The following is a 57,671-nucleotide window of genomic DNA, read 5'->3' on the forward strand; positions in this document are numbered from 1 at the left end:
ACACTTGAAGGTCTTCCGCGTCACCCGGGCGTACATGCTGCAGGTGTAGTTATTGGACCTGACAAACTCACAAATCATATACCCCTTGCAATAAATCCTAAAGATAAAACAGTCATCACACAGTATGATGGAAAATGTCTTGAGAAACTTGGTCTGCTCAAGATCGACTGTCTCGGATTGAAAAACCTTACAATCATTGAAAGAGCGCTTCAACTCATCAAAGAGCATCATGGCATAGACCTTGAAATCGATGAGATCAATCTGCATGATACCGAAACATATAAACTTTTTCATACAGCCGAAACTGATGGTGTGTTCCAGTTTGAAAGCTCCGGCATGAGAGGTATTCTTAAGCGGATCAAACCAAACTCTATCGAAGACCTTGCAATATGTAATGCCCTCTATCGCCCCGGAACACTCGACAGTGGCATGCATGAGGTGTATATTCGCCGGAAAAATAATAAAGAAAAAGTCGATTATCTCGATCCGATGCTTGAAGATATCCTTCGTGCAACCTTTGGTGTGATCGTTTTCCAGGAGCAAGTCATTCAGATCGTGAACATCCTGGCAGGTTTCTCTTTAAGTGAAGCTGACATCCTTCGTAAGGCAATGGGGAAAAAGGACAAGCCCCTCATGGATAAATACCGACCTCTCTTCATCGAAGGAGCAGTGAAAAACGGTATTTCAAGAGAGAAAGCGATACAGATATTTGACCGGATCGAGACCTTTGGTCGATATGGTTTCAACAAATCCCATAGTGTGGCGTACAGTATTATTGCTTACCAAACAGCATACCTTAAGGTACATTACACTGCTGAATTCATGGCTGCTTTGATGACCGTTGAAAATGATACCGCAAAGATAGCTCGTATTATCGAAGTATGCCACAAGATGAATATCGAAGTTCTCCATCCAAATGTGAATATCAGCGATTACAGTTTCACGGTAAAAGACGGGAAGATCATTTTTGGTTTGAAAGCGATCAAAAATCTCGGCGAGAATGCTATTCGGGCGATCATCGAATCAAGAAAGAAAAATTCTTCGTTCAGTAATATCTTTGAATTGTGCGAAAAAGTTGATGCAAATCAGCTCAATAAAACTGCGCTTGAAAGTCTTATAGGTGCGGGAGCACTTGATGAGCTCGAAGGAAACCGTGCTCGGCTTTATGCTTCTGTAGAGATCGCCCTGGAATATGGTTCTCAAAAATTCAGAGAACGCCAGAAAGGGCAATCCTCGCTCTTTGCTTCTATGAAGGTGCAGTCTCAGGACATCTATCCCCCCTTACCGACTGTGAAAGAATGGGATTTCGGCAGGCGTCTCGATCTGGAAAAAGAACTTCTTGGATTTTATATCTCCGGACATCCTCTTACCGCATATGAAAAGGACATACAGACTCTGACAAACTTGAACACAAAACAATATAAAAAATGTGTCAAAGCAAACAAACAAGATGAATTAAGAGGTCAAGATATCAGGATCATTGGCATCGTTGAAGAAGTCAAACTCATCAAAGATAAGAAAAAAAGGACTATGGGTTTTATCTCTTGTGAAGACTTGCATGGTAAGTTCGAAGTGGTTCTCTTCTCAAATGAATATGCAAAATTCGGAGATTTGCTTAGCGAAAAGGATATCATTTATATTATTGGAAAACTATCTAACAAATCCAGAGACAACCAGGATCGTCTCTCGATTGTTGCAGATCAGATCATCCTCGAGGAAGACTGGAAGAAAGATATCTCAGGTGTGATCTCTTTTGAAATTGACGAAACCAATTACACTGAGAAGGATCTCAATCGCTTTGTTGAAGAACAGATACTTCAGCACCCGGGAAATTTCAGAGTGGTCTTTAATGTCCGCACAAAACTGTTTGGCACACTTAAGATTGAATCTCAGCGTTACAAAATGTTCCCGGATAAAAACCTTTACAAATATTTACAAAATAATGGGCATTTTATAGAAAACATGAAGGTGGTCTTTAATGAACAGTAAAAATATTTTACTTTTACTTTTTGTTCTATGCTTACCGGGACTTCTTGTTGCAGAATTGAATGTTTTTTTCGACTGCAATAGATTTCCTGCTGCAGGGGAAAATACGAATTTTGAAATAACATACAAGGTTTTCGATTCGGACCTTGATTTTGCTGCAAGAGATAATGTTCTCGCTGCTCAGCTTCTTGTTGATTTCAATATATATAACGCTTCTGGACAGGAACTGTATCATAAAGATTATATTCGACAAATAAATGTAGATCTGGATAAATCCTCGATCTATCATGGGGAGTTTTTTATTGATAAGATCAAAGTAACCGTCACACCGGGACTCTATACATTCTCTGTTGAAATTGAAGATCGGGTCAGCTCAGAGAATATTCAGTGGGAGAAAACCCTGAACACCCTCGATTTCTCACATATGAATCTCAGTGATATTGAGATAAGCTCATTTCATCAGTCAGATACCACTTCCAGCTTCATGGATTTTAAACGTGGTGATATTCTGTTTCTTGTAAATCCCAACCACCTCTTCGATCCATCAAAAAACGAAGGCTTTTCCTATTATTTTGATATTTACAAAAATCCGGAGGATGTTACATCACTTTTGGAAGGTCACTGGGTCGTCAGCGTTCTCGATAAAGATCACATAGAGAACTTTCATAAAGAAAAGGAGTTCACTTCTATCTCATCCATTAAGTCTTTCTGGGATTGGATACCCATTTCACAATGGGAACAGGGAACATACACATTTTCTGTTCTACTCTACACCGAAGAGAATAAAGAAAAACCAATTGCTTCCCGTGAAGAATTGATATTTATTCATGAAGATGTTGAGAGCATCTCAAAAACTGAAATCGACAAAGAGTATCGTTATGCGAAGTATTTTCTTACTAATTATGAAGAACAGCTTTTTAACAGTCTCGATGATGAGGGGCGTGTTGAATTCCTCAGACGTTTCTGGGAACAGAATGATCCCAATCCTAAAACTGAGCAGAATGAATATAAAGAAGAGATCATCCAGCGGGTTAATTACACAAACAGAAATTTCTCACATTACGGCGAAGGATGGAACACGGACAGGGGTAGAATTTATATTCGTTTGGGAAAACCGGAAGAAGTGATAGATAAAAGCTACGAATACGACGCAAAACCCTATATTATCTGGAAATATTATCTCGGTGGAAAACGCATCTACGTTTTTGTTGATTTTACAAAACTGGGCAATTATAAACTTGTGTACTCGGAGAATGACGAGATGGAGTTCAGCGATCCAAACTGGGAAGATTATTTAGGACCATATTTTGATGAGAATGAGCTGCAGTGATCAGTAATCTTCTCCAAGAAATGCATTCTCGATGTGGCGTAATATATAATCCTTTGCATTTTTATCATAATCAAGTGTAATGATATCGAACCGGATTGGCATATCAATTTCTTTTTTTGCAAGGTAATGGTAAGCAGTTTTTATGATTTTCTGCCTTTTGCTTTCCGTTACTGCATCTAATGGTTCTCCAAAGGTATGTGATCTTCGGGCTTTAACTTCTACCAGGACAAGTTCATCATTTTTGCTGCAGATAATATCTATCTCTCCATAGGGTGAATGGTAATTGCGCTCGATGATTGCATATCCTTTACTCGTAAGATGTTTCGCTGCCTGGTCTTCTCCAAAAGTTGCAAGGTTGATTTTCATGTGTTAAAAGTGCAATGATAAAATTTTATGTAAATAAATTATGAAAACCTATATCGAAGTTGCCCTGCCCATCAATGTTCAGGATACATACACCTATTCCTGTCCAGCTAAGCTTAAGCCTATGATAGGGAAGCGCGTAATTGTTGATTTTAATTACCGGATCCAGACTGGTGTAATCGTTGCTCTTTTGAAACAGCCCACAATCGATACAGGTAAGATCAAAGAAGTTCTTGAAGTGATCGACAAAAAACCTCTTGTTAATCACGAACTTCTAACCTTCGCTCAATGGATCGGAAGCTACTATCATTGCCCGATCGGTCTTGTTCTCAAAGCGATGCTTCCCGCAGGGATAAATGTTAATACGATCCAGATGATCCTCCTCAAAAAGAACAAAACCAAAGATCAGAATTACCAGACAGTACTTGCACATATCGAACATTGCGGGGGACAATGTTCAATCGATGAGTTGAAAAAACTAAAGATTTCTCCACTTTTCAAAACACTCCTCGAAATGGAGGATTCGGGATTGATCGAGATCGAGCGTCAATACAAGAGGATTATACAAAAGAAGATCGTCAATTGCATCAAACTCACAAACAAGTCCAATGAAGAAACGCTAACAGAAAAACAGCAAGCTCTACTTGATTTTTTCCATGAGCAATCCGATCCGATCTATATGGCAGATATTTCAAAACTTTTTTCATATAGTATCATCAATAAGCTTAAAGAGAAGCAATTGATTGAGATTTATAAAAAAGAAATACATCCTGATATTTTTTCAAACATTGTATCGCACGCTCCTCCAATATATGAACTTACAGATGAACAGGCAGAGGTCCTTCATGCTCTAGAAAACCAGATAGAGAAGGAAACCTTCAGCACTTTTCTCCTTCATGGCGTGACATCCAGCGGAAAAACAGAAGTGTATATTCGAGCTATGAAACGAGTTCTTTCCCTTGGGAAAACAGCGATCATTCTCATTCCTGAAATATCATTAACTCCCCAGACTGTTGAACGTTTTTACTCGCACTTTGGAGATATCATAGCTGTACTTCATAGCAAGCTGAGTGACAGGGAACGGCTACATTATTGGAATCTCCTTAAAAATGGAGAGAAAAAGATTGCAATCGGACCGAGAAGTGCACTCTTCGCTCCATTGGAAGAAATCGGGCTTATTATCGTTGACGAGGAGCATGAAAATACTTATAAACAGCATGAGCGTCCACCGCTATACAATGCACGGGACATGGCTGTGCTCAGGGGAAAACTCAATGATGCGGTTGTGCTTCTTGGAACTGCGACACCCTATCTCGAGTCATTCTATAATTCAGAGAAAGAGAAATACACGCTTCTCACGATGAAGAACCGGGTAAAGGATCAGATACTTCCGAAAATCACGATAGTCGATATGCGTCAGAAAGAGGATCATACGGAAATCCTCTCAAAAATCCTCAAGGACAAGGTCGAAGATCGAATCAAGAAAAAGGAACAGATCCTTCTTTTTCAAAACCGTAGAGGATATGCTTCGTATGTGCAATGCGTTAAATGCGGACATGTTATTCAGTGCCGTGACTGCAACATCAGCATGACCTATCATTCCAGAAACAAAAAGATAAAATGCCATTACTGCGGTTATGAAAGAGCTTTGCCCCGCACATGCCCAGAATGCGGAGGCTATATTTTTAATTTTGGTTCACCCGGAACAGAAAAGATTGAGCAAAATCTTCAGTTCCTTTTTCCAACTGCACGAATTGCCCGGCTTGATACAGACACAACATCAAAAAAGGATACATTTCAAAATGTGTTTAATCAGGTTAGAAATGGTTACATCGATATTTTGCTGGGGACACAGATGATAATCAAAGGACTGGATTTCCCGAATATTACACTTGTGGGAATAATCTCGGCAGATGTGAATCTCAACCTTCCTGATTTTAGGGCATCTGAGCGAAATTTTCAGCATATTATCCAGGTGGCAGGACGTGCAGGCAGGAGCGAAAAAGAAGGGGAGGTCATCATTCAGACCTTCAATCCAAAGCATTACAGCATCCAACTTGCACAGCGGCAAAATTTTCAGGATTTTTATGAACATGAATTACTCCTCAGAAAGGAACTCCACTATCCTCCTTATACAAAACTTGCCCGAATCCTATTTTCACTCAACAACGAAAAGCAACTCCAGTCGATCATGAATAAGGTCAAGGAGAAGATCGCAACATTTCCTCAAAAAAAATCATTAATTATCCTTAATCCAACACCTGCACCAATCAGTAAAATACGAAAACAATACCGTTATCACATTTTACTCAAAGCTGGAAATCAACTAAGAATCACACAATTTCTTGATTGGTTTAACAAAAATATTCGTATCCCTAAGTATGTCAAAATACAAATAGACATCGACCCCATTTCACTTTTATAGAGGAAGTTAAATGCATTTCATAGCTGCAAATATTGACAAGAATTTACATCAATTACAGGTTTACAAACGTTATCCCGATCAATCGGGAACGGAAAACAGCCCCAGGAGGATTGTTGATTTTAGATAAATATTTTGAGAGTAGAAGAGATCTTATCAATAAAGCTCTGTCGAAATATCTCGATTCGGACAATACAAAACCGGAGATAATTCATCGAGCAATGAGATATTCTGTTCTGGCAGGTGGCAAGCGTCTTCGTCCGATACTTATGCTGGCTACGTTTGAAATGCTTGTGAACAAACGGGACAAACGGACGATCCAGCCGGTACTCCCAGTTGCTTGCGCAATAGAACTCCTCCACACTGCATCCCTCATTCATGATGATCTTCCATTCATTGATAATGCTGACGAGCGACGAGGTAAACCAAGCTGTCATAAAAAATTCGGTAATGCCATTGCAATCCTTGCCGGTGATGCTTTGATGACAAAAGGTTTTGAAACAGCGTTAAAGCTTCGAAATAGCAAAAAAGCGATCCAGTGTCTTGAAGAACTGATCGAAGCAACATCAACCCGCGGGATGATCGGTGGGCAGGTCGTTGATATTACCGCTTCACAAAAAAGAGTGAAACTTCATATTCTCAGAGATATACATCTTAAAAAAACAGGTGCACTTCTCCGAGCTGCTGAACGATGTGCCTGTATACTGGCCGGTGCTAATGAACAGACGATCAATGCAATGAGTGATTTTGCGCTTAATATCGGTCTGGCATATCAGGTCATAGATGACATTCTCGATGAAGTCGGCGCTGACGATCTGCTTGAAAAAGAATCCGGCGAAGACCTGAGAAATGAAAAGGTCACATATCCAACACTTCTCGGCATTGAAGAGTCAAAGCGACAAGCTCAAAAGCTCATCCATGACGCACAAAACATCATTAAATATATTCCAAACAACAGCGTTCTCCTGGAAATTGTAGAACGTATTAATGATCGTATTCCGTAGTGACACAACGTTTCCTGGCATATATACGAATTCTCAGACCACTGAATTTCCTCTTTGTTTTTATCGCTGTTCTTTTCGGGGTATATTATAAAATACAAGCATTCCCGCTTCTCTATCCAGTCCTGGCAGCTTTAGCTGCAGCACTTATCTCCGGGGGCGGTTACGTTATTAATGACTACTACGATTACTCGATAGATGTCATCAACCGTAATGAACGAGTACTTCCTTCCGGCTTGATATCAAAAATTGTGGCAAAATTTTATGCACTTTTACTTTTCACAGTGGGAATTCTAATTTCAATTTTTATTCGTAATCCATGGATGATAGCACTAGCAATATTAAACACCCTTCTTCTTTATTTCTATGCGCTTAAAGGAAAACAACTTCATTTCTTTGGAAATTTACTTGTCGCCTTTATTACAGCATCAACCTTCATCTTTGGTAGTTTCATTACAGGTAATTTTAGTAATGCAATATTTGTAGCACTCTGTGCATTCTTCTATACATTCATCCGTGAAATCGTTAAAGATATTGAAGACAAAGAAGGCGACAGTTCGACCGGATCGAAAACGCTGCCTCTTATCTGGGGAAACAAAAAAACTCTAATAGTTGCATTTTTAAGCTGGATTGGGTTGCTGGTGGTTATTATCTGGGCTTATCCTCGTTACTATACACTTACTTTTTTAATAATTATATTGATTAGTATTGTTCTCTTACTTTTACTTGACATTGTGATTCTTTATATTACTCAAAATAAGAAGTTGATTAAATTTTCAGAAAGATATATGAAAATCCATATGCTGATTTTTCTAGTAATTTTATGGGTGGCACAATGAAAGATAAAATCTTAAGTTTTTTAAATTCACGAGTTAATGCTGCAAAACCTGGCTTTTTATGTCTTATCGATCCTGACAAACAACAACCTGACGAATCCGCGCAATTAGCTCTCAAATGCCAGGATAATGGTGTCGATGTAATTCTTGTTGGTGGCAGTTTGATGGTAAAGGATAATTTCAATGAAACCGTTAAAGTGATAAAAAACCAGGTATCGATACCTGTTCTTGTGTTCCCTGGTATTTTTAATTTTGTCTCCCCCTATGCGGATGCGATCCTTTTCCTGAGTATGATGAGTAGCAGAAATTCCCAGTTGCTTATCGGAGAACAGGTTCGAACAGCCCCACTCATTAAAAAGTATGATGTCGAGGCGATCCCGACAGGTTATTTTCTTATTGAATCAGGCTCCCTCACATCTGTGCAATTCATGAGCAGCAGCTTGCCAATACCACGAACTAAATTTGATATTGCAGTATCACATGCTCTTGCCGCACAATATCTTGGCATGAAGTTGATCTTCTTCGATGGAGGAAGTGGTGCAAAAAAATCTGTACCTGTCGAGATGATAAAACGAGTAAAAGAGAACATATCAATCCCGCTGATCATCGGTGGAGGGATCAGCACTCCTGAAGAAGCCCGAGAAAAAGTGGAAGCTGGTGCAAATTTTATCGTAATCGGAACTGCAATTGAAAACAACAACAAGACGAATCTTATTAAAGAATTTTCTGAAGCAATCCATTCATAGCTGACATGATTGATATTCATACACACGTACTCCCGGGAATCGATGACGGAGCTCAAAACCTTGACGATACTCTAGAAATTTTAGAAGCACTCCAGGCACAAGGAGTTACAGAACTTGTCGCCACACCTCACATTATTACCGGAGTATATAATAATTCACGAACAATAATCGATCAAAAAATATCAGTTGTCAAACAACTCATCAAAGATAAGGAATTCAAAATCAATATACATTCAGGGGCTGAACTCTATCTCGAACCGGATATTGTACAGAAAGTCAAAGATCAAAAACTAACTCTCGCGGCAAGTAATTATGTATTGATCGAAACAGCTTTACAGCAATTCCCGGACAACTTTGAGGACATACTTTTTAATTTCCAGCAAGAGGGTTTTCGCCCTATTATAGCACACGCTGAGCGATTCAATCCGTTCATGGAAAATTTTGATTATTTGCTCCAGATTGTAAATAGAGATATTTATGTTCAAATGAATAGCGGTAGTATCCTCGGTGTGTATGGAAATGCGGTAAGAGATCTGGCACTCGCCATGTTACATAAAGGTTGTGTTCATGTTGTTGCATCAGATGTTCATGGTCTTAATAAACGTCCCATCCTAATGAAAGATGCATTTGAATTTGTCGCCATGGAATTCTCGAATACATTAGCAGAAAACCTATTTTATAAGAATCCAAGGCGAATTCTTGATAATGAAGAGCTGATACACAATTTTGATGGTTATTTTGATGAGAGAAAAAAACCCGGATCATTTAAAAGTAAACTTAAGTCTATCTTTCGAATATGATTACTTGAATTAAAGTTGGTTGGAAGTGAACATTCTCATTACCGGTATCACGGGCTTCATAGGCGGAGAGCTTTGTAAGACACTATTAATCGAAAAATCGAACAAAATTACAACTCTAATGCGTTTGAATACAGCAATTGAAAGATTTGTTTTCTTTAAAAAGAATAATGTAAATTGCATCGAAGGAGATATTGCTGATAGAGATTTTATTCATTCTGTTTTCAAAAAGAAATTCGATGTTGTCTATCATATCGCCGCAATACGTGGTGGCAGAGATTTTTCCAAAAAAGAATATTATCGCTCAAATGTAGATGCTGCAGTTAATATTGCTGAAGAATGTCTTGAACATAATGTAAAGATGATCTTCTGCAGTTCGGTAGGAGTATTTGGGGCAATTCCAAAAGAGCTACCTCCCACCGAAAATACAGTTCGCCAACAAGACAACTATTATCATTACACCAAGATTGAAGCAGAGAAAAAACTCAAAGAATTAGTTCCACAAGGATTGAATCTCGTGATAATCCGACCATCAATAACATATGGCATCGGCGACTATGGTTTTCCATTTACATTGATAAAACTCATCGATAAAGGCATGATGCTCCTCCCATCAAAGGATATCATGATCAACATGGCTGATGTATCAACCCTTATCCAGGCATTCATTTTAGCGGGAACTGCAAAAATCAAATCCGGCAGTGCATATAATATCGCAGACAGACATCCAGTTTCTCTCAAAGGATTAACTCATTTTATTAATCATGAACTTAAGAATTCGGACTATCCCAAGTGGAAAAAGTTACCCAATTTTCTTTCAAAATTAGGACTTATCATCTTCTCAAAACTGATGAAAAATGAGCTCTGGACTGCACGGATCGAACTCATCTCAAAAAGCTGGTTCTATGATGTTACTCCAGCAATGAAAGATTTAAAAATCATACCACATGACACCGTCCCGGCATTCTCCTATGTGATTGATTGGTATAAACAGATAAAGGAGGAAAACTGATGGCTATTCCGATCCTCAAAACATGGAAAGAGTATTTTATAGATAAACCCGACGAGGGACTTGGTTCAAGTTATGAGCGAATTGTATTGAATAATAAATTAGATGAGGTAATTCACAATTACCAATGTCATAGAATACTCGAAGTTCCCACCTTTGGCTTCACTGGAACGTCCGGGATAAATTCAATGTATCTGGCAAAAAAGGGAAAAGAAGTCTATCTCATTGATAACAACAAAGAACGGATCGAACTGGTAAGAAGTGTCTGGAATAGAGTTGGAATACATGCTGATTTTTTATTCCAGGAAAATTTTGAAAAGCTGGGATTTCTGGACAAAACCTTCGATCTTACGTGGAATTTTTCTGCTCTATGGTTTGTAAATGATCTTGAACAGTTTCTTGGAGGACTAACCCGTGTAACCAAAAAAGTGATTTTTATCTGTGTGCCAAACAGGTCCGGTTTTGGATATCTGCAGCAAAAATACTCATCGCTTCATGAGCTTAAAAAACACCTGAAAGAGAAGAATATAATTCCAAAAAATATAATTTCTATCATGAAAAAACTCAATTGGAAGCTTGTTGAAAGAAATTATATTGATGCCCCGCCATGGCCTGATATAGGCATGAATAAAGAAAAATTTCTTGCATCATTACACTTGGGTTTCCTGCTAAAAAAGAAAGACAAATCAGAAGGTGATAAACTCTGTATTCTGGATTACTATGCAGGAAGAGATCCTGAATTTTCAGAACAAATGATGAAATATTACTGGTTTGAAAAGATTGCCCCTAAATTCATAAAATTTTTCTGGGCTCATCATAAATTCATGCTTTTTGTAGATGCGTCTAAAGAGACTATAAACAAATAAGTTCGAAAAATGTCAGATAGAAAAAAGATCATAATCGGAATTCTCATTGGAATCGTTCTCATCATTGTTTGGATGCAGTTCATCAATATGGACGAGGTTCTTGGGTATCTTAAAAAACTTAATGTTCTCTATGTTCTGATCGCTTCTATCCTGTATCTGCTTTCCTATTTTATCCGCTCAGTACGCTGGAAACAAATCCTTAAGCCCGTTTGCAAACTTACAATCAAAGAAGTATATTTTAATTGGATGGCTGGCTTCTTTCTCAATTATTTGATACCCATCCGCGCAGGTGAATTCGCTAAGAGTTATTTTATTAAACGAACAAAAGGTATCCCGATATCAAAGAGTCTTCCATCAATTTTTATCGATAAAGTTTTTGATTCCATATCTATCTTCCTCGTCATCGGGCTTATTCCATTTCTGCATGTAAATATCTCGAAACCTTTGCTTATTTTGATCTTCCTGCTTATTGCTGTATTCATCATCGGTGCTGGTATCCTTGTAATATCGGCGATAAACAAACCACTTGTGGTAAAAATTCTAACAAAATTCTTCTTTTTTATTCCCAAGAAATTTAAAACTAAATTCTTTGAGATTATTGAAATTTTCGTCGAAGGCGTCGGGCTTTTCAGACATCATACAAATATCCTTCCGTCAGTAATTGTTTTAACCATCGTTGCAGTACTGATAGACAGTGTTTACTTTTTCTTTATTTTCCGCGCATTCGATCAACTTATTTCATTTCCGATCATCCTTTTTGGTTATACACTGATCTATCTTTCCTATATTCTTCCTACACCACCTGCACAGATAGGAAGTAATGAATTAATAATGGTTTTAATTTTTTCTGTGGGTCTTGGTTTGAATAAAGAAATGGTAAGCGCCGTCATGACATTTGCACATTTATTGACAGGAATTTTAATTGTTGTTGTTGGATTAATAAGTTTTAGTTATATCGGTGTGAACATTGCAGACACCTTCCGCGATGTGAACATCTCAGAAATGGAAGATGATTTTAAAGATACGTAATTTTTCTTCATAAACAAACTGGAGATTCTATGAAAAATTTAGTTTTTTATGTCTTCCTGGGTATTTTGCTGACGAATGTGTCCCTTTTCGCTCAGGACATCTCCTTCACCGCGAAAGACAACCCTAACGATGATGGTGGAGCGATTATCCTGGAATGGGATGTTCCCCTTACCTATAATGAAATGGTAATTACCCGTAGTACGGATAATGAGAATTTTATCGAGATCGCCGTGGTAACTCCTCTACTCAAAACCTACATCGATGATGAAAATATCGAGGACGGGCAGGAGTATTTCTATAGACTATCCCTTGTTGATGCTGATGGAGAGAAGCAAAGTTTTGAAACGAATGCTCTATCATCTGCAGAGTGGTTCAACACGGACAAAATTTCTCTATTAATCATGGCAGTCCTTCTTGGAACAGCGATCACCTATTACATTTTTTCTGCACGAAAAGGAAAGCGGCTTTATATCAGAAAGATCAGCGGACTGGATACGATTGAAGAAGCGGTCGGTCGAGCCACGGAAATGGGCAAGCCACTTTTGTTTGTTCCAGGTATTATGGACCTCGATGATATGCAGACAATTGCAGGATTGAACATTCTCGGTCATCTCGCCCAGAAAGTTGCACAATACGATTCTACGATCCACGTGCCTGTATGCCGCTCGATGGTTCTTTCTACTGCAAAAGAGATCGTGAAAGAATCCTACCTTCGTGCCGGCAGACCCGATGCATTCAGACCGGACTCAGTATTCTATCTTACTGATGACCAGTTTGGATATGTTGCAGGTGTGGACGGTATCATCCTTCGCGAAAAACCTGCTGCAACTTTCTATCTTGGTGCATTTTACGCTGAATCACTTATTCTTGCAGAGACCGGTTTTGAGAGCGGTGCTATCCAGATCGCTGGTACTGCTATGCCCACCCAGATACCCTTCTTCGTAGCTGCCTGCGATTATACCTTAATAGGTGAAGAGCTTTTCGCTGCATCAGCATACCTTTCAAACGAACCAAATCAGCTTGGTAGTCTTAAAGGTCAGGATGTTGGTAAGGCGATCATTATCATAACCCTTCTTGTCGGCGTCATACTCGAAATGTGCGGTGTACATTTCCTCAAAGACTTTCTGGCAACCCACTAACATATAAAGAGGACACATGAGACGACAAATTCCAATGATCATCACCTTTTTTGTTGGTGCTCTTATTATCGTATCAGAATTTATTCCCCATAGACCCTTTGGTAATCTTTCAACCAGTCTGGAAGGATGGTTTTTGATTATATCCGGATTTGCGATCATACTCGGGCAGCTGAGTTTGTTCAAAGTAAATATCATAAAGATCCACCGCAAAGCACCGAACTGGCCCTACTTCATTATTGCCCTTGTGAGTTTTTCTATTATGGTCATTTGCGGTATCCTCTGGGGAACGCAACAGCAGCCGGGACTTCTTCAGACCAGCGATAAAATGCTGAATTTCTTCGGTATGAAGCCCTTTGACTACATCTTCAAATACATGTTCGAAAATCTCTCTGCTACGATGTTCTCGCTGCTTGCATTCTTCATGGCATCTGCATCCTACAGGGCATTTCGTGCACGAAGCCCGGAATCTACTTTGCTTTTGATAGCAGCAGTCCTTGTCATGCTTGGCAGAACAACGATAGGCAGCACCCTGACGGGCTGGATACCAGAATCTCTTGGATTTTTGCACTTGCCGAATATTGCATCATTTATCATGAAATATCCGAACACTGCCGGTCAGCGAGCCATTATGATTTGCGCAGGTCTTGGGGTGATCGGCAGCTCTCTGCGGATCATACTCGGGATCGAGCGTTCATATTTAGGGGGTAAATAATGAAAATTTTTGAGAAATTTCTCCATATCGACAGACGAATTATTTTCCTGCTTATCCTCCTCGGCGTAGCCATTCCTCTTATCTGGACTCTCGGCTTCAATCTCGAAGTAACAGAAAACGTCCAAAGCGTTTACGATCTTCTCCAAAATCTCGAACCAGGTACACGAATCCTTATCTCCTTCGATTATGACCCCTCGACAAAACCGGAGATCCAACCCATGGCAATCTCACTGATGCAGCAGGCATTCACACTTCGGCTCAGGATCATTGCAACCGCACTCTGGCCTATGGGAGTTCAGATGTGCAACGAGGCGTATGAAACAGTTAGCGCTGAATATCCTGATGTAAAATATGGTATCGATTTTATTAATCTCGGCTACAAGTCCGGCGGCATGGTCACGATCAATCACATGGCAAAAGATTTTCGGAGCACCTTCCCTGCTGATGCAGGGGGAAATCCGATCGACGAATTCCCCATCATGAAGGGAATAAAAAATTTCGATAAGATCGGCTGCATGATCTCCCTTTCGGCTGGTGATCCGGGGTTGAAGCAATGGGTTATGATCGTTCATGATACCTTTGGAAAACCGGTAGCCGGCGGCACTACTGCAGTACAGGCACCCACAATGCTGCCGTATGTGAATGAACAGCAGCAACTCGTTGGATTACTTGGCGGATTAAAAGGTGCAGCAGAATATGAACTTCTTATAAACAAGCCCGGCTTTGCAACCAAAGGAATGGATGCGCAGTCCGTTGCACATCTCATCATCATCCTGTTCATCCTGATCGGCAATATCGGCTATTTTGCCACCAGGAAACAAAAACCAAAACTGGAAGCTAAGTAGGAGGACATCATGGCAATACTTATGGACAGAATCGGTATTTGGATCGGCGCTTTTCTTACCTTTGCTATCTTCAGCTTTTTATATAAGGACAATCCGTTTTATAAGATAGCGGAGCAGATCTTCATCGGGATCTCTGCCGGTTATTGGTTTATATATACAATCTATAACATTCTCATGCCCAATCTTTTTATACCGGTTACGACAGATTTCACGCATAATTTCATACTCCTCATTCCTGCATTTCTTGGTATTCTCATGCTCTGCCGTTTGATACCCACTATCGATTGGGTGAGTAGATATGCACTTGCTGTGGTTGTCGGAACAACTGCGGGTCTTTTCTTTAAGCGCTATCTCCAATCCGATGTGCTGAACCAGTTGACTGCAACCATGCTTAATCCCTTTGCTTCGAGCAACGCTGCGCAAATTATTGGTGAACTCATTTTGATAATCGGCACGATAACAGGTATCGTGTATTTCTTCTTCAGCAAAAAGCATGAAGGTGCGTTCGGGACAACTGCACGGGTCGGTATTTACTTTCTTATGATAAGTTTCGGTGCTGCGTTCGGTTATACGGTGATGGCGCGTATCTCGCTTCTTATCGGACGTCTCAACTTCCTGCTTGGAGATTGGCTGGGAATTATTAAGCCGTAATTCGTAGAGCGAGGAGTGATATAGGTAGGTCGTTCTGTTTTCGTCAATTTCATGTGTCTTTCGTGTTTTTCTCCTACCACGGCTTATAGAAAAGAAGCCGGGTAATTTATCTTTAGCATCCAATCTTGACATCCCAACACACCACTTCTCAATCTATCTCAAAGTATAAGTTGAAGGATTGAACATGGATAAAATTGTCTCGGAAAGCGACGTAAAAACTATAGAAAACCTCTCTGAAACCAGAGCAAAGATAGTGAACGAAATCCACAAAGTCATTGTGGGACAGGATAAGGTGATCGAATATTTCCTTATCTCTCTTTTTGCAAATGGACATTGCCTGCTGGTTGGTGTGCCCGGATTGGCAAAAACACTTTTGATCAGCACTATTTCTCAAGTACTCGATCTGAAATTCAGCCGAATTCAGTTCACCCCTGACCTTATGCCGTCAGATATAACCGGCACAGACATACTCACTGAAGATAAGACAACCGGCAAGCGCGCTTTTCAGTTTATAAAAGGTCCGATCTTTGCAAATATCATCCTTGCTGACGAGATAAATAGAACTCCTCCCAAAACACAGTCTGCGCTTCTCGAAGCAATGCAGGAGAGAAAAGTTACTGCCGGCAACAATACGTTCCCGCTCGAACCACCTTTCTTCGTATTAGCAACCCAAAATCCTATCGAGCAGGAAGGAACCTATCCCCTACCTGAAGCGCAACTCGACAGATTCATCTTTCATATCGATATAGATTATCCTTCCTATGAAGAGGAAAAGCAGATCGCCGAGATCACCACAAGCAGAGAATTTCAAAGTATTCAAAAAATAGTAAGCGGTGAAGAGATCATAAAACTGCAAAAGTTCATTTTTAAGGTTCCTGTTCCCGATCATATTCTCGATAGTGCTGTAAAACTCGCACGTCTTTCCCGTCCTAAATTCGAAGATGCCCCAGATTTCGTGAAAAATTGGGTGAACTGGGGTGCTGGACCACGGGCATCGCAATATCTCGTTCTTGCAGCAAAGACACGCGCTGCATTACATGGAAGGACCGTACCTTCAATGGAAGATATCGAATTTGTAGCCACGCCAATTCTTCAACACAGAATTCTTCTGAACTTCGCAGCAGAAGCAGAGGGTATTACATCAAAGGAAGTCATACAGAAGCTGCTTGGATGTTTAAAATAGAGTATCCATTTATTTTGGAATCTCTCTTTTTAGACATATTGACCATAGTAAAATGATAGAAAATTCGGTGAACAAATTCAACCGAAGGAGAAAGCAATGAATTTAAACAGGAAAAAATTTATCACTGTAATTCTGGGATTTATGATTTTGTGTGGAAACATTTCAGTACCTGCTTTTGCATGCACGGGAATTAGATTGACCGCAAACGATAAGGGAGTTGTATATGGTCGTACGATGGAGTGGGGAAAATTTGATTTGCAGTCACAAATCATGATCGTTCCAAAGGGTTATTTGTTCAAAGGTCTCACTCCAGACGGTAATAATGGTAAAAAGTGGAGTGCAAAGTATGGTTTCGTGGGACTTGATATGATGGGACAAAATTTTATTGCAGACGGCATGAATGAAAAAGGTTTAGTTGCAGGATTATTCTATCATAATGGGTTTGCAAGCTATCCAACTTACAATAAAGACATGGCAGATATTACTATCACAGCGGTGGACGTGACGAATTATATTCTTTCTCTATTTGCAACAATTGATGAAGTTCGTCAGGGAATGGAAAAAGTTCGAGTTGTTGCTGTTATTCAAGAGGAACTTGGTATTCCTATGTACGCTCATTGGATGGTTACGGATCCTGAAGGTAATTCCATAACTATCGAGTTCTGTGATGGTAACATGAAAATCTTTGATAATCCTCTCGGGGTAATTACAAATGATCCTACGTATGATTGGCATATGATGAATTTGCGAAATTATATCAACCTATCTCCAGTTTCATTCCCTAATAAAAAAATTAATGATCTTGATTTTGCTCCGATGGGTGCAGGAAGCGGCATGATCGGCTTGCCTGGTGATAATACACCTCCTTCACGATTTGTACGTGCTGTTGCCTGGACGCAAACTGCCAGACCTACCGAAACATCAGAAGAAACAGTGTACGAAATATTTAGAATACTTGATAATTTTAATTTACCACTTGGTGCTGCAGAAGGTTCTGATAAGTCGAGTAACCTGCAAGGTATGCGCAGTTCAACGATTTGGACAACAGCGTGGGATCTATCAAACCATGTTCTCAATTATCATACCCAGCATAATAGGCGGGTCCGAGCACTATTTCTTCACAAAATAGACTTCTCGGATATTGGAGATAGCATCATTCGCATTCCTCTTGATTATAACAAAAAACAGGATATCCAAGATATTACTCCAACAAAATAGAACTAAATTTTGATATTTTTTGTTTGAGATTATTCAATTGATTCTTTGATGTCGATATTTTCAAAATTCTTGACAGATTTTCACGAATCGAGTCCCTGCAATTACTACACTTAATGGAGTTTACATGATTAAGATTTTCAATAGTAATTCTACTGTGCTCCTCATTTCACTCCTTTTACTACTTTCGTGCACAAGCACTCCTTCACAATATGATTACAAAGATACCGAGAATCTTGTTAACTTTGTGAACAGAGCCGTTGATCTCATTGAAGAATACGGCGAGGAAGGATTTCAGCAATTCAGGATCAAAGGCAGCGAATGGGATCACGGTGATCTCTATGTTTTTGTATGGGGTTTGGATGGTATGAGATATGTTTATCCTCCCGATCCTTCAGGAGAGGGAAAGAATATGCTTGATCTCAAAGACATCAACAACAAACCCATTGGAAAATTATTTGTCGAAGCAGTAACAGGTAAATCTGGTGAGGGGTGGGTACACTATCAATGGCCCAAACCTGACAGCGACAAACCAATTTGGAAAAGCACTTTTCTGAAAAAAGCCGTTTCACCATCAGGCAATGAATATCTTATTGGAAGCGGATTGTATGAAATGCCGATTGATAAAGCATTTGTAGTCTATAATGTTAATCAGGCAGCTGAACTCCTGCAAGAAAAAGGTATAGCAGCATTAGAAGAACTACGAAGTATTTCAGGACCTTACAGGTTCATGGATTGTTATATCTTTATAAAAGATATGCAGGGTAACGAAATATTCAATGCAGCATTCCCCGAATTAGAAGGAACGAATATCATGGAACTCCGCGATGCGGATGATCAGTTCTTTGTTAAAGATGAAATCAAAATTTTACAAAATCGAGACTATTGCTGGAATGACTATATGTGGCCAAAACCAGGACAGACAGAACCATCTCTTAAGAGAGTTTTTGTTAAAAAAGCACTGGTAGATGGAGAAACTCTTGTTGTTGGCTGTGGTTATTATCCGCCCGAATAAGATACCATGAAAAAGATTATTCCCGTCATTGTTGTACTCATTATAATTGCTGTTTCGATTATAATCCTGAGAAAAGTATTACGTCCAGGGGAAGGCATGACCCCTTCAGAAAAAGCTCGTTCGATCGTACTGAACAAGATAAAGGAGAACGTTCAAGACGCTCTCGATTCAGCAGATAGGGATTTCTCAGCTTCAGCACAAGAAATCGCTAAACAGGGTGTTGCAAGCGAAACAACTCGTGCAATATTGAATAAGCTTGTAGAAAGCCATCCGTTTATTGTTGACTGCTGTATTGTAGACACAACTGGTATTATGATCATTGTAGAACCGGAAAATTTCAAATCCTTTGAAGGATCGGACATTCATGACCAGGAACAGGTTCAAAAGGTTCAGCAGACACATCTACCCGTCATGAGCAAGGCATTTAATGCTGTTGAGGGTTTTCAGGCTGTCGATATTGAATATCCGATCATGTCAAGCGGACGGGATTTCATCGGCTCGCTCAGCATGCTCATCCGCCCTGATTCAATGCTCGTGGATATCATAAAACCCATAATAAAAGGAGTACCGGTAAATGTTTGGGTAATGCAAAAAGATGGTGTGATCCTTTACGACCGAAATAAAGAAGAGATCGGCAGAAATCTTTTTAGTGATGACATGTATAAACCTTATGGAAATTTACGAGCCCTTGGACACGAAATTATCGAAAACGAAACCGGCATTGGCTCATATACGTTCCTGTCTGACACTATGAAAGAAGCAGTCGAAAAGCAGTGTTTCTGGGAGACAACTGGGCTTTATGACATGCAATGGAAACTTGTTCTCACATCTCAACTTTCCGGAGCTGAAGCTCTTAAAGGTTCGAAGGAGTCCATTCGATATATTCAGAAAAAACTTCGTGAATTCCTTCAGCGCGATGACCTTCACGCGGCACTTCTTACACAGAATGACGACAAGATCAAAGAATGTTTCCGGAATTTTTATGATGATTATCCATATATATACAGCATCCAATGGACTGATACATCAATGGTTGGACGATTCGGTATTCCTCCCGAACATTCGCTAACGAATTATAACTACCGGGAAAGCAGAGAGGGATTCGACGAACGAAATGAAGCTTTTATGGAATTAGTCGAGAATCAAGAACCTGTTGTGGTTGAAAAAGACCTGCTTGAGGGAGATCGTGCAATTTTCATCATCGAACCTGTCATGTATGAAGAAATATATCTTGGAATAATTTACATTATGATCTTGAAATGAACGTACCAACATTTCTCGAACCAGTAAAGAGTTGATATGGCGAAAACAAGCGTGCTCATAGTAGAGGATGAGATAATTGTTGCAAAAAATACCGAGGTAATGCTTCGCAGTCTTGATTATAATATCATAGACATTTGCCCTTCTGGTGAAAAAGCAATCAAGACAACTGTGGAAAAACATCCTGATCTTATACTCATGGATATAGTCCTTGCCGGTAAGATTGATGGCATTGAAGCAGCGCGACAGATCCTCGAAGAGGTTGATGTTCCGATCATCTTCACGACGTCATATTCTGATGATGAAACGCTGAAGCGCGCAAAAGAGACCACTCCGTATGGGTATATTATCAAGCCATTTCAAAAAAAGGAATTATTGGCAAGCATCGAGATTGCGATCGAACGCCATACACTCGAACAGATAAACCGCCAGAATGAACAACTGCTGCAGACAACGCTCCAGAGTATCAGTGACGGTATTATCACAACAGATAAAAAGGGAAATGTTCTTTATATAAATAATATTGGAGAAAGCATTACCGGATGGTCTACTCAAGAGGTTATAGGCAAGCCCTTAAAAGAAGTCTTCAAGTTTTCAGGTGCTGATAAAATTAAAGATCTATGCAAAATAATTGATAATCCTTCACGAATAAAAGAAATTGTTAAGATCCCATCAGCAACGCTTATTGACAACAAGGAATTATCTAAAATAATCGAGGGAAGTATATCTCCAATTATTGGCAAAACAGGTAAGATATCCGGTTTTGTTTTTGTTTTTCGGGACATCACCGTGCTCAATAAAGCGCAACGGATTCAAAATACACTGTATAACATTTCAAATGCCGTTAATTCTACAAATAATATCCAGGAACTGTTTGAATCAATTCAAGAATATCTCGGTGAAATCATCGACACGAAGAATTTTTATGTGGCTCTGTATGATAAGAAAAACGATACGATCTCTCTTCCTTATATCATCGATCAGGAAGATAAGTTCACAACGTTCCCTGCAGGTAAGACACTTACAGGATATGTAATTAAGGATAATAAATCCATGCTTGTTGACCAGGAATTGAACAAAGAGATGACAAAGAAAGGTTTGATAGAAAGTATCGGTTCACCATCAAAGATCTGGCTCGGGGTGCCGTTGCGCATAGAGAAAGAAGTTATCGGTGTTGTTGCAGTACAAAGTTATGATGATGAAAATCTTTATACAAAAGACGATCTGGAAATTCTGGAGTTCGTTTCAGAGCAGATGGCAATAGCTATTTCCCATAAACGTGTCGAGGATGCACAGCGAGTTGAGAGAGCTTATTTTGAGCAGCTTTTTGAGAATGCTCCAGAGGCTATTGTGCTCATCGATAATGAAAGCAGAATTCTACGAATGAATGAGGAATTTACCAGAACTTTTGGATATACAATTGAGGAAGCACAAAATAAAAAGATCGATGAACTTCTTACTCGCGGCGAATATGGAAAAGAGGCAAAAAAGGTCACAGGAAAAATCGCGAAAGGAGAAACGGTTGCCCTCGAAAGTGTGCGCTGGCACAAGAACGGTACGCCGGTCGATGTTTCTATCCTTGGTACACCAATTATTTTTGGGGGAGGTCAGCTGGCAGTTTATGGGATATACCGTGATATTTCAGACAAAAAAGCAGCCCAAGAAGCACTGAAAAAAAGTGAAGAACGGTATCGAGAACTCATCGAAAATGTACATGACATAATTTATAGATTCGATCTGGAGGGAGTAATAACGTATATCAACACTGTTGGAGAAAAAATATTTGGGATGCCGTCAGATGAAATAGTAGGAAAAAGAACTCTCGATATTGTGCAGCCGGAGAACCGAACTGCCTTAAAACATTTCTTCCAGAGACAGTACTTAAAGAAAACGCAGAATACGTATCATGAATTTGAGATTATTAAGAAAAACAATGAAAAAACATGGCTTGGACAGAATACTTCTTTGCTTTTAGAAAATGATAAGATTATTGGTTTCCAGGCAATCGCACGCGATATAACCAGCAGAAAAAAAGCAGAAGAAGAAATCCGTGAAGCAAACAAGAAACTCGAGCTCCTTTCACGAACCGATCCCCTTACGCAACTTTCTAACCGCAGGGATGTTATTGAGAAGATCAGGTATGAAAAAAGACGATACGGCAGAAGTGAACAGTCCTTCACAATAATGATCTGTGATATTGATGATTTTAAAGTCATAAACGATACGTTTGGACATGATGCGGGAGATGAAGTTCTAAAAACCCTTGCAAATATAATGTGCATGAATGTCCGCAAACAGGATACTGTTGCCCGTTGGGGTGGCGAAGAATTCCTGCTGCTGCTTCCTCAAACAGAGGCAGCAGGCGGCTTGGTCCTTGCGGAAAAGATCAGGTCACGGATAAAGTCAAAAGAATTCAAATTCCTTGGAAAGAGTATCCATATTACGATAACAATCGGCTTAAGCGTCTATCATGAAAACAGATCAATAGAGGACACCATTAACCAGGCAGATCAGGCACTTTACATGGGTAAAAAACTTGGAAAAGATTGCGTGAAGTGCGAAACAGATCTTGTGAAATAAAGAGGAACGCATGATAAAAAAACCTGATAATCTTATCTATGGCGTAAATGAAAAGCCACCACCTTTTACTACATTATTTCTGGGTTTGCAACATGTTTTTGTCATCTTTATCGCGATGATCTTTCCTGTTATGATCGTCAGACATCTCGGTGCTGAGATCGATCCACGCACAGCAAGTGGCTTTGTGAGTATTACGATGATATGCAGCGGCATTGTGACCATATTACAGGCATTGAAGAAGGGACCGGTTGGATCAGGATATCTCTGTCCTTCAGTGTGTGGGCCATCATATATGCAAGCATCATTTATGGCAATTTCTGGTGGAGGACTGCCACTCCTGTTCGGCATGACAGGGTTTGTTGGTATTGTTGAGTCGATCTTCTCACGGGTAATGCATAAACTCAGAGTTTTATTCCCCACCGAGGTAACGGGTACAATCGTTGCAATGGTCGGTGTTACGATCATACCTTTGGCAATCAAGAGTTTTGTTGGTTTGAGTGAAACTGATACCATTGTTACTACACCTGAAATCATTGTAGGTATTACAACGCTTCTTTTGATGATCGGACTCAATGTATTCAGCAAGGGCAAACTCCGTCTCTACAGTGCATTGATCGGGATGGCTTCAGGATATGTTCTCGCTTATGTATTTGGACTCTTTACACCGGCAGATTTTCAAAAAATTCACCAGTCAAAGCTCGTTAACTTTCCTTACCTTAAAGATCTCACGTGGGCATTTGATCCGAGAATGATTATACCTTTTACCATAGCTGCTCTATGCTCTGCCCTCAAGACGGTCGGTGACCTGACTACATGCCAGAAGATAAATGATGCAAACTGGAAACGTCCTGAGATGAAATCCATTTCCAAAGGCATTCTTGCAGATGGTTTAGGTGGAGTACTCCCCGGAATCTTAGGAGGTTTCGGTCAATCAACTTCATCGACCAATGTTGGATTATCGATTGCAACCGGTGCTACCAGCCGGGTAATTGCTTACAGCACTGGTATCATACTCATTTTTCTGGGCTTCTTACCCAAACTTGCAAATATTTTTATAATCATGCCCAAACCAGTAATGGGAGCAACTCTCATCTATGCGATCGGCTTTATGATCATCTCAGGATTCCAGATAGTGATGAGCCGAATGCTCGACTCCCGAAAAATATTTGTTGTGGGAATATCTCTCATTTTCGGCCTGAGTGCAGATATGATCCCATTGGCATATAAAGATGTACATTCCTGGCTCAGCCCGATATTTCATTCTTCACTTTCTTTCGGAGCAGTCACCGCAGTTGTACTGAATCTTCTTATGAGGATAGGAATAAAGAAAAAGGTCTCAATTGCTCTTACCGCCGGCAAGGAATCTTCAGATAAAATTTATGCATTCATGCAGAAAGCTGGCAGTTCATGGGGAGCACGACCAAATGTTATTTTTAAAGCAATCACAGTAATGAATGAGTTTATGGAATCCGCACCTGAACTCGGGTTAACCTCGCAAGATGTTATTATGAATGTAAGTTTCGATGAATTTAACCTGGATGTAACTATAGAATATGCCGGAAAACAAATGCTCTTCCCTGCAAAGAGACCTTCGAAAGAGATATTAATGACCCAGGAAAATGCAGCAATTGAGCTGGCAGGATATCTGATTGCAACAAATGCAGATTCCACTCATTCAAAAATTGAAAAAGGACATGTTTACCTAACATTCCACTTTGAACATTAACTATAAATCCTATGAAGAAAAAAGCCCGAAGCGTATCGACCCTCTTTATCCTTAGCATGGTTGTGGTCACCACCCTCTCTGTTACAATGCTTGGATATTATCTTATCACACAGGAATATACACAGTTCTCTGAATCGAATACCAAGATCCGTGATGAATTTATTAACACCAACAAACAGATCATTAAATATGAAGTTCAAAGCTCCGTTAATTATATAAATTTCCGCATCAAGGAATCGAGGAATGAGTTGAAATCCCATATCAAGGAACAACTCTATCAAGGATATCAAATACTTGAGTATCTTTATGATGAATATAAATTTACGATGCCGGAATCCGAACTTAAAGAACTGCTCATCTCGGTATTGCGCCCATTTAAGTATAATACCGGGCGAGGATATTACTCGGTTACAACCGGAGATGGGAAGGCATTACTCCTACAGTCCGACATGGCTAACAATCCACTTGAAGCAGAAGGTATCAATCGGCTAAATCAAAAGGATGTTAAGGGTTTTTATTTTGTGAGGGAGTTCATCAAGGTTGCTAAAAATCAAAATGAAGGATTTGTTGAATATTACCGCATAATTCCTAATGATCCGTCTCGAAAACCATATCTCAAAGTATCATTTGTGAGATACTTTGAGCCTTTTGATTGGATCATCGCTACCGGTGATTATCTTGAAAGTTACATGGACGAATTGAAGTATTCAATAATCGAACATCTGGCTAATATTAGATTTGGTGATGATGGATATATTTTCGGGGTTACATATGATGGAGAATCCTTGTTTTCTAATGGAAAGATCACACTTGGCTCTGATAATATCTGGGATTTAACCGATCCGGCAGGTGTGAAGATCATACAGGAGGAAAAGAGAATAATCGATACAGAAGGTGAGGGTTATCTGGAGTATCAGTGGAATAAGCTCGAAGATGAAAATCTTTATCCCAAAATATCATATATAACAGGAATCCCCCAGTGGAAATGGATCATCGGAGCGGGGATATATCTCGACAATATTGAATCGCTTATTGCTCAGGAAAAATTGATCCTGAGACAACGCATCAACAACCACATCATGAAACTGGTTGCACTCCTTGCCTTTATCATTGTAATCATAGCTAATACTTCGATCTACGTTACGGTAAGACTCAAAAGGAATTTTAAGACGTTTATGTCTTTCTTCCAGAAAGCAGAGAACGAGAATGTTCAGATAGAGCCGGAGCAAGTGCACTTCTCCGAATTTCAATCTATTGCTCATTCTGCAAACAGCCTCATAGCAAAAAGAACACAGGCAGAAGAGAATCTTCGTTTGTTCAGGGAAGTATTCTATTACTCTACAGACGGTATTGAGATCATCAAACCTGACTTTACATTCTACGAGCAAAATCCAACACACAGAAAGCTTTTTGGATACTCAAACGAAGACCTCGCAGGAAAGACCCCTGCCGTCTATATGGGCGATGACAATTTTCATGAGATGAAAGATGCACTTCTCGAATATGAATTCTATCGTGCAGAGACCTATATGAGAACGTCAGACAATCGGGAAGTATTCATCGATATGTCTTCATTCCCTATTTTTGATAAAGATGGAAATGTGCTTTTTTATGTAGCAATACAAAGAGACAATACTGAACAAAAAGCAATTTTCAATGAACTGCAGAAGAGTGAAGAGAAATACCGCAATCTTATTGAGACGATGGAGGAGGGTATGATGCTAGTTGATGCTGACGAGAATATCCTCTTTGCTAACCAGGCAACAGGCATAATATTTGATATTCCCTACGAAGAATTGATTGGGACCAATCTTAAAAATGTCACCTTGAAAGATGACATTGAACACCTCTTATTTCAAACACAGAGAAGAAAAGAGGGAATAAGAGATAGATATGAGATTCGCTGCCAGACGTATACGGGGGCAATAAAATTTCTTCTTGTTAATGCACGTCCAATTTTCGAAGAAGATGAATATGCTGGTTCATTCTCAGTCTTTACTGACATTACCGACATCAAGAAATCTCAGCATGAACTTGAGAAATCCCTGGCAGAAAAAGTTGTTATGCTGCAGGAAATCCACCATCGCGTAAAAAACAACATGCAGATCATCATCAGCTTGCTGCACCTTCAGTCAATGTACATCGAAGATGAAGAAATCGTTAGCCGATTCAAGGTGATTGAGAATCGAATTCGTTCCATGGCTATCATTCATGAAAAACTATATGAATCAGAGAATTTTGTAGATATCGACTTCGGTGAATATATTGAAGAGCTTTTTAGAACACTGTTCAATTCAACCGGGCTTGCTGATGAAAAAATACAATGTAAACTCGAGATCGAACCAATTACACTCGATCTTAACCAGGCCGTACCCTGCGGATTGCTCTGTAACGAGTTGCTGACCAATATTTTTAAACATGCCTTCCCCGGGAATATGACCGGTACGGTTCGTATTTCAATGAAGAAAACCAAGGATGGCAAAAACAAACTCACGATCGAGGATGATGGTGTGGGATTCACAGAAAAACTCGAAGAAGCGGGACAATCATCGTTGGGACTCCAGCTTATCCAGGACCTTGTCACACAACTTGGCGGTACATTGAGTCTTAATAAAAACAAAGGAACATCATACACGATTATTTTTTGATATTTGAGATAGATAAGATTTTAATAAGTTTCGGCTTTGTCGGTGCGGGTTAGGAGTAGCGTGTTAAAAAATTTTCAATATCGGGGAAACTACCTAAACTTCAATGTAATAAAACATTTCATTGAGGGGAACCACAAGAAAAACAACTGTACGCTGCCTGGATTCCTGCCTGTCGAAATAGATTATGAACTCACCAATGGAGAGAAGGGAACATTCCAACTGCCGCCGCGTGAGAGTATTTATTTTTCGATGAATCCACGGACAAAAAGAAAAAAAATCCTCGAAACTATTATTGAAGCCCGAAAGAATACAGTAAAAGCAAATGAACTAACTTCAGATATTGAAGATTTCATTCATAAAGAAGTTCTTGAACTTCAGCAGATGACCTTTGTTGAAAACGAATATGTCATCCCCTCATGTTCTTCACAGATGTATGATATCGACCTGATCAGCCACAAAGGAAATAATCTTCTTCATCTTATTCAGGAAGGATATCCCGTTCCGGATTTTTGTATTCTCAGCTCAAAAACATATTTTGAATCCCCGGAAAAAAGAGAAAAGTACATCTTTGATGCGATCACAAATCTTGAGCACATGATATCTCAGAAATTTGGCTCAGAAGAAAGTCCGCTCATTATTGCTATGCGTTCGGCAATGCCTTCATATATCCCTGGTTTAATGCCTACATTTCTTAATGTTGGTGTTACGCCTGAGAATTATAGTGGTCTTTGTAATATTCTTGGAGAATCGGTTGCAAAAAGGATCTACTTGAGCAACCTGCGAACCCTGGAATTAAACCTTTTCGGAAAGTATGAACTGGAAGAGAGCATTGGAAGCGAGGGTATCGATGAAGAGATTGAATTTCATTATAATCTGATAGCTCTCCAGGATGAGCATCTCCTTCATGATGCTTTTTACCAGGTTTGTTTCTTTCTTAAGAGAGCTTATCACTATTTTAAAAGCAATCAGGATCTTCTGCACACATTTGTTTTAAAAGGTGAGAAGTATCCGTCTATAATCCTGCAAAAAATGGTCTGGACTGTTAGAGGGAATAAATCCTATCCTGGAGTTATCTACAGCCGCCATGCGCGAACAGGTCTTGGCATTCAGGTCGAGAGTCTCCCAAATATTTTTGGTGAAGAAATCATGACCGGTCTTATTGAAACAGAAGATAATGAGTTTTTCGATCGTCCTTCGATTAAAGAAAAATTTCCGGCAGTCTATCATTTTGAACCGCTTCTAAGAGAGCTTGAAAAAAAGATGCGTTCACCTGTTACAGTCGAATTCGCAGCCGAATCATATGGAAATGCATTTCTCTTTGCCATTTTACAACTCAATGCATCTGAACTTACAGGAAGAGCAACACTACTATCCTCAATAGATCTCTATAAGCACAATATTATCGATGCCGAACGCGTTGTTGAGCTTATAAAACCCTATCATCTCACACAAATTTTCTCTGACAGAATTGACGATCCATCATTTAAAACGCTTAAATTTTTCTGCAATGGTGTATCAATCCTACCACGAACTGCAGTTTCAGCACGCGCATATTTCTCTGCTGCAAAAGCTTTTGAAGCAAAGAAACGTGGTGAAAAAGTCTGTATTTGCCAGGAAAGCTTTGTCCCTGCAGATACTCTCGTTATGGCAGAAGTCGACGCAATAATCAGCCTGACCCCTGCAGCAATCCATGTTGTTACTGCTTGTCGTGGTTACGGAGTACCTGCATTCCTGAATCTTGAAAAATTCGGTGTAAGGCTCGAAAGAAACACATTAATAAATCAGGAAGGGATGGCAATATCTGAAGGTGATTGGATTACAATCTCAAGTAAGAGACAAAAAATTTTTATTGGTAAGGCAAAATTCACTCCGGCACGGTTCCAGAGATATCTCGATGGTGAAAAACTGGAAATGAAAATAAAAGAAAAGCGGGTTTTCACCAACATGGCTAAAGCTTTCAAGGTATATAATCAAATTATAGAAAATTTACAAGTCGAAAAGATCGTAAAGCTTGATGAAATAGCAAAACTTGTTCGAACCAGTCTCTCGAAAGAACCTGAAAAAGCTGAAAATTTCATGAACACATGGTTCGATTCAAATCAGGACATTTATATCGACCAGCTTTTGCAAAGTGAACTTGGCAGTCACCAGGATCAGCATAAACTCTATCAATTACTATCTTTAGATAGAAAGATTTTACTGTTTAAAAACATTATCCCAATCTGTCAGAAAAAAAACATTAAAGGATATACAGCCGGCTCGTTTATGCTTGGCAGGTTCCTTTGTCTCGAACATCCCGTTGCATTCTGGAAAGCATTTCCCGAAGGTATGATCTCATTTATGTTGAATGAATATGTGCTGTTTGAAAAATATACAAACGTTCTTAATAAGGTTGGTGAGCGGGAGGTAAACCGTGCTCGAAAGCAAATATTGCGGGATGGTCTGGGTCAAATCAAACTGAAAATCGGTAATGCGATGATCTTTATTACCCTCAAACTCGTCCATAAAAATTTTGATGCAATAAAAAAAGCCCATCCTGATAACACTGACGAAGACACCCTTTATTTGATCGAAATGCTCAGGAAACCGTATGGTTATTTCTTTAATTATCGTGTTCGATGGTCAGTCTCACGGCTGGAAGAAATTTGTGAAAGGGAACATGTTCCTCTCCCGGGTGAAAACGAAGTATAATATGCTTCTTTTGCAACCAAGCTTTATCTTGACAGTATTAAACATTATTAGTGATTAATTATTGAAAATAACTAGTAGGAGTATACTATGACTAAAAAGAAATTATTTTTTGTCGTTTGGATTTTTGGAATTTTACTATTTTCAAGTATGGCTATGTGTGATACCAATGTTTCCGGTAATCAGTCCGGCACATGGACATTGGCAGGTAGTCCGTATAATATTGTTGGGGATATAACAATCCCGGCAGGCAACTCTCTTATTATCGAGCCAGGTGTTCACGTTAAAGCGCAAGGTGTCTATAGAATCACAGCCGAAGGATTTATCACTGCTCAGGGCACTGTAACGGATTCGATCAAATTCTACGGACAGGGCAGAACAACATGGGAAGGTATTAGACTTGAGGATGAGGTGAATCAAAGCTCCTTTTTATATTGCAGGATATCGAATACAGACGGTACTAACGGGTATGGTATCCACTCGGTCAATGCACCAGTTCTTATCCAATATTGCTATTTTGATGATCATAGAAAAGCGATACATTTCTCAGCCATGGGAGATGCAAATCCTTCGAATATGGAAATTTCCTATTCATATATAACTACTTGCGAGCAATGCGGTATCCTTGTTACTGAAAACTCAAATGCACTTGTCGATAACTGTGAAATCACTGCCTGCGGACAGGGAGCTTCTTACTGGCCGGGAATACAGCTCGCGATCCAGACTTCTACCGGAGAATGTAATCCTACGATTACAAATAACAACATCCACCATAATGATAAACAGGGAATCACACTTGCTAATATTTATAACTACGGTGAAGTTGCACCTCATGTTGAGAATAATACAATTATTTATAATCTTACCGGTGTTTACCTATACAACGGACAGGGTTATTACAAGGGTAACACAATCTGTCATAACTATGTATTAGGAAATCCAAATTCTGGTGCTGGCGTCATGCTTTACGGATCAGGTGCGAACGGCACCTTTGTTCAGAACGAAGTAGCTTTTAATTTCTGTGGATTTTATTGTGTCAATGATGCAACCTCCAATCTGGGTGATCTTGGAAACCTGAATGTGGATGATGACGGTGAAAATAATATCCATGATAATGTCGATGAACTTGGAACGGCATACAGCGTGTATAACGGGTCTTCCCAGGACATGAAAGCAGAAAATAATTACTGGGATAGCGAAAATTATACAGAAATAGCCGAAACCATCATCGATGGAAATGACAATCCAGCATATGGTATCGTTGACTTCGACCCTATCCACCCAGGAGTGTCTATAGATCCGGGCATCGATGAAAGCACCGCCTTATCATCTAACTACCCTAATCCGTTTAAACATTCGACTCGTTTTATGTATACGCTTACTCAGCCGGCAGAAGTTGAAATTACAATCTATAATTTAAAGGGACAGATAGTGAATACCCTACAGAATTCACATAATGAGAGTGGTACATATTCTTTGCTTTGGGATGGTCTGGATGACAGAAATCATACGCTTCAATCAGGCATCTATCTGTTTGATATAAAGATTAATGGAAAAGTAGTTCACATTGAGAAGTGCGTATTGATTAAGTAGCTAAATCCTTTTTGATACATTAGTCCAACTTAACTGCTGAACTCTCGGTTTACTCTGATTTGATTTTCGAGGTGCGTAAATATTCTTCGAGCATGATCCGTATATCTGGGGGGATTTCTCCTCTTTTTGTATAGCTATCTCGTGCCATACGTTCGATGTCTTCGTCGGTAAGGTTCAATTCACTTATTGGTTTTCCACCAAGTCTTCGAGTTAGTTCATCTCTTTCTTTGCCCATCGACACCTCACGTGTTCAATCTACATTCAATATTATCTGTCAATATAATTATTCTTGACATCGAAGGATACAGATAAACGAAGATATTAAATATAAACAGTTAACACAAAGTCTGAGGATTGCATAAAGCATGAAAGTACCGATACGCCCTCTTTCCTTCACAACCAAGATGCTTATTCTAATCCTCATTATATTGGTTTTCACGACATTGTCATTTATGCTTCTAACTCAAAATGAAGTTAACAAAGTCATGTGGAACACCATTTCCTCCTCAATTCGCGATATGAGAACGCTCATCTCTCTTTTTGTCGAGAATGAGTACCGTGGTCTCATGTTTCATAAAAAATACGCACTCAACAAATATAAAGACCAGTTGAAGAACGTGACGGGAATTGTCACCTCAAATATTGAATACTATTACTCATTATATAAAAAAGGACTTCTGTCCGAAAATGATGCTAAATCCTTTGCTCTGGACATGGTCGAAAATCTTCGATACGGAAATAACGACTATTTCTATATCTATGATGCCAACCTTGTTGCAGTCTCTCATCCTGATACTGACATTCGTGGAAAAAATATGACTGAATATCAGGACGTCAAAGGCAACTTCCCGCTCAAAATGATCAAAAATAAGATAATAGAGAAGGGGCAAGGATTTGAATCTTTCTGGCATATGCACCTTGATGAGACCAAACCTGTAGAAAAACTCACCTATAACTACTATTTCAAACCATGGGATTGGATAATTGGGACAGGTGTGTATATTGACGATATCGACAAAGATACTGAAACCAAGCTTGTCGAGATGGTAAGTGAGTTAAGGAAGATCTTTTCTAAGATTCGGATCGGCAGGAACGGTTATTTTTTCATTTTTGACAACAATCACGTTATCCTCGTTCATCCCACGATGGAAGGTGTCGATTTTGCTGATGTCGATGTTCCAGGATTAGGTATTGAACACTGGTATAATCTTGTATATGCATCGAAAACCCCCGATCAAGCTTACACATATTTGTGGGACAAACCTGATGATGAAGGGGCATTCAAGTATAAGAAAAGAGCATATGTAGATTTCTTCGAACCTCTGGACTGGTATGTAGTTTCTGCACTCTATGAAGATGAGATGAAAGAACCGTCTCGGAGAATTTTCCAAAAAGAATTATTCATCGCACTTGCCGCACTGCTGATAGCAAGTTTAATTACTGTTTTTGCAATTCGTCGTTTCACAAAACCAGTAAAAATCCTAACAGATCATGCTCGAAAACTCACAGAGAATAACTTCCAGGCAGAAAAGTCAGATGAACTCGCCCACCTGACAGAATTTTCACATGATGAAATGGGTGCTCTTGCTCAAACATTCATTAACATGGAGCACACACTGAAGGATTACATCACAAATCTCAAAGCCACGACGGCTGAAAAAGAAAAGATACAGAGTGAACTTCGCATTGCACATGACATCCAGATGAGTATGATCCCGAAGCAATTCCCGGCATTTCCTGACCGGGAGGAGATTGAAATTTATGCTTTTATCGAGCCTGCAAAAGAGGTCGGAGGAGATCTATATGATTTCTTTTTCATCGATCAAGACCACCTTTGTTTTCTCATTGGAGACGTCTCAGACAAAGGTGTGCCTGCTGCTCTTTTTATGGCTCGCAGTTTGAGCATGATACGTTCTACAGTTCGTTTGATGAATAAAGCCAGTAATGAGATTCCCCTTCCATCGGATGTTATATCGGAAGTCAACAACGAGCTATATCAAAATAATCAACATTGCATGTTTTTAACGATACTGCTCGGAATCTTGGATGTTAAGAGCGGCAATGTTAAGTTAACCAATGCTGGTCATAATCATCCCTATTTGATAAAAGAAAAAAGCATCGCACCGATTTTACTTCCAACAAGTCCTCCTCTCGGGATACATCCCAAAACCAAATATCAAACAGAGCAGATCACTCTTGAACATTTTCAAAGTATATTTTTATACACTGATGGAATTACCGAGGCAGTAAATGAAAACGACGTGCTTTTTGGAGAAGAAAAATTAGAAAAAACTTTACGAATTATACCAGACGCAGAACCAATTCAAGTTATCAAATCTATAACAAAAGAGGTTCATGAGTTTGCAGCCAACAAACCGCAGTTTGACGATATCACGATGCTTGATATCAGATTTCTGGGCAAACAAATATAGGAAATACAATGCATATCACAACAAGTAAAGAGAAAAACATTAGGATAATCGGGATCGATGGGAAGGTTGATTCATTCACTTCAAAAGATTTTCAGGACTCACTAATACGTCATATTATTGATGGGGAAAAATTGATTCTTGTTGATTGTTCGAAACTTGAATACATAAGCAGTTCAGGCATCCGCGCTTTCTACTTTGCTTTGCGGGAATTGAACGATCACGGAACGATTGCAGTCTGCTCTGCAAATGAGAATGTTCTTCACACCCTCGAAATTGTTGATTTCTTCTCTGATTTTCCCATATATAGCACTATCGACGAAGCAATAGAAAATTTATCTTAGAACAATTAAATATATTGGGAGATATCATGAAAAAAATCTTCATTATTAGTTTTGTTCTACTTATTATTATCATCTCCGGTTGCACATCAAAAAAAGAGATTACCATCGCAGCACTTCTTTCACTTACAGGCGATCTTTCGTCCTCCGGTTTAAGTGCACAGGCAGCTTGCGAAATAGCTGAACGAGATATCAATTCATACCTGACTTGTATTGGCAAACCATACAGTTTTCACATAGAATTTGAGGATACACAAACTGATCCCATCGTTGCACTTCGAAAAGCGAGACTAATGCATTCCAAAGGAATCAAGACGATCATCGGCGTGCAGTCGAGTTCAGAACTGGCAAACATAATGCCATTTGCTGATAAAAACAGGCTGGTTGTTATAAGCACGGAAAGTACTGCACCTGCTCTTGCTATTGAAGATGACTTTATTTTCAGGCTTGTTCCGGACGATACTCAGCAGGCAAAGGCAATTGTTCAGTTACTTGAAATCCTGAATTACAAAGTAATTATTCCATTTTTTAGAAATGACTCATGGGGAATTGGATTAATGGACGGTATAAAGCAAGAGTTAAAGAATTCGTCGATTCAACTCCTCGACGGAATTGCTTTCGATCCTCTTACAAAAGATTTTCAGGAAGATCTAACAGAATTAAGCATCATTCTAAAGTCCACCGTTAAAACTCATGATCCTGAAGAATGCTGTGTGTACTTTCTTGCTTTTGAAGAATCTGCTCTAATTTTTGAATCACTTCATAATTATCCTACATGTACATCTGTTCGGTGGTTTGGCAGTGACGGTACAGCACGAAACGAAGGATTAAGAACAAATGAACAAGCTGCTCAAACAGCAATTAACGTACAATTCATCAATCCTATGTACAGCCCTGAGAAAACAGAAAAAGCACTATTTCTGGATCTTCAACTCACCAAGAAATACAATCTAACACCTTCATCGTATACATCAGCAGCATATGATGCCTGCTGGCTTGCGGCACTTTCTCACATCGTAACCAAAAACGGAGATTCAGAAGAGATAGCTAAGGCATTTATTCATACTGCGAATGCATATTATGGTTGTACGGGCTGGACTGTTTTAAATAAAACGGGTGACAGGAAAGATGGCAACTATGATTTTTGGGAAATAGAGAATAAGAACGGTTCATATGAATGGACAAGCACAATGACATTCATAGGAAATAATCATACGATCAACACACCATAGAAAGGAAATGTAATGAAAAAAAAGCTCCTTTTGATTCTATTCATTCTTATTATGTGCACAACAACCCTTAGCGCAGCACCGGTTAAAAGTCTCGTTATTCTTAAATCGGTATTCAGCTTGCTTCAGGAAAGTCTACTTATTATGTTTGTATTTTTCCTGTTCAGTAAAAGCGATACTTTTAAAAGAATATTTGCAAATGATTCTTCACCTTGGGACATAACAAAAACGATCATTCTGTTTACGCTGATCGGTATTTACGGAACCACCCTTGGCATACCTGTTGTCGGTGCTATCTCGAATATTCGAGATACTGCTCCTTTTATCGCAGGGTTCATCGGGGGACCGATTGTCGGTATTATAACAGGTTTTCTTGCGGGTCTTCATCGTTTCCTTCTCGGTGGATTTACACAAATCCCCTGCTCACTGGCAACACTTCTTGCCGGCTTGCTCGCAGGTCTTGTATCCCGATCATTCAAAAAATCTCTCTCATACTGGCTTGCAGTGACTGTAACCGCATGCCTTGAACTATTCCACATGATACTCATTCTGCTGCTATCAAAACCATATGCTCAATCGATCGCACTCGTCAAAGAGATCATCCTGCCTATGGTGCTTGGTAACTCGATCGGTATCTTTATTTTTGTTTACATTCTCCGTCATGTAATAAAACCACACGATAAATAAGAAGGTCACGATGAAAAAATTAGTTTTTGCACTATTGTCGATTGTCCTTCTATTGAGCTGCACACAAACAAAGATAGAATTCCCTGATGAACTTGTCATCGGATCAGGTCCATCCGGAGGTACGTGGTTTACCTTCGGAAAACTTCTTGAACAACTCTATTCAGAAAAGCTGACAAAAACTGTTTCGGTTCCAGGGGGTGGTGTCGAAAATGTTGTTAATCTTAACGAAAACGATATCGATCTTGGATTTTCTACAGCAGTTCTCGGAAAAGCTGCCGTAGATGGCATGCCCCCTTTTGAGACACCTCAAATCAATGTGTCCTGCATCGGCAATCTTTATAATCAATATCTCTATTGTGTTGTTCGAACCGATTATGCTTATCAAAACCAACTCAGCGTACTTGATGACATCTTCTCGAAGAAACTGCCTGTAAAACTCGGCGTGTTGAGTAAGGGCACAGTAAGTGAATATGTAACAAAAAATATTCTTTTGCAACTCGATTCATCATATGAGAAGATCTTAAATTTGGGTGGAAAAGTGGAGTTTGACACCTATACAACAGGCTCTATCCATCTTGTTGAAGGAGCGATAGATGTATTTATTTTTATGGCTTCATCACCTGCGGATATTGTTATCGATTTGGAAAACGAGATACACATTTCACTCCTTCCATGCTCAAAAGAACTTATTGATTCTATGCACCGTGAAATTGGAACAACGAGCCATGAAATAAAAAAACATTCGTACAAATCTCTATTTCATGACATCCATGTCATAGGAGATTATACAGTCCTTCTTGTTCGTAATTCTCTATCAAACGAAGTCGTGACAGCCCTTGCGAAAACTATGTTCAAAAATACAAAATATCTCTCAAGTACAGAAAAGGTTATCGACCAGATAGAAGCCAAGAATGCGTTCTCTGATACCGGTTTCCCACTTCATCCCGGAGCAGAGCAGTATTATAAAGATTGCGGTTTATGGGAGGATTAGGAATCGTAGATGGATGACTTCACAAATCCTGTGATCGAGCTTCTTGTGAAGCACAGATCAATTCGTAAATTTAAGGAAAAAGATATTCCTCAAGCAATGATCAATACCATTGTCCGATCAGGTCAACAGGCAGCATTTGCCTTCCAGGCGTACAGCGTACTTCTCTCAAAAAATAAGAAGAAAAATCCTTTTCATGCACCGCTCTATTTTATCCCTTGTTTAGATCTTCACAAGATTGAGAAAATCATGGAAACACGGAAATGGAAGATAGTATTGAATGACCTGTATTGTCTTCTGCTTGGTCTTCAGGATGCTGCGTATATGGCACAAAATATGGTCATCGCTGCTGAAAGTCTTGGACTCGGTACATGCTATATCGGGGCAGTACCTTATTATGCAGATAAGATTGCCGAACAGTTCGATCTCCCCAAGAAAGTATTTCCTCTCGTTGGAATCGCAATCGGTTATCCTGCAGAAGATCCACCCACACGACCACGCTATCCTTTATCATTCTCACTCTTTGAAGACAATTATCCGGAACTTGATGAAAGCGCAATCGAGAATGCTAAAAAAGTTATGGATGAAGGATATCTGTCGCAGGATTATTATAAACAACTAAACGCGAAGATAAGCTTAACAGGTGGCCGGAAAGAAACATTCGATTACGATACGTATAGCTGGACAGAGCATATCAGCAGAAAATTAGGTCAATGGGATCCGTCGCCAGATAAACTGCTTGAACAATTCAGAAAACGTGGTTTCGATTTCTCCAGTTCCGATAAAAAATGAGAAATGCTATTTTACTTTTTTCTTGTATGCATTAATAACATTGACGAGAAAATAAGATTTCTTAGGATTTGTATGCATGCGAAATAATGCCGGAGCCAAGTCATGAGAAATGCCTTTGTTGGTTATTATAAACCTACAGATATCGAACTGACAAGATTATGGGAAAACAGCATCTTTGTGCTCGATGCAAATGTGCTGCTCAATCTTTATCGCTATTCGGCAGAGACCAACACAGAAATCCTCAACACCTTCAACCAGATGGGTGACCGCATCTGGATCCCCTACCAGGCAGCATTGGAATATCATCAGCGTCGCCTGCAAGTTATTGAACACCAGGAAGATTCCTATATCGATCTCCAAAAATTTCTTAAAGAAATCCAGGACGAATTGAAAAACAGACTTCTCTCTGATGACCACTCATTTCTCGCAGACCAGCTTATCGACAAGGTTGTGAAGATATTCAAAGACCTTGAAACAAAGCTTCATGAAAGGAAAGAGGAGTACCTTTCCCTCTTTGAAAATGATAAACTTCAGGAAGCCATTGCAAATCTTATGGAAAGAAAGGTTGGGAATGATTTTCCAAAAAATCGTCTTGAAGAAATATATAAAGAAGGCGAGGAGCGTTACGAGGACGAAATTCCTCCTGGTTTTCATGACAAAGATGCCAAACGTGATATCAATAAATATCGCGATTTGATTATCTGGTATCAAACGATAGATCATGCAAAGGCAACCTACAAACCGGTGATCATGCTGACCGATGAGAAGACCGATGACTGGTGGCTGAAATTCAAAGGAGAAATTATTGGACCGCGTCCCGAGCTTGTTCATGAAATGCGCAATAAAGCAAATGTTTCTTTCTATATGTACCGTATCGATCCTTTCATGGAAAATGCTCAGAAATATCTCGATGTCTCTATCAAAAGAGAAGCTATCGACGAAGTTCAAAAATTCCGCCTTCGCGATGATCAGCGCTTAGAAAGCAAGGATGAATTTACCAAAGCGCTGCGCTTCCAGAGAGAAGCAGTTGCAAAACTATCCGAAGAACTGCAGGAACTTGCTAATCAGACAGAAATATTTAATGTACTCGATATTTCCAAAGCACTGAAACAATACAGCCATCGCCAGAAATCACGTCTTGAAAAAGCAGCTGAAGATGTTCCTTCTGAGGATTCCGACAAAAACAAATAAGTTTGCTCCGAATAAAACAAAAATCAATAATAGGGATGTTATGAAAAAAAGAATACCTATTATCGTTATACTTTGCATGATTATTCTCTGCAGTCAGGTTCTTCAGGCGCAGAGTAATGATGCAATTTCTCTCATGGTACAATGGTTTCCACAGGCACAATTTGCAGGATATATCGTTGCACACGAAAAGGGCTTTTATAACCAAGCAGACATCGATGCAATAATACTTTTTTCTGATGGGACTGACAGTCCACTTCAGGAAGTACTCGACGAACGTATAGAATTCTGTACAGGCTGGCTATCGCAGGCGATCATGCTTCGTTCAGAAAACGAACCGATCCTTAACATCTGCCAGATGCTTCAGAAATCCTCATTAATGCTTATTGCCAAAAAAGAAAGCGGCATCGAAACTGCTCAGGACTTCGAAGGTAAGGTCGTCAGCAACTGGGGAGGAGACTTCTCAATTCAGCCCATTGCATTTTTCCAGAAACAGAACATAGAACCAACTGTTATTCCTCAATCCTTCCGAATCGATGGATTTCTTGTTGGAGCTATCGATATTACGTCTGCCATGTATTATAATGAATATCACAAGATAATGCAGGCAGGTATCGATGAAGACGAACTTGTGACTTTCTTTTTTACTGATTACGATCTGAACTTTCCGGAGGATGGTATCTATTGCAGAGAAGAGATATATCATAGCAATCCCGACTTGTGTAAGCGCTTTGTCGATGCAAGTCTGAAGGGTTGGGCGTATGCCTTTGAACATAAAGAAGAGAGTCTTGATCTTGTTATGAAATACTGCAGAGAATACCACATGCAGACAAATCGGTCTCATCAAAGATGGATGCTGAATGCTATCGAAACTGCCATGACCTACCAGGTCGGTGACGATCTCGTCAACTGGGGTGTCCTAAAAAAGGATGATTATTACACCGTAGCAGAGGAACTCCTTCATCAAGGACTTATTACAACGATCCCTTCCTACACAGAATTTTATAAGGATGTCGCACATGAAAGATGAAAAAGTAAAAGTCAGGCGTCCTTTAGTACAAAAACTCCTCCTCTGGATTGGTGTTCCGCTTCTGCTGATCTATACTGTTGTCATTCTCTTTACCTATTTCTGGAGTGGTGACAATGCACTCAGACAGATGAAGGAATATCTTTTTGAGTTAACCTCACATCACGCCTGTATGCTGGACGGCAATTTTATAAAGGTTTCGGGATCATCGATCGGTATTGCTGATGCAATCGATGAACTGTCAATACCATCATCGGAAGAACTCTATGCGCTGATGGCAAAGAAATTACAGGAAAATCCTAATATTTACGGCATGGCAACAGCATTCGAACCCTCTGCATATCCCCATAAAAAACTATTTTCCCCCTATGTACATCGTGATCAGGAGACTTTTACCTATCTCGATCTTGCAGATAATATGGATTATACACTTCAGGACTGGTTCATGATACCAAAACTACTTGGCACATCGTACTGGGGAGAACCCTATTTTGATGAAGGCGGTGCAAATATTCTGATGGCAACCTATTCACAGCCAATCTATAAAAATGATGCTTTTATTGGTGTCTCAACTGCTGATATCTCACTGGAAGATCTTGAACAGGAAATGAATAATATCCGTATCATGGCTGGTTACACGTTTATCATTACTCGAACAGGGACATTTATTTACCACCCCATAAAAGAATACATGATGAATGAAAGTATTTTCAGTCTAGCTGAAGAAGACGATCAACCCGATCTCCGCGAAATCGGTAAAAAAATGATCGCAGGAGAGCAGGGCATTACAACATTCAAAGATTTCAATTCCGGTGATAAAAAATGGCTGGTTTACTCACCAATCCCTGATTGTAATTGGAGCTTTGCAGCAGTTATTCCTGACAAAGAAATCATGAAAACCGTCAACTCAATGGTGATCAAACAGATCGGGATCTTGGTGATCGGTCTCCTCATTATTCTTCTTGTGGTTATCTGGGCTGCATTCGGCATTACTAACCCAATCAAACGCCTGCTCGGTTTTGCAAATAAGATAGCACAGGGAAATCTCGATGAGAAGATCACTGGTATTCGCGGACATGACGAAATTCACGAACTCGTTAAAGCATTTAACAAGATGACGTATGATCTTAAACACTATATTACAGACCTGACTGCAGCTACCAAAGCAAAAGAGTCAGTTGAAAGTGAACTTCGAATTGCACGCCAGATACAAGAGTCACTCCTTCCCCGTATTTTCCCTCCATTCCCGGATGTGGAACAATTTGATCTGTATGCAAAAAATATTCCCGCTAAAGAGGTTGCTGGTGACTTCTTCGATTTCTTTATGCTTGATAAAGATCATATTGCAGTCATAATTGCAGATGTTTCGGGTAAAGGCATTTCTGCTGGACTATTCATGGCAGTCACACGAACACTTTTAAAAACTGTATGTGTTCAGGACATCTCACCAAAGCAAGCGATTGAAAAAGCGAATTTTGTACTCTGCCAGGACAATGATGCCTGCATGTTCACGACCCTGTTCCTTGCGATCTACAACATCCGAACAGGTAGTATGAAATGGACCAATGCAGGTCACGACGAACCGATTATCATCACCGAGGACGGCTCTCATAGAATACTTAAGACCTTTAAAGATATTGCTCTCGGAATCAGTGAATTCCATGAATATCATGAAGGTGAAGCACAGCTTGAGGTCGGTGAGGTTATGGTTCTATATACAGATGGAGTTCTTGAGGCAACCTCCCCGGAGAAAGAGCTTTATGGTGAAGATAGGTTTATTAAAATCTTGTCCAAGAATGCCAATAAATCTATAGTTGACATCATCGATGTCGTCACTGCTGATCTTGAAGGTTTCCAGAAAGAAAATCAATTTGACGACATAACGATATTACTTTTAAAAAGAGAAAAATAATTTGGAGAACTTAATATGAAATTCAAATCAATTCTCATCCTCCTGCTGGTCGTGTTTGTTTGCTTCACTATATCACTATCTGCAAAAGCGAGGGGAATTGTCTTTGCATTTGATAAGACACATGCCCCATTCTCTTTTGTCGAAAATGGCGAACCTGTCGGTTTCGATCTCGACCTGCTCTTTCCGATGTTTGAGGGTACAAAATATGGTTTTGCCCCTACAGAATTCAAATGGAACGATGCACTTATCTCGCTAAAAAAAGGTGTTAAGGTCGACATGATGTCTCAGATGGATAAAACACCCGAGAGAGAAGTGCTCTATGATTTTACTGATGAACCTTATTTGATCGATGAAGTGCGCATCTTCACAAAGGATGATTCAATTTACAATTTTGATGACCTGAACGGTAAAAAAGTTGCAGTTCAAAAAGGAAGCTATTACGAGGAGATACTTTCTCAAAATGAGAAAATCACCATCCTTGCAACAGAATCGGAATACGATGCCCTCGATGCATTGAACAATGATCTTGTCGATGCATTTGTCGGACCCTTTAGTGTAGCGATGTATATCATCACGAGTAACAACTACGTTGACATAATATATGCAAAAGAATCGCTTGAAACAAGTTACATGTATTTTGTTGTGGACAAGCATGATAACGAGCTTCTGAAATTCCTCAATGAAGGAATGAAAGCACTCAGAGAAAATGGTACATATGAAGCCGTTCACGAGAAATGGTTTGGTAATACTCAACAAGAAGAACCAGGTTGCGAGCATCCCTGTGAACATCCCTGTAATAAATAATCTTTTTGAAAAGTTCCCATCTAACCTTGAAGAGGAATCTTTCGAGGTTTTTCTGAATAATGAGCACTTTCGTCTTAAGAGAATCGTATCTGAAGGTCACACAACACCGGAAGGAACATGGCTCTGTGAAGATTCCGACGAGTGGGTGATCCTTCTGAAAGGCTCCGCTAAATTGATGTTTCAGGATGATCGTGTTATAAAAGAGATGAATCCCGGAGATTACTGCATCATACCTGCGGGTTTAAAGCATCGAGTAGAATGGACAGATCCTGCAAAAAAAACAGTGTGGCTTGCCCTACATTACGATACAGGTAAAAAGGATTAATATGACAATTCTATCGCTTATCAATCACATGGCACTCCTAATCGTTATTGCGTATGTGCTTACCAGAACAAAGCTCTATTCTCAGGTTATAATAGAGAAGAATATTAACATTAAAAACGGCATTCTTCTTGTTCTCATTTTTGGGCTCTTCTCAATTTACGGCACGATCAGCGGCATTCAAATATTTGATGCCACAGCGAACATTCGCGATCTTGGACCTGCTATTGCTGGATTGATTGCTGGTCCGGTGGTCGGATTTGGTGCTGGCCTTATTGGAGCTGTACACAGATTTTTCCGGGGTGGCGTAACCTGTGTACCGTGCTCCGTTGCAACTCTTTTTGCAGGAATTTTAGGCGGTATCGTTTTTCTTATACGCAAGAAAAAGATTGTAACAATCGTTGGTGGAGTTATCTTTGCAATCTGTATTGAAATCCTGCATATGCTGATAGCTTATTTATGGAGTCTTCATACAGGTGAGGTTGCTGCGACAGTCGCGATTATAAAAAAAGCAATAATTCCGATGATCATCACCAATAGTATTGGTATCGCGATCTTTATTTTTATCGCTCGCAATCTAGTAAAAGAACGGAGAATCGAATCGGAAAAGACAAAAATCGAGCATGATCTTCATATTGCTCATGACATACAGATGGGTATCATTCCAAAAATTTTTCCCCCTTTCCCGGAACGTCCCGAGTTCGATCTTTTTGCTGTTATCGAGCCGGCAAAGCAGGTTGGAGGTGATCTGTATGATTTCTTCTTTTTGGATGACGACCACCTCTGTTTCTGCGTGGGAGATGTTTCTGGTAAAGGTGTTCCGGCATCGCTGTTCATGGCAGTTTCCAAAACACTGATCAAAGCCCATGCTCAGTCCGGCATGAATTCAGCTGAAATCCTCTTTCAGGTGAATAACATGCTCTGCGAGGAAAACGAATCAAGCATGTTCGTTACAGTCTTTCTCGGTATCCTCGATATTAAAACAGGTGACATCACCTACACGAATGCCGGGCATAACATCCCATATCTTATCCATGAAGATGGATCAATCACCAAAATTCCTAACACAAAAGGAATTGCACTCGGAGTTTTGGACGACTTCCAATTTGAACATAAATCAACTCATCTAAACAAGAACGACCAGATGTTTATTTTTACAGATGGAGTAAATGAAGCAACCAATGAGCACGATGATCAGTTTACCCTTGAGCGACTTGAAAAAGATCTCTCAAAATGTAATGCGTGCAAACCAAAAGAGACAAGTATGCATATTATTGACAAAGTGTATGCATTCCAGGGAAATGCTGTTCAATTCGACGACATAACTATCCTCGTTCTTCATTACAGGATATGAGGTATATATGGAATCATTAATTGTAAAAATAAAAAATTCGTTGCCGGAAATTGCACGGGTGACCGAAGAATTTGAAAACTTCGCAGAAGAGAAAGAACTGTCCCAGCGCATCGTGTATGACGTATCGCTCTGCCTTGATGAACTGATTACGAACATCGTATCCTATGGGTTTCATGACAAAAAAGTGCATACGATCGAGATACAGTTCCACCTTAAGGAGAAAGAAATAAAACTTGTTTTCATCGATGATGGTTTCCCCTTTGATCCTGTGCAAAAAGAAGATCCCGAGCACCTTCAGCATTCCGTGGAAGAAAGACCTATTGGCGGACTCGGCATATATCTCGTAAAAAAACTCATGGATATCGTAAAATATCGTCGTGTGGAAGATAAAAATATCTTAACATTGACAAAATTCTTGAAAAAATCGAACTAAAGGAAATTAAAGAATTTCTAATCCATACATGGAGGATTACATGGAAATTAAGCAAGATAAACATGAAGACATCGCTGTCATCGATCTCATCGGTCGCCTTGACGCGAACACTTCAGGTGAACTTGAAAGCGTACTTATTCCCATGATAGACAGAGGAGAGAAAAAGATCGTTCTCGATTTTTCCTCTCTGGAATATATCAGCAGTGCTGGTTTGCGCCTGCTTCTCCTTGCTGCAAAAAAGTTGCGTAACAACAAAGGTGAGATCGTTCTCAGCAGCATGAAAGATTTTATTAAAGAGATCTTTGAAATTTCAGGTTTTACCCCAATTTTTACGATCGTTGATACAAAGGAAGAAGCGCTGGAAAAACTTCAATAATTCCACATTAATCATTTATTATCGGGACTTTTTTATTCAGATAAAGAGTCCCTTTGTATTATAGTTAAATCTTATATGTCTTCCCAATCCGGGCAATCGATATGTCGCCATCAAATTCCTGAGCAATATACTCTATGATCGGGTAATCTTCTGTGTGAGGGTAAAGGTGCGTAAGGACAACTTCTTTCACTTTCGATTTTTGCAAAATTCTCTCAATGAGCTTTGGATTGAGATGTATCCCGGTTTCAAGGTTCTGTGGAAAAGAGCACTCGAGAACTGCCAAGTCTGCATTCTTACATAAAGTAACAATATTATCATTATAACCGGTATCTCCCGAAATACACACGACCTTTTTATGGTATGTGAATCGAAAACCGATGCTGTTATCAGTATGAAAAGTTTGAAGTGTTTGTATATTGATGTCTCCGTAGTCGAATTCATTGTTACCCATCTCCCTGACAATGACATCGAAAGAGGTCTCCAGTGTTCCTTCATAGAGATGTTTCAGGTTTTCATAGAATTCAGAAAATCCAATTGGCGCGATCACTACCAGCTCTTTTTTCCGCTTACAATCAGGATCATGATTCAGAGCAAAAAGCAGTGCGCCGAAATCATTTACATGATCAAGATGAAGATGCGACAAACAGACTGCATCGATTTCGCGGTAATCATAACCGGTCTTTGGTATTGTATGCAGAACACCGGTTCCGCAATCAACGAGTAATAATCTATCTCCGATTTCAAGTAATCCGCCAGATGAATTTTTCTTCGGATCGGGAACACATGAACCAGATCCTAAAACTGTATATTTCATGAACACCTCTTGATATAACTTCTTGCTATGATTTTGTAATAAAAAATTATAGGCAAGATTTATAGAACAAATCCTCAAATTTATCCAAAATGCCTATCAAAAACGTAATTTATTGACGAAAATCATCAAACTATTGTGAAATAAATGCTTATGAAACACAAGAATAAATTGAACATGAGGAGAATAATGAAAAAGAAATGTATAATTTTGCTCACTACGATTACGCTGTTCTTTAGTTTGACCACAATACTCTTAGCCGAAAATATGGAATTAGATAAAGAATATGATCTTGGTGGTGAACTCATTCGTGAAGATCAATATTACATTATGGAATCCCGGCTTATGGAGTATGCGCTGGACGGAACACGTATTGGAACGGATGTTTTCCGATTATACCTGATGTGTACTCCGCTGAAAGACGAAAATGAGTTCCAATATACCTGTAAAAAATTTATAGCTCGGTTTTGTGATGAAGAAGAGGTCGGAGTTCCTGTACTCACAAACTGGTCATATATTTTCAAAGAAAACATCGACGAGGAGGGACAAGTATTCGGTATCGATCATGGCAAATTCGAGAATCTAACCAACTCAAACGGTAACCTCATACCACCTGACAAATCATATCATGTGTATAATACGTTCATAGATTTTCATTCTTTCTGCGATGTTTTCGCAGCACCAACCCCGGAAGGAAATGGCATTCAAGACCTGACAAATATAGGACAGAAGATCGTGCATGCTGCTGCAAATTCGGAGCCGCCAACAAACCTCGGAAGCAATATTGCTGAAGGATCATATTTCAGAAATGGTGAGATAACGCTCGAATTCAAAGGACTCAGCACATTCAATGGTAAGACATGCGCACTTATCGGGTATGATTCTGGCGAAAGCTCCTTTAAAATGATTTCTCAACCAGCACCAAATTTTGACATTGTAACAACAGGAAGTTCTCACTATATGGGTGATATTTATAAAGATCTGGAATCCAACTGGGTACAGAAAGTAACGCTCACCGAATTTGTTGTTAGTGAAACCACGCTGCCCGTAGCTCCGAATATAATAAATTCCATCAATGAGAGAGATATTCTTATCAGGAGTGTCAGCCAAGAGGAATTCATGAAAATGAACTAACCACCGGATAACCTTTATCACTTATAGAAGTAAAAAACAAAAAGGAGATAACTATGCCAGTACTTACGTTCGAAGGACCGATCATAAAAGACATAGATGTTAAACGAAAACTCGCTCAAAACCTTACCACTGTTCTCTCTGATACATTCCCGAATATCCCGAAGGACGCATTCATTGTTCAGATAAAAGAAAATGCACCGGAAAATATCGGCGTTGGGGGCAGCTTATTGGCTGACCGCTGGAAAAGCTGAGTTCTCTTAGCTATTTTAAATTACCAATGAGCATAATCATCGAATCAAAGTCCATTAAACGTCTCAAGGAATACAGCATGATCCCGATCCGTTTTGTGGTGCGGAGTATCTATGAAGTGCACGGAGATGACCCTGCAACCGCTCTACTCATTGAAAAACCAGTTCCCGAACCATGGATCAAAGATTATGATGCAATAAAAGGTGAGGAGCCAGTGCATTGGGCTAAATTGTGGGATATTTCCAACTGGGGAATGCTTGTGGCGCAATTAAACAAACCCTGGATCGGTGGGTGCGTGCTTGCCTATAATACCGATGGGGTGTATAAACTAGAAGGACGTGACGATATAACTGTTCTCTGGGATTTGCGAGTCCATCCTGATTTCCGCAGGCAGGGAATTGGGAAAAAGCTACTTGCATCCGCATGTGAATGGGCAAAGAAAAGAAACTGCACAGAACTCAAAATTGAAACACAAAGCATAAATGTGCCTGCATGTAAATTCTACCAGAAGCAGGGCTGCCGGCTGGACAGTATAAACCGAAATGCGTACAAAAATTTTCCCAATGAGATCGAGTTGATGTGGAGTGTGAGGTTTAATAACATAAAAATTTCCTAAGATAAATCATTTTTTTTATATTAGTTTTTACATTTTTCCCAAATAAATTGACAACCCATCCCCTCTTATTGCTATTTCCAGTAAAGCTCAAAAACAGGAGGTTTGCATGCAAACAATTATCATTATAGTTGTGCTCGGGCTTATATTATTGTTCAAGTCTATTCGTGTGGTCCGCGAATACGAGCGCGGTGTGGTTTTCCGTCTTGGGCGACTGCTTCGGGCAAAAGGTCCCGGTATTTTCCTGCTCATTCCCTTTATCGACCGCATGGTCAAGGTTGAGCTGCGTACCGTTACCATGGACGTACCGCCGCAGGACATCATCACGCGTGATAATGTACCGGTCAAGGTGAATGCAGTGGTCTATTTCCGCGTCATCAATCCAGAAGATGCAGTGGTCAAGATCGAGAACTACATACAGGCAACATCACAGATCGCGCAGACAACCCTGAGGAATATCCTCGGTAAGTCCGAACTGGACGAGCTTCTTTCCGAGCGTGAGAAGATCAGCCAGGAACTTCAGCAGGTCATCGACGAGCAGACCGATCCGTGGGGTATTAAGGTGAGTGTGGTCGAAGTTAAAGATGTTGAACTTCCCTCCACCATGCAGCGCGCAATGGCACGCCAGGCAGAAGCAGAGCGAGAACGCCGTGCTAAGGTCATTCATGCAGAAGGTGAATTGCAGGCATCAAAGAAACTGTCACAGGCAGCAGATGTCCTTTCGAAAAATCCTGCATCGATCCAGCTTCGTTATCTTCAAACCCTCAACGAGATCTCAGCAGAGAAGAATTCCACAATCGTATTCCCGCTGCCCATCGACATCATGAAAGCGCTGACGGAAAAACTCAGCAAATAACAATAAAATATTTCAGAAGGAGTGTTCTCGTTATGAAGGGCACTACTTTCTTTGTATTGCAGGATAACCTATGAAAGATAATATTTGCGTTCCCCTCGATGTGCCCCCGGAAGCAAAAGGCACGTATATTTTCAATTTCCAGGAGATCACCAGAAAGAGCGGTCGGCTCATGCTCTTTGCAGGAGACCAGAAGATCGAGCATCTCAACGATGACTTTTATGGTGACGGAATTCCAAAGGAAGACGGTGATCCGGAGCATCTTTTCCGGATAGCTGCGCAGTCCCCAATCGGCGCATTTGCAACGCAGCTGGGGCTTATCTCAAAGTATGGAGATAATTACCGTAATATTCCCTATGTGGTCAAACTGAACTCAAAATCAAACCTCGTTAAAACCTCGCAGGCAGATCCGTACAGCGGCATGATCGCTTCGGTCGAGGATGTGATTGCATTCAAAAAGATTGCAGACCTGAAAATACTCGGCGTTGGTTACACGATCTATCTCGGTAGTGAATACGAGAACCTGATGCTGAAGCATGCAGCACAGATCATACGTAATGCACACAAACAAGGACTGATAGTCATCTTATGGATTTATCCCCGCGGAAAAGCAGTTACAAACGAAAGAGATCCTCATCTCATCGCAGGTGCAACGGGTGTTGCTGCATGTCTCGGAGCTGATTTTGTAAAAGTTAATTATCCTGATTCGTACAATGCAAAAGAGGATTTCAAAGAAGCAATCCGTGCAGCAGGCAGGACCGGTGTGATATGTGCTGGCGGTTCGTCGGTCGATGTCGGTGAATTTCTCAAACGGCTTTATGACCAGATACAGGCAGGTGCAGTGGGAAATGCAACTGGACGAAACATCCATCAGAAAACACTGCCGGAAGCGGTGCGCTTGTGCAAAGCCATCTATTCAATTACGGTTGAAGGAAAATGCCCGGAAGAAGCGATCAGCATCTATAAAGGGAACGACTACGTGCCGTAGATTTAAAAAATAGATTAAGAGTAACCGGAATTATTGTCATTAAATTTTGAACGATGATGTGTAAGTTTTGACATTTTATTTGTAATTTAAAATTAGGGTTTTGAAATTATCATAATATGTTATTCATAAAAATAATGAATCCAAGAGGTTGTTTACATGTATAAATTAGTATTACTTCGTCACGGCGAAAGCATCTGGAACAAGGAAAATAAGTTCACCGGATGGACTGATGTTGATCTATCTGAAAAAGGAATCCAGGAAGCTTATGAATCTGCATCTGCACTCCAGGAAAAGGGCTTTACCTTTGATATTGCATTTACATCGGTCTTAAAGCGAGCTATCAGAACCCTGTGGATCGTGATGGATGACATGGACATGATGTGGCTTCCCGTTGAGCGTTCCTGGCGATTGAACGAACGTCATTATGGCGCTCTACAGGGCTTGAATAAAAAGGAAACTGCGGACAAATATGGCGAGAAGCAGGTGCTTATCTGGCGCAGAAGTTATGATACTCGTCCACCTGCTCTGACCGAGAACGATCCGCGCTATCCGGGCAACGAACCGATGTATGCCCATGTGCCGAAAAAAGACCTTCCATTTACAGAATGCCTTAAAGATACGGTGGCTCGATTTCTTCCCTATTGGAAAGAGACGATTGTCCCTATGATCAGGCAAAAGCAGAAAGTTATCATCGTTGCGCACGGAAATAGTCTGCGTGCTTTGGTGAAATATTTGGACAAAATTTCAGATGAAGAGATCGTTGGTCTCAATATTCCCACCGGTATTCCGCTCGTGTATGAACTTGATGATGCCCTGAATCCACTCGACCACTACTATCTTGGTGATCAGGAAAAGGTGCAGCAGGCGATCGACTCGGTAAAAAATCAAATAAGGAAAAAGTAATGAATAAAGAGAAATATTTAGTAACAAGCGCACTTCCCTATGCCAATGGACATCTCCATATCGGGCATGTGGCAGGTGCATATCTTCCGGCAGATATCTTTGTGAGATTCCAAAGACTTCTCGGGAATGACATTATTTATATATGCGGTTCGGACGAGAACGGTGCACCCATCTCGATCAAAGCTGAAGCTGAAGGCAAAACACCCCGGGAGATCGTTGATTTTTATCATGACAGCATAACTAAGAGTTTCAAAGATCTTGAGATCGAATTTGATAATTTTTCAGGTACTGCTCGTTCTGTGCATACAGAAATCTCACAGAATTTTTTTCTGGCTCTCTATAATAAAGGTTTTGTCACAGAAAAAACCACACAGCAACTTTATTGTGAGCATGACAAACGATTCCTTGCAGACAGATACATCGAAGGCACCTGTCCATACTGTGGAGCTGAAGGTGCTCGTGGCGACCAATGTGATGGGTGCGGAAAGCTGATCGATGCAACAAAGTTGATCGACCCGAAATGCAAGATATGCGGAAATACTCCCGTAATTAGAGAAACAACTAATTGGTATCTTGAGCTGCCAAAATTCGAGAAACCACTTCGTGAATGGCTGGAAACAAAGAAATCCTACTGGAAAGAGAATGTCCTCAACTTCATACTCAGCTGGCTTGACGAAGGGCTCATCGACAGGTCCATTACACGCGATCTCAACTGGGGTATTCCGGTTCCTCTCGAAGGAGCAGAAGGCAAAGTCCTTTATGTGTGGTTTGATGCGCCAATAGGATATATTTCCTCAACGGTGGAGTGGGCAGAAAAGCTCGGAACGCCTGAACGCTGGAAAGACTATTGGCTCGATCCCGACACAAAACTCATCCATTTTATCGGAAAGGATAATATCCCGTTCCATACGATCACATGGCCCTCTGTGCTTATGGAGCAGGACGAGGAATTTGTCCTCCCCTATGATGTTCCCGCCAATGAATATCTCAATATAAAAGGTCAGAAGACATCGACCAGCAGAAATTATGCAATATGGGTTAAAGATGTAGTAAGAGATTTCAATCCTGAATTTTTACGATATTATCTTGCTGCAATTGCTCCCGAGACCAAGGACAGTGATTTTTCATGGGAAGATTTCCAGGCAAAGATCAATAATGAACTGGCAAATATCCTCGGTAATCTTGCAAACCGTGTCTTTACATTTGTTAATAAATATTTCGATGGAAACATACAAAGACCGGAAAATCTTTCTGAACTATCAAAAAACACTCTGGATGAAGCACACAAACTCATCGTTGACGTCAAAGACTCTTACGAGAATTACAGAGTTCGCAAAGCTGTGAAACTAATCTTAGATATTGCTCGTTCAGGTAATAAATTTTTTGATGAGACGAGTCCATGGAAAGCAGTGAAAGAGAATAAGCAACAGGCTGCTGAAACGCTGTATGTTTGTACAGAACTACTTCGCATCATATCGATCATCCTATCACCGGTGCTTCCAAAGAGCATGCGAGAACTCAGAACGATGCTAAACTTGGATCAACCGCTTAAATGGGATAGTGTCAATACTCCTCTTATTAAAACAAAACTCGGTGAAATACAACGATTATTCAGAAAGATCACCGATAAGGAAGTAAAGCATCAAAATGAACTGCTCGAAATACAGTCCGGATCAGCACCAGTACTCAAACATAAGCCGGAAATCGAGTATGATGACTTTGCTAAGATCGAGCTTCGTGTCGTTAAAGTAATCGCTGCAGAGTCTATCCCAAAAGCAAATAAGCTGCTCAAATTGCAAGTCGAATGCGCTGGCGAGAAACGGCAGGTTGTTGCCGGTTTATCTCAGTATTACAAGCCAGAAGATCTCGTGGGCAAACAGATCGTTCTTCTAATGAACCTGAAGCCGCGCAACCTCATGGGCTTGGAATCGAATGGTATGATCCTCGCTGCAAATTCTGAAGATGGCGTAGCACTTGTAGTACCCGATAAAAAAGTACCGGAAGGAAGTGACGTGCTGTGAGAACATTCCTTGCTTTAGTTATTTGTATTTTTGCAATAACAGCTTTAGACGCAGCAGAGATTGTAAATGATATGCTGTATGTTGATGTTGAAATCCTTCCCAATGCTAACACAATCGACCTTTCATCTTCAGGTACGATTACTATAACAGAGGAAGATTCCCCTTTCCAGCTCGAGTTCTCAAACACATCGCTATCCATACAAATACCTGATGGGATCGAGATCGTTCCTTTCTGGAAAGTTGGCATCAAGAAATTCACATCAAAAAAAGATGCCGAATCCTTTATTATCACGTTCCCGGAATGTTATGTGCAGGAACTCCCTGCAATCTCTTTTGATGGGAAGCGTTTTTCAATAGAAGAAGAGTATGCAGTTTACTTAAATACATCGTTCGGATCTTATGAAGAGGCAAAACTGAACACTGAACTTGGCTCTTGGGTCGAGGAAGATTACGAATATTCATACAGTGACCTTTTAATCTATGATATCGAACAACAAAAGGATTATTACCTTCGAGCGCCAATCTGCATAAAAAGCACATCTCACATCATCGTGGACAATGTTCCCCGATCAAACTTCTGGAATCCACAGGAGTATGTAACACGGGAATATGAATCCGACCTGCGCGTCATGATCAATCAGATCGGTAAGATGAACCTTATCGCACATGTGGATTTCGAGAACTATGTTGCAGGTGTTATTCCGAATGAGATCGGTACAGATTCTCCAATGGAAGCAATGAAAGCGCAGGCAGTAGCAGCCAGATCAGAAGCACTATCAAAAGTACTCAATGGCGTTCATAAGGATGACGGCTTCGACCTTTGTGCGAGTGTCCACTGCCAGGTTTTTTCCGGCATTACAGACATCAATGCAGTCACCGAAAGTGCTGTTGAAAACACGCGCGGTGTTGTTGGAATCTATAAGGACAAGATCATAAATGCGGTGTATTCCACGAGCTGCGGCGGAAAAACAGAAACCAGCTCCAATGCATGGAACGGAAAAGAAGTGCCCTATCTCACAAGTATTTATGACGGCAATGGTTCATGCTCGTACGATCTAACAAAAAAATATTATGCTGAAAAGTGGATAACGGAATCTCAGCCTGTTTTCTGCAATACCGACAATGAATCCGGATGGGTGAAGAACACCTATTCATGGCAGAAAAAATATACAATTAGTGAATTCGAACAGATACTGAATGGCAAAGCAAAATTCGGAACATATGAAGGATATGAAGTTTTGCAACGTGGTGAATCCGGTCGTATCATAAAATTGAAACTCATCGGTTCCAAAGGAGAACTCCTGCTTGAGAACGAGCTTCTCATTCGTCAAACACTCGGCGGTCTGCGCTCATCACTTTTTTATATTTCAAAAGATTCGAATCATATAATTATCACTGGCAGGGGAAGCGGACACGGCGTTGGCATGTGCCAGATGGGTGCTATAACAATGGCAAAGGATGGAACCTCATACGAGCAGATATTGAAGCACTACTTTAAGGGGATCGACCTCAGGAAGATTGGGTATACTGATAGATAGGATTGAAAAATTTGACAAACCGTCTCATTTTTGGTACAGTTGTCTCAAATTCGGAACGGCGCTATGGAACTACATATTACAGAAAATCATTTAAAAATTTTAACCTTATTCACAAATGGATATTCCCGTGAATACTATATTCGTGAAGTTTACAATAAATTGAACTTGGGTTTGCAAACAGCCCAAAGAATATTGGACGATCTTGAGGAGAAGGGAATATTATCTTCAGAAATTAAAGGAAATATTCGTAATTTTAAACTCCAAAATAACCAAATCGCACGTGATTATATAACATTAACTGAGCAATATAAAAAAATCATATTCTTCCGAGATTATCCAATCATCTCACAAGTAGTTGAGAAAATTATACCCTTTGTAAATGGAATCAGTATGGTATTCGGAAGTTATGCCAAAGGAAATGCAAATGAAGATTCAGATCTTGATATTTGTGTGATCGGAGAATGTAACAAATCTGAAATAAACAATATTTCAAGCAGATATAATATCTCTACAAGCATATTTCACTATCCATATGAAATATTTGAAAAAGAATATCTAAAGGATCATTTATTAAGAGAAGTTATTCAAGACCATATTATAATCACACAACCCGATCAATTCGTTAGGAGGATTTTATGAATGAGCTTAAGTGGTGTTTAAAGCAAAAGAGAGGACTAAAACTTATAGAATCAAATTCAAATCTTGCTGAAGCTTATCTGAAAAAAGCTGAAGAAGCAATGGCAACAATGAATGAAATCAGTGATTCCAGTTGGAAAATATCCACAGCATATTATGCAATGTACTTTTCACTGTATTCATTGCTGCAAAAAATCGGTATTAAATCAGAAATTCACAAATGTACGATTTTATTTGCCCAATCTTACCTTTCAGATTATTTCTCCGATGAAGAGTTACAATTTCTTGAACAAGCGATGGAGCAAAGAGTCGAAAATCAATATTATACAAATGTTCATACTAATCGAGAATTTTATCATAAAGTTGTTAAAGAAGTTCCAAAATTCTATGTAAAATGCAAAAACCTTATTAGCTGTTTGACATATAAAGAAATACAGCATATTAGGAACCTTCTAAATAAAAATTAGTCTTTCTTTATTTAATGATAAATTTCAAAAATATAAATACAATTCTTTTAGCTAAGTTTTGACTTTATTAGTCAATGATCAAATCATTATTATGTTTTAAAACTCAACACATGAAATCCTATTCCTTCCACATCAAAACATACGGCTGCCAGATGAATGTTGCAGACAGCGAACTCGTTGCTGGCATTCTGTCAAATGCAGGATATATTCAAACTGATACAATAGAACAAGCGGATATTATATTGTTCAACAGTTGCACGGTTAGACAGCATGCTGAAGACCGGGTTCTTGGGAGAATCACAACCGAAGCAAGGAGAAAGGAGGACAATCCCAACATGCTCATCGGTCTTATCGGATGTGTTGCTCAAAGAAAATGTGAACAACTACTCGAAGAAATAGACAGTCTTGATTTCGTGGTAGGAACCGATCAATATCGGCAACTTCCTGATATAATTTCTTCGTGCTTAAAGGATAAAAAACCTCTTTTCGCAGATGTTCAAAACAACATTGAAAACTATGAAAATATTTATCCGGTCAGAAACAGGGGTGTTAATGCTTTTGTTACGATCATGCGAGGATGTAATAATTTCTGCTCCTATTGCATCGTGCCCTATGTGCGCGGAAGAGAACGCTCACGTGATCATACCGAAATTTTTAATGAAATTGAAAAAGCAGGCATGGACGGTTTTAAGGATATCACGCTTCTTGGTCAGAATGTAAATTCCTATGACGACGGCATACTTACCTTTCCAGAACTCTTACAGCAGGCATCACACATAGGATCGATCGAGCGTCTGCGTTTTGTCACTTCACATCCTAAAGATCTTTCCGATAAAGTCATCGACGTCATGGCACAGGAACCAAAACTGTGTGAGCATCTCCACCTACCCATGCAGTCCGGATCAGATAGAATCCTTCAAAAAATGAACAGAAATTATACGGCTGAGAAATATCTCGAGATAATCAACAAACTCAGAAATGCAATGCCGCAAATTGCACTTACCACAGATGTGATGGTCGGTTTTCCCGGTGAGACTGAAGAGGAATTCTTACACACTTATAATCTCATGAAAGAAATCCGGTTCGACTATGCCTTCATGTTCAAATACTCTCCTCGCGATGGGACTGAAGCAGCAGGATATCAGGATCAAATCCCAGAAGAAATCCGCCTCGAACGCCTTCAAAAACTCATCGATCAGCAGGAAATCATTACCTTTGAAAAATACCAGGAACAAATCGGCAGAACGGTCGAAGTGTATGTGGAACAGGTTAGTAAAAAAAGTGACAAGGAACTTTCAGGGAGAACGCTCGATAATAAAATTGCTGTATTTCAAGGTGGAAAAAACCTCATAAGTAGCTTTGTTAAGATCAAAATAGTTGACGCAACAGGATGGACACTCAAAGGAAAACAAATCTAACTTGCAAGGAGTATGATGGAAGAAGTTGAAGTCTTAATAATCGGTGCCGGGATTGTTGGACTGGCTATTGCAGAACGCCTTTCAAAAACCTTCGATTGCGTTATCGTGGCAGAAAAGGAAGATTCTTTCGGAAGGCATACATCGAGCAGGAACAGTGAAGTGATACATTCGGGGATCTACTACCCAAAAAACTCTCTTAAAGCAAAGCTCTGTGTTAAGGGTAATGATATGCTCTATGACTTTATGCAGAAGCATGATGTACATCATAGAAAGTGCGGAAAACTACTTATTGCCGCAAAAGAACAGGAAATCCCGATCCTGGAGGAATTGCTCCAGAACGGGACGAACAATGGTGTTCAGGGATTGGAAATCTATTCTCAAGAACAAGTGAAAGAGATTGAGCCGCTGTTCAAAACAATGGGTGCACTCTGGGTTCCTTCCACAGGTATTATGGACACTCACAATGTCATGAAAAAGCTCGAATTTCTTGCTGAGGAGAACGGTGCCATGGTATCCTA

At 39.9% G+C, this 57,671-nt stretch carries 52 protein-coding genes (1 of these 52 running past the window's edge); 49 read left to right on the forward strand and 3 right to left on the reverse strand.

What is annotated here, in order from left to right:
- Positions 1–1,989: DNA polymerase III subunit alpha (gene dnaE / locus JW794_07065; GenBank protein ID MBN2017867.1), on the forward strand; the 1,989-nt coding region annotated here is incomplete at its 5' end.
- The gene (locus JW794_07070) at positions 1,979–3,316 is read left to right on the forward strand and encodes a GWxTD domain-containing protein (protein MBN2017868.1); all 1,338 of its coding nucleotides are present in this window, start codon (positions 1,979–1,981) and stop codon (positions 3,314–3,316) included. The genes dnaE and JW794_07070, both read left to right, overlap by 11 nt.
- On the opposite strand, the gene JW794_07075 is transcribed toward JW794_07070, so the two are convergent.
- The gene (locus JW794_07075) at positions 3,317–3,682 is read right to left on the reverse strand and encodes a YraN family protein (protein ID MBN2017869.1); all 366 of its coding nucleotides are present in this window, start codon (positions 3,680–3,682) and stop codon (positions 3,317–3,319) included. It abuts the gene before it with no gap.
- 40 nt (positions 3,683–3,722) lie between these two features.
- Between JW794_07075 and priA the strand changes: the two genes are divergently transcribed.
- The 21 genes from priA (at position 3,723) to JW794_07180 (ending at position 31,640) form a co-directional block, all read left to right on the forward strand.
- Entirely contained in the window at positions 3,723–6,104 is a 2,382-nt protein-coding gene (gene priA / locus JW794_07080) for a primosomal protein N' (GenBank protein ID MBN2017870.1), read from the forward strand.
- Positions 6,105–6,217: 113 nt separating this feature from the next.
- Entirely contained in the window at positions 6,218–7,105 is an 888-nt protein-coding gene (locus tag JW794_07085) for a polyprenyl synthetase family protein (protein ID MBN2017871.1), read from the forward strand.
- Positions 7,105–7,941, forward strand: coding sequence for a geranylgeranylglycerol-phosphate geranylgeranyltransferase (locus tag JW794_07090; protein ID MBN2017872.1), 837 nt, complete (start codon positions 7,105–7,107; stop codon positions 7,939–7,941). Before JW794_07085 ends, JW794_07090 begins: the two co-directional genes overlap by 1 nt.
- On the forward strand, positions 7,938–8,684 hold the full coding sequence (locus JW794_07095; protein MBN2017873.1) for a geranylgeranylglyceryl/heptaprenylglyceryl phosphate synthase: 747 nt from the start codon (positions 7,938–7,940) through the stop codon (positions 8,682–8,684). Before JW794_07090 ends, JW794_07095 begins: the two co-directional genes overlap by 4 nt.
- Before the next feature lie 5 nt (positions 8,685–8,689).
- Positions 8,690–9,484 carry a hypothetical protein gene (locus tag JW794_07100; GenBank protein ID MBN2017874.1) on the forward strand — a complete coding sequence of 265 codons (795 nt, stop codon included), beginning with the start codon at positions 8,690–8,692 and terminating at the stop codon, positions 9,482–9,484.
- 25 nt (positions 9,485–9,509) lie between these two features.
- Complete coding sequence (locus JW794_07105; GenBank protein MBN2017875.1) at positions 9,510–10,493, forward strand: NAD(P)-dependent oxidoreductase; 984 nt, start codon at positions 9,510–9,512, stop codon at positions 10,491–10,493.
- Positions 10,493–11,356 (forward strand): class I SAM-dependent methyltransferase, encoded by an 864-nt coding sequence (locus JW794_07110; GenBank protein ID MBN2017876.1) that lies wholly within the window; start codon positions 10,493–10,495, stop codon positions 11,354–11,356. Before JW794_07105 ends, JW794_07110 begins: the two co-directional genes overlap by 1 nt.
- 9 nt (positions 11,357–11,365) lie before the next feature.
- On the forward strand, positions 11,366–12,385 hold the full coding sequence (locus JW794_07115; protein MBN2017877.1) for a flippase-like domain-containing protein: 1,020 nt from the start codon (positions 11,366–11,368) through the stop codon (positions 12,383–12,385).
- A gap of 29 nt (positions 12,386–12,414) precedes the next feature.
- Positions 12,415–13,524, forward strand: a complete 1,110-nt coding sequence (locus tag JW794_07120; protein MBN2017878.1) for a hypothetical protein — start codon at positions 12,415–12,417, stop codon at positions 13,522–13,524.
- A gap of 16 nt (positions 13,525–13,540) precedes the next feature.
- Complete coding sequence (locus tag JW794_07125) at positions 13,541–14,236, forward strand: hypothetical protein (GenBank protein ID MBN2017879.1); 696 nt, start codon at positions 13,541–13,543, stop codon at positions 14,234–14,236.
- Positions 14,236–15,081, forward strand: coding sequence for a hypothetical protein (locus tag JW794_07130; protein ID MBN2017880.1), 846 nt, complete (start codon positions 14,236–14,238; stop codon positions 15,079–15,081). The genes JW794_07125 and JW794_07130 overlap by 1 nt, the downstream gene beginning before the upstream one ends.
- Before the next feature lie 9 nt (positions 15,082–15,090).
- Positions 15,091–15,732, forward strand: a complete 642-nt coding sequence (locus JW794_07135) for a hypothetical protein (GenBank protein MBN2017881.1) — start codon at positions 15,091–15,093, stop codon at positions 15,730–15,732.
- A gap of 184 nt (positions 15,733–15,916) precedes the next feature.
- The gene (locus JW794_07140) at positions 15,917–16,915 is read left to right on the forward strand and encodes a MoxR family ATPase (protein ID MBN2017882.1); all 999 of its coding nucleotides are present in this window, start codon (positions 15,917–15,919) and stop codon (positions 16,913–16,915) included.
- Positions 16,916–17,011: 96 nt separating this feature from the next.
- Positions 17,012–18,133, forward strand: coding sequence for a choloylglycine hydrolase family protein (locus JW794_07145; GenBank protein ID MBN2017883.1), 1,122 nt, complete (start codon positions 17,012–17,014; stop codon positions 18,131–18,133).
- Positions 18,134–18,257: 124 nt separating this feature from the next.
- Positions 18,258–19,145 (forward strand): cache domain-containing protein, encoded by an 888-nt coding sequence (locus JW794_07150; protein MBN2017884.1) that lies wholly within the window; start codon positions 18,258–18,260, stop codon positions 19,143–19,145.
- 6 nt (positions 19,146–19,151) lie between these two features.
- Complete coding sequence (locus tag JW794_07155) at positions 19,152–20,408, forward strand: cache domain-containing protein (GenBank protein ID MBN2017885.1); 1,257 nt, start codon at positions 19,152–19,154, stop codon at positions 20,406–20,408.
- 36 nt (positions 20,409–20,444) lie between these two features.
- Complete coding sequence (locus tag JW794_07160) at positions 20,445–22,985, forward strand: PAS domain S-box protein (GenBank protein MBN2017886.1); 2,541 nt, start codon at positions 20,445–20,447, stop codon at positions 22,983–22,985.
- A gap of 10 nt (positions 22,986–22,995) precedes the next feature.
- Positions 22,996–24,711, forward strand: coding sequence for a purine/pyrimidine permease (locus JW794_07165; protein MBN2017887.1), 1,716 nt, complete (start codon positions 22,996–22,998; stop codon positions 24,709–24,711).
- Positions 24,712–24,722: 11 nt separating this feature from the next.
- On the forward strand, positions 24,723–27,359 hold the full coding sequence (locus tag JW794_07170) for a cache domain-containing protein (protein ID MBN2017888.1): 2,637 nt from the start codon (positions 24,723–24,725) through the stop codon (positions 27,357–27,359).
- A 60-nt stretch (positions 27,360–27,419) separates the two neighbouring features.
- A complete protein-coding gene (locus tag JW794_07175) occupies positions 27,420–30,050 on the forward strand; it encodes a hypothetical protein (GenBank protein MBN2017889.1) in 2,631 nt (876 codons plus the stop codon).
- A gap of 87 nt (positions 30,051–30,137) precedes the next feature.
- On the forward strand, positions 30,138–31,640 hold the full coding sequence (locus JW794_07180; protein MBN2017890.1) for a right-handed parallel beta-helix repeat-containing protein: 1,503 nt from the start codon (positions 30,138–30,140) through the stop codon (positions 31,638–31,640).
- A 49-nt stretch (positions 31,641–31,689) separates the two neighbouring features.
- On the opposite strand, the gene JW794_07185 is transcribed toward JW794_07180, so the two are convergent.
- A complete protein-coding gene (locus JW794_07185; GenBank protein ID MBN2017891.1) occupies positions 31,690–31,875 on the reverse strand; it encodes a hypothetical protein in 186 nt (61 codons plus the stop codon).
- 130 nt (positions 31,876–32,005) lie between these two features.
- On the opposite strand from JW794_07185, the gene JW794_07190 reads away from it, so the two are divergent.
- From JW794_07190 to JW794_07255, 14 genes are all read left to right on the forward strand, one after another.
- Positions 32,006–34,072, forward strand: a complete 2,067-nt coding sequence (locus JW794_07190) for a cache domain-containing protein (protein MBN2017892.1) — start codon at positions 32,006–32,008, stop codon at positions 34,070–34,072.
- Positions 34,073–34,080: 8 nt separating this feature from the next.
- Positions 34,081–34,413, forward strand: coding sequence for an STAS domain-containing protein (locus JW794_07195; GenBank protein MBN2017893.1), 333 nt, complete (start codon positions 34,081–34,083; stop codon positions 34,411–34,413).
- A gap of 26 nt (positions 34,414–34,439) precedes the next feature.
- Positions 34,440–35,642, forward strand: coding sequence for an ABC transporter substrate-binding protein (locus JW794_07200; GenBank protein MBN2017894.1), 1,203 nt, complete (start codon positions 34,440–34,442; stop codon positions 35,640–35,642).
- 51 nt (positions 35,643–35,693) lie between these two features.
- Positions 35,694–36,326 (forward strand): hypothetical protein, encoded by a 633-nt coding sequence (locus JW794_07205; protein MBN2017895.1) that lies wholly within the window; start codon positions 35,694–35,696, stop codon positions 36,324–36,326.
- 10 nt (positions 36,327–36,336) lie between these two features.
- Positions 36,337–37,317, forward strand: a complete 981-nt coding sequence (locus JW794_07210; GenBank protein ID MBN2017896.1) for a TAXI family TRAP transporter solute-binding subunit — start codon at positions 36,337–36,339, stop codon at positions 37,315–37,317.
- A gap of 9 nt (positions 37,318–37,326) precedes the next feature.
- Complete coding sequence (locus tag JW794_07215) at positions 37,327–38,106, forward strand: nitroreductase family protein (GenBank protein MBN2017897.1); 780 nt, start codon at positions 37,327–37,329, stop codon at positions 38,104–38,106.
- A gap of 102 nt (positions 38,107–38,208) precedes the next feature.
- Positions 38,209–39,297, forward strand: coding sequence for a DUF4935 domain-containing protein (locus tag JW794_07220; protein ID MBN2017898.1), 1,089 nt, complete (start codon positions 38,209–38,211; stop codon positions 39,295–39,297).
- Positions 39,298–39,337: 40 nt separating this feature from the next.
- Positions 39,338–40,324, forward strand: coding sequence for an ABC transporter substrate-binding protein (locus JW794_07225; GenBank protein MBN2017899.1), 987 nt, complete (start codon positions 39,338–39,340; stop codon positions 40,322–40,324).
- Positions 40,314–42,233 (forward strand): SpoIIE family protein phosphatase, encoded by a 1,920-nt coding sequence (locus JW794_07230; protein ID MBN2017900.1) that lies wholly within the window; start codon positions 40,314–40,316, stop codon positions 42,231–42,233. Before JW794_07225 ends, JW794_07230 begins: the two co-directional genes overlap by 11 nt.
- A 15-nt stretch (positions 42,234–42,248) precedes the next feature.
- Positions 42,249–43,037 carry a transporter substrate-binding domain-containing protein gene (locus JW794_07235; GenBank protein MBN2017901.1) on the forward strand — a complete coding sequence of 263 codons (789 nt, stop codon included), beginning with the start codon at positions 42,249–42,251 and terminating at the stop codon, positions 43,035–43,037.
- Positions 42,979–43,362 carry a cupin domain-containing protein gene (locus JW794_07240; protein MBN2017902.1) on the forward strand — a complete coding sequence of 128 codons (384 nt, stop codon included), beginning with the start codon at positions 42,979–42,981 and terminating at the stop codon, positions 43,360–43,362. The genes JW794_07235 and JW794_07240 overlap by 59 nt, the downstream gene beginning before the upstream one ends.
- 1 nt (position 43,363) lies before the next feature.
- Positions 43,364–44,713 (forward strand): SpoIIE family protein phosphatase, encoded by a 1,350-nt coding sequence (locus JW794_07245; GenBank protein ID MBN2017903.1) that lies wholly within the window; start codon positions 43,364–43,366, stop codon positions 44,711–44,713.
- Between the two features lie 7 nt (positions 44,714–44,720).
- Entirely contained in the window at positions 44,721–45,146 is a 426-nt protein-coding gene (locus JW794_07250; protein ID MBN2017904.1) for an ATP-binding protein, read from the forward strand.
- Positions 45,147–45,186: 40 nt separating this feature from the next.
- The gene (locus tag JW794_07255; protein ID MBN2017905.1) at positions 45,187–45,522 is read left to right on the forward strand and encodes an STAS domain-containing protein; all 336 of its coding nucleotides are present in this window, start codon (positions 45,187–45,189) and stop codon (positions 45,520–45,522) included.
- Between the two features lie 64 nt (positions 45,523–45,586).
- Here JW794_07255 and JW794_07260 read toward each other — a convergent pair whose 3' ends face one another.
- The gene (locus JW794_07260; GenBank protein MBN2017906.1) at positions 45,587–46,336 is read right to left on the reverse strand and encodes a ribonuclease Z; all 750 of its coding nucleotides are present in this window, start codon (positions 46,334–46,336) and stop codon (positions 45,587–45,589) included.
- 186 nt (positions 46,337–46,522) lie between these two features.
- On the opposite strand from JW794_07260, the gene JW794_07265 reads away from it, so the two are divergent.
- From JW794_07265 to JW794_07320, 12 genes are all read left to right on the forward strand, one after another.
- A complete protein-coding gene (locus tag JW794_07265; GenBank protein ID MBN2017907.1) occupies positions 46,523–47,467 on the forward strand; it encodes a hypothetical protein in 945 nt (314 codons plus the stop codon).
- Positions 47,468–47,520: 53 nt separating this feature from the next.
- Complete coding sequence (locus tag JW794_07270) at positions 47,521–47,718, forward strand: tautomerase family protein (protein MBN2017908.1); 198 nt, start codon at positions 47,521–47,523, stop codon at positions 47,716–47,718.
- A 26-nt stretch (positions 47,719–47,744) separates the two neighbouring features.
- Complete coding sequence (locus JW794_07275; protein MBN2017909.1) at positions 47,745–48,332, forward strand: GNAT family N-acetyltransferase; 588 nt, start codon at positions 47,745–47,747, stop codon at positions 48,330–48,332.
- Positions 48,333–48,438: 106 nt separating this feature from the next.
- The gene (locus tag JW794_07280; GenBank protein MBN2017910.1) at positions 48,439–49,185 is read left to right on the forward strand and encodes a slipin family protein; all 747 of its coding nucleotides are present in this window, start codon (positions 48,439–48,441) and stop codon (positions 49,183–49,185) included.
- Positions 49,186–49,255: 70 nt separating this feature from the next.
- Entirely contained in the window at positions 49,256–50,170 is a 915-nt protein-coding gene (locus JW794_07285; protein MBN2017911.1) for an aldolase, read from the forward strand.
- A 156-nt stretch (positions 50,171–50,326) separates the two neighbouring features.
- Complete coding sequence (gpmA, locus tag JW794_07290; GenBank protein ID MBN2017912.1) at positions 50,327–51,073, forward strand: 2,3-diphosphoglycerate-dependent phosphoglycerate mutase; 747 nt, start codon at positions 50,327–50,329, stop codon at positions 51,071–51,073.
- Entirely contained in the window at positions 51,073–53,094 is a 2,022-nt protein-coding gene (gene metG / locus JW794_07295; GenBank protein MBN2017913.1) for a methionine--tRNA ligase, read from the forward strand. Before gpmA ends, metG begins: the two co-directional genes overlap by 1 nt.
- A gap of 71 nt (positions 53,095–53,165) precedes the next feature.
- Positions 53,166–54,632 carry a SpoIID/LytB domain-containing protein gene (locus JW794_07300; protein ID MBN2017914.1) on the forward strand — a complete coding sequence of 489 codons (1,467 nt, stop codon included), beginning with the start codon at positions 53,166–53,168 and terminating at the stop codon, positions 54,630–54,632.
- Between the two features lie 63 nt (positions 54,633–54,695).
- Complete coding sequence (locus tag JW794_07305) at positions 54,696–55,271, forward strand: nucleotidyltransferase domain-containing protein (protein ID MBN2017915.1); 576 nt, start codon at positions 54,696–54,698, stop codon at positions 55,269–55,271.
- On the forward strand, positions 55,268–55,735 hold the full coding sequence (locus JW794_07310; protein MBN2017916.1) for a HEPN domain-containing protein: 468 nt from the start codon (positions 55,268–55,270) through the stop codon (positions 55,733–55,735). Before JW794_07305 ends, JW794_07310 begins: the two co-directional genes overlap by 4 nt.
- 110 nt (positions 55,736–55,845) lie before the next feature.
- Positions 55,846–57,153 (forward strand): tRNA (N6-isopentenyl adenosine(37)-C2)-methylthiotransferase MiaB, encoded by a 1,308-nt coding sequence (miaB, locus tag JW794_07315; GenBank protein MBN2017917.1) that lies wholly within the window; start codon positions 55,846–55,848, stop codon positions 57,151–57,153.
- Positions 57,154–57,168: 15 nt separating this feature from the next.
- A protein-coding gene (locus JW794_07320) for an NAD(P)/FAD-dependent oxidoreductase (GenBank protein MBN2017918.1) crosses the window boundary here: on the forward strand, positions 57,169–57,671 show its start. 598 nt of this gene lie beyond the right edge of the window; only the first 503 of its 1,101 coding nucleotides appear in the window; it begins with the start codon at positions 57,169–57,171; its stop codon lies beyond the right edge, outside the window.

This window comes from Candidatus Cloacimonadota bacterium, assembly GCA_016932035.1.
Taxonomy (GTDB): Bacteria; Cloacimonadota; Cloacimonadia; order JGIOTU-2; family JGIOTU-2; genus Celaenobacter.

Coding starts and splice junctions, on each gene's coding strand:
- JW794_07070 (MBN2017868.1), top strand. CDS start 1,979: ATGAACAGTAAAAATATTTTACTTTTACTTTTTGTTCTATGCTTACCG.
- JW794_07075 (MBN2017869.1), bottom strand. CDS start 3,682: ATGAAAATCAACCTTGCAACTTTTGGAGAAGACCAGGCAGCGAAACAT.
- priA (MBN2017870.1), top strand. CDS start 3,723: ATGAAAACCTATATCGAAGTTGCCCTGCCCATCAATGTTCAGGATACA.
- JW794_07095 (MBN2017873.1), top strand. CDS start 7,938: ATGAAAGATAAAATCTTAAGTTTTTTAAATTCACGAGTTAATGCTGCA.
- JW794_07100 (MBN2017874.1), top strand. CDS start 8,690: ATGATTGATATTCATACACACGTACTCCCGGGAATCGATGACGGAGCT.
- JW794_07110 (MBN2017876.1), top strand. CDS start 10,493: ATGGCTATTCCGATCCTCAAAACATGGAAAGAGTATTTTATAGATAAA.
- JW794_07115 (MBN2017877.1), top strand. CDS start 11,366: ATGTCAGATAGAAAAAAGATCATAATCGGAATTCTCATTGGAATCGTT.
- JW794_07120 (MBN2017878.1), top strand. CDS start 12,415: ATGAAAAATTTAGTTTTTTATGTCTTCCTGGGTATTTTGCTGACGAAT.
- JW794_07125 (MBN2017879.1), top strand. CDS start 13,541: ATGAGACGACAAATTCCAATGATCATCACCTTTTTTGTTGGTGCTCTT.
- JW794_07130 (MBN2017880.1), top strand. CDS start 14,236: ATGAAAATTTTTGAGAAATTTCTCCATATCGACAGACGAATTATTTTC.
- JW794_07135 (MBN2017881.1), top strand. CDS start 15,091: ATGGCAATACTTATGGACAGAATCGGTATTTGGATCGGCGCTTTTCTT.
- JW794_07140 (MBN2017882.1), top strand. CDS start 15,917: ATGGATAAAATTGTCTCGGAAAGCGACGTAAAAACTATAGAAAACCTC.
- JW794_07145 (MBN2017883.1), top strand. CDS start 17,012: ATGAATTTAAACAGGAAAAAATTTATCACTGTAATTCTGGGATTTATG.
- JW794_07150 (MBN2017884.1), top strand. CDS start 18,258: ATGATTAAGATTTTCAATAGTAATTCTACTGTGCTCCTCATTTCACTC.
- JW794_07155 (MBN2017885.1), top strand. CDS start 19,152: ATGAAAAAGATTATTCCCGTCATTGTTGTACTCATTATAATTGCTGTT.
- JW794_07160 (MBN2017886.1), top strand. CDS start 20,445: ATGGCGAAAACAAGCGTGCTCATAGTAGAGGATGAGATAATTGTTGCA.
- JW794_07165 (MBN2017887.1), top strand. CDS start 22,996: ATGATAAAAAAACCTGATAATCTTATCTATGGCGTAAATGAAAAGCCA.
- JW794_07170 (MBN2017888.1), top strand. CDS start 24,723: ATGAAGAAAAAAGCCCGAAGCGTATCGACCCTCTTTATCCTTAGCATG.
- JW794_07180 (MBN2017890.1), top strand. CDS start 30,138: ATGACTAAAAAGAAATTATTTTTTGTCGTTTGGATTTTTGGAATTTTA.
- JW794_07185 (MBN2017891.1), bottom strand. CDS start 31,875: ATGGGCAAAGAAAGAGATGAACTAACTCGAAGACTTGGTGGAAAACCA.
- JW794_07190 (MBN2017892.1), top strand. CDS start 32,006: ATGAAAGTACCGATACGCCCTCTTTCCTTCACAACCAAGATGCTTATT.
- JW794_07195 (MBN2017893.1), top strand. CDS start 34,081: ATGCATATCACAACAAGTAAAGAGAAAAACATTAGGATAATCGGGATC.
- JW794_07200 (MBN2017894.1), top strand. CDS start 34,440: ATGAAAAAAATCTTCATTATTAGTTTTGTTCTACTTATTATTATCATC.
- JW794_07205 (MBN2017895.1), top strand. CDS start 35,694: ATGTGCACAACAACCCTTAGCGCAGCACCGGTTAAAAGTCTCGTTATT.
- JW794_07210 (MBN2017896.1), top strand. CDS start 36,337: ATGAAAAAATTAGTTTTTGCACTATTGTCGATTGTCCTTCTATTGAGC.
- JW794_07215 (MBN2017897.1), top strand. CDS start 37,327: ATGGATGACTTCACAAATCCTGTGATCGAGCTTCTTGTGAAGCACAGA.
- JW794_07220 (MBN2017898.1), top strand. CDS start 38,209: ATGAGAAATGCCTTTGTTGGTTATTATAAACCTACAGATATCGAACTG.
- JW794_07225 (MBN2017899.1), top strand. CDS start 39,338: ATGAAAAAAAGAATACCTATTATCGTTATACTTTGCATGATTATTCTC.
- JW794_07230 (MBN2017900.1), top strand. CDS start 40,314: ATGAAAGATGAAAAAGTAAAAGTCAGGCGTCCTTTAGTACAAAAACTC.
- JW794_07235 (MBN2017901.1), top strand. CDS start 42,249: ATGAAATTCAAATCAATTCTCATCCTCCTGCTGGTCGTGTTTGTTTGC.
- JW794_07245 (MBN2017903.1), top strand. CDS start 43,364: ATGACAATTCTATCGCTTATCAATCACATGGCACTCCTAATCGTTATT.
- JW794_07250 (MBN2017904.1), top strand. CDS start 44,721: ATGGAATCATTAATTGTAAAAATAAAAAATTCGTTGCCGGAAATTGCA.
- JW794_07255 (MBN2017905.1), top strand. CDS start 45,187: ATGGAAATTAAGCAAGATAAACATGAAGACATCGCTGTCATCGATCTC.
- JW794_07260 (MBN2017906.1), bottom strand. CDS start 46,336: ATGAAATATACAGTTTTAGGATCTGGTTCATGTGTTCCCGATCCGAAG.
- JW794_07265 (MBN2017907.1), top strand. CDS start 46,523: ATGAAAAAGAAATGTATAATTTTGCTCACTACGATTACGCTGTTCTTT.
- JW794_07270 (MBN2017908.1), top strand. CDS start 47,521: ATGCCAGTACTTACGTTCGAAGGACCGATCATAAAAGACATAGATGTT.
- JW794_07275 (MBN2017909.1), top strand. CDS start 47,745: ATGAGCATAATCATCGAATCAAAGTCCATTAAACGTCTCAAGGAATAC.
- JW794_07280 (MBN2017910.1), top strand. CDS start 48,439: ATGCAAACAATTATCATTATAGTTGTGCTCGGGCTTATATTATTGTTC.
- JW794_07285 (MBN2017911.1), top strand. CDS start 49,256: ATGAAAGATAATATTTGCGTTCCCCTCGATGTGCCCCCGGAAGCAAAA.
- gpmA (MBN2017912.1), top strand. CDS start 50,327: ATGTATAAATTAGTATTACTTCGTCACGGCGAAAGCATCTGGAACAAG.
- metG (MBN2017913.1), top strand. CDS start 51,073: ATGAATAAAGAGAAATATTTAGTAACAAGCGCACTTCCCTATGCCAAT.
- JW794_07300 (MBN2017914.1), top strand. CDS start 53,166: ATGCTGTATGTTGATGTTGAAATCCTTCCCAATGCTAACACAATCGAC.
- JW794_07305 (MBN2017915.1), top strand. CDS start 54,696: ATGGAACTACATATTACAGAAAATCATTTAAAAATTTTAACCTTATTC.
- JW794_07310 (MBN2017916.1), top strand. CDS start 55,268: ATGAATGAGCTTAAGTGGTGTTTAAAGCAAAAGAGAGGACTAAAACTT.
- miaB (MBN2017917.1), top strand. CDS start 55,846: ATGAAATCCTATTCCTTCCACATCAAAACATACGGCTGCCAGATGAAT.